The sequence below is a fragment of the Propionispora vibrioides genome (assembly GCF_900110485.1).
In the GTDB taxonomy this organism is placed as follows: Bacteria; Bacillota; Negativicutes; order Propionisporales; family Propionisporaceae; genus Propionispora; species Propionispora vibrioides.
Window position 1 is genome coordinate 1 of the sequence record NZ_FODY01000022.1, and the last position, 57,671, is coordinate 57,671.

Annotated in this window: 49 protein-coding genes (1 of these 49 running past the window's edge); 37 read left to right on the forward strand and 12 right to left on the reverse strand. The window is 50.6% G+C overall.

The window, feature by feature from the left end:
- Nucleotides 1-257: 257 nt before the first annotated feature.
- The 11 genes from BMW43_RS15405 to mutY all read left to right on the forward strand — a co-directional run bounded on the left by BMW43_RS15405 (nucleotide 258) and on the right by mutY (nucleotide 12,516).
- On the forward strand, nucleotides 258-1,769 hold the full coding sequence (locus BMW43_RS15405; protein ID WP_091749556.1) for a sensor histidine kinase: 1,512 nt from the start codon (nucleotides 258-260) through the stop codon (nucleotides 1,767-1,769).
- Nucleotides 1,741-2,433 carry a response regulator transcription factor gene (locus BMW43_RS15410; protein ID WP_091749559.1) on the forward strand — a complete coding sequence of 231 codons (693 nt, stop codon included), beginning with the start codon at nucleotides 1,741-1,743 and terminating at the stop codon, nucleotides 2,431-2,433. The genes BMW43_RS15405 and BMW43_RS15410 overlap by 29 nt, the downstream gene beginning before the upstream one ends.
- A 193-nt stretch (nucleotides 2,434-2,626) precedes the next feature.
- On the forward strand, nucleotides 2,627-3,229 hold the full coding sequence (locus BMW43_RS15415; RefSeq protein ID WP_091749562.1) for a phosphatase PAP2 family protein: 603 nt from the start codon (nucleotides 2,627-2,629) through the stop codon (nucleotides 3,227-3,229).
- A gap of 18 nt (nucleotides 3,230-3,247) precedes the next feature.
- Nucleotides 3,248-3,850, forward strand: coding sequence for a DedA family protein (locus BMW43_RS15420; RefSeq protein WP_091749565.1), 603 nt, complete (start codon nucleotides 3,248-3,250; stop codon nucleotides 3,848-3,850).
- A gap of 38 nt (nucleotides 3,851-3,888) precedes the next feature.
- Nucleotides 3,889-5,343 carry an ArnT family glycosyltransferase gene (locus BMW43_RS15425; protein ID WP_091749568.1) on the forward strand — a complete coding sequence of 485 codons (1,455 nt, stop codon included), beginning with the start codon at nucleotides 3,889-3,891 and terminating at the stop codon, nucleotides 5,341-5,343.
- Between the two features lie 87 nt (nucleotides 5,344-5,430).
- A complete protein-coding gene (locus BMW43_RS15430) occupies nucleotides 5,431-5,616 on the forward strand; it encodes a hypothetical protein (protein WP_091749571.1) in 186 nt (61 codons plus the stop codon).
- Between the two features lie 410 nt (nucleotides 5,617-6,026).
- Complete coding sequence (locus BMW43_RS15435) at nucleotides 6,027-7,583, forward strand: ArnT family glycosyltransferase (RefSeq protein ID WP_245732520.1); 1,557 nt, start codon at nucleotides 6,027-6,029, stop codon at nucleotides 7,581-7,583.
- 17 nt (nucleotides 7,584-7,600) lie between these two features.
- Nucleotides 7,601-9,193, forward strand: coding sequence for an ArnT family glycosyltransferase (locus BMW43_RS15440; RefSeq protein WP_177173624.1), 1,593 nt, complete (start codon nucleotides 7,601-7,603; stop codon nucleotides 9,191-9,193).
- A 41-nt stretch (nucleotides 9,194-9,234) separates the two neighbouring features.
- Nucleotides 9,235-9,912: a response regulator transcription factor gene (locus tag BMW43_RS15445; RefSeq protein WP_091749577.1), complete on the forward strand. Its 678-nt coding sequence runs from the start codon at nucleotides 9,235-9,237 to the stop codon at nucleotides 9,910-9,912.
- The gene (locus BMW43_RS15450; protein ID WP_091749579.1) at nucleotides 9,913-11,211 is read left to right on the forward strand and encodes a sensor histidine kinase; all 1,299 of its coding nucleotides are present in this window, start codon (nucleotides 9,913-9,915) and stop codon (nucleotides 11,209-11,211) included. It abuts the gene before it with no gap.
- A 249-nt stretch (nucleotides 11,212-11,460) separates the two neighbouring features.
- On the forward strand, nucleotides 11,461-12,516 hold the full coding sequence (mutY, locus tag BMW43_RS15455; RefSeq protein ID WP_143050638.1) for an A/G-specific adenine glycosylase: 1,056 nt from the start codon (nucleotides 11,461-11,463) through the stop codon (nucleotides 12,514-12,516).
- Between the two features lie 228 nt (nucleotides 12,517-12,744).
- On the opposite strand, the gene BMW43_RS15460 is transcribed toward mutY, so the two are convergent.
- The gene (locus BMW43_RS15460) at nucleotides 12,745-13,173 is read right to left on the reverse strand and encodes a hypothetical protein (RefSeq protein ID WP_091749582.1); all 429 of its coding nucleotides are present in this window, start codon (nucleotides 13,171-13,173) and stop codon (nucleotides 12,745-12,747) included.
- A 205-nt stretch (nucleotides 13,174-13,378) separates the two neighbouring features.
- Here BMW43_RS15460 and BMW43_RS21230 point away from each other — a divergent pair, with 205 nt between their 5' ends.
- The 5 genes from BMW43_RS21230 (at nucleotide 13,379) to polX (ending at nucleotide 21,029) form a co-directional block, all read left to right on the forward strand.
- Nucleotides 13,379-13,543 (forward strand): hypothetical protein, encoded by a 165-nt coding sequence (locus BMW43_RS21230; protein WP_177173625.1) that lies wholly within the window; start codon nucleotides 13,379-13,381, stop codon nucleotides 13,541-13,543.
- 344 nt (nucleotides 13,544-13,887) lie between these two features.
- Complete coding sequence (locus tag BMW43_RS15465) at nucleotides 13,888-15,354, forward strand: two-component system sensor histidine kinase NtrB (RefSeq protein ID WP_091749585.1); 1,467 nt, start codon at nucleotides 13,888-13,890, stop codon at nucleotides 15,352-15,354.
- A 205-nt stretch (nucleotides 15,355-15,559) separates the two neighbouring features.
- Nucleotides 15,560-17,155: a putative polysaccharide biosynthesis protein gene (locus BMW43_RS15470; RefSeq protein ID WP_091749588.1), complete on the forward strand. Its 1,596-nt coding sequence runs from the start codon at nucleotides 15,560-15,562 to the stop codon at nucleotides 17,153-17,155.
- 158 nt (nucleotides 17,156-17,313) lie between these two features.
- Nucleotides 17,314-19,299, forward strand: a complete 1,986-nt coding sequence (locus tag BMW43_RS15475) for a PASTA domain-containing penicillin-binding protein (protein ID WP_091749591.1) — start codon at nucleotides 17,314-17,316, stop codon at nucleotides 19,297-19,299.
- A gap of 5 nt (nucleotides 19,300-19,304) precedes the next feature.
- A complete protein-coding gene (polX, locus tag BMW43_RS15480; protein ID WP_177173626.1) occupies nucleotides 19,305-21,029 on the forward strand; it encodes a DNA polymerase/3'-5' exonuclease PolX in 1,725 nt (574 codons plus the stop codon).
- Between the two features lie 119 nt (nucleotides 21,030-21,148).
- Here the strand turns inward: polX and BMW43_RS15485 are convergent, their stop codons facing one another.
- Nucleotides 21,149-21,412, reverse strand: coding sequence for an alpha/beta-type small acid-soluble spore protein (locus BMW43_RS15485; RefSeq protein WP_091749597.1), 264 nt, complete (start codon nucleotides 21,410-21,412; stop codon nucleotides 21,149-21,151).
- A 433-nt stretch (nucleotides 21,413-21,845) separates the two neighbouring features.
- Between BMW43_RS15485 and BMW43_RS15495 the strand changes: the two genes are divergently transcribed.
- From BMW43_RS15495 to BMW43_RS15520, 6 genes are all read left to right on the forward strand, one after another.
- Complete coding sequence (locus BMW43_RS15495; RefSeq protein ID WP_091749603.1) at nucleotides 21,846-22,037, forward strand: aspartyl-phosphate phosphatase Spo0E family protein; 192 nt, start codon at nucleotides 21,846-21,848, stop codon at nucleotides 22,035-22,037.
- Nucleotides 22,038-22,069: 32 nt separating this feature from the next.
- The gene (alr, locus tag BMW43_RS15500) at nucleotides 22,070-23,182 is read left to right on the forward strand and encodes an alanine racemase (RefSeq protein WP_091749605.1); all 1,113 of its coding nucleotides are present in this window, start codon (nucleotides 22,070-22,072) and stop codon (nucleotides 23,180-23,182) included.
- 400 nt (nucleotides 23,183-23,582) lie between these two features.
- Nucleotides 23,583-24,701 carry an alanine dehydrogenase gene (ald, locus tag BMW43_RS15505; RefSeq protein WP_091749608.1) on the forward strand — a complete coding sequence of 373 codons (1,119 nt, stop codon included), beginning with the start codon at nucleotides 23,583-23,585 and terminating at the stop codon, nucleotides 24,699-24,701.
- 303 nt (nucleotides 24,702-25,004) lie between these two features.
- Nucleotides 25,005-26,060 carry an HD-GYP domain-containing protein gene (locus tag BMW43_RS15510; protein WP_091749611.1) on the forward strand — a complete coding sequence of 352 codons (1,056 nt, stop codon included), beginning with the start codon at nucleotides 25,005-25,007 and terminating at the stop codon, nucleotides 26,058-26,060.
- A 188-nt stretch (nucleotides 26,061-26,248) separates the two neighbouring features.
- A complete protein-coding gene (locus BMW43_RS15515) occupies nucleotides 26,249-28,282 on the forward strand; it encodes a methyl-accepting chemotaxis protein (RefSeq protein WP_091749614.1) in 2,034 nt (677 codons plus the stop codon).
- Nucleotides 28,283-28,668: 386 nt separating this feature from the next.
- Entirely contained in the window at nucleotides 28,669-29,448 is a 780-nt protein-coding gene (locus BMW43_RS15520; protein ID WP_091749617.1) for a CheR family methyltransferase, read from the forward strand.
- 130 nt (nucleotides 29,449-29,578) lie between these two features.
- Here BMW43_RS15520 and BMW43_RS15525 read toward each other — a convergent pair whose 3' ends face one another.
- Nucleotides 29,579-30,742 carry a D-alanyl-D-alanine carboxypeptidase family protein gene (locus tag BMW43_RS15525; RefSeq protein WP_091749620.1) on the reverse strand — a complete coding sequence of 388 codons (1,164 nt, stop codon included), beginning with the start codon at nucleotides 30,740-30,742 and terminating at the stop codon, nucleotides 29,579-29,581.
- Between the two features lie 264 nt (nucleotides 30,743-31,006).
- A complete protein-coding gene (locus BMW43_RS15530) occupies nucleotides 31,007-31,399 on the reverse strand; it encodes a hypothetical protein (RefSeq protein WP_091749623.1) in 393 nt (130 codons plus the stop codon).
- A 209-nt stretch (nucleotides 31,400-31,608) separates the two neighbouring features.
- Between BMW43_RS15530 and BMW43_RS15535 the strand changes: the two genes are divergently transcribed.
- Complete coding sequence (locus BMW43_RS15535) at nucleotides 31,609-32,283, forward strand: Crp/Fnr family transcriptional regulator (protein ID WP_091749626.1); 675 nt, start codon at nucleotides 31,609-31,611, stop codon at nucleotides 32,281-32,283.
- 51 nt (nucleotides 32,284-32,334) lie between these two features.
- Here the strand turns inward: BMW43_RS15535 and BMW43_RS15540 are convergent, their stop codons facing one another.
- Nucleotides 32,335-34,473: a cell division FtsA domain-containing protein gene (locus BMW43_RS15540; RefSeq protein ID WP_091749630.1), complete on the reverse strand. Its 2,139-nt coding sequence runs from the start codon at nucleotides 34,471-34,473 to the stop codon at nucleotides 32,335-32,337.
- A gap of 325 nt (nucleotides 34,474-34,798) precedes the next feature.
- Here BMW43_RS15540 and BMW43_RS15545 point away from each other — a divergent pair, with 325 nt between their 5' ends.
- The 3 genes from BMW43_RS15545 to BMW43_RS15555 are packed head-to-tail and all read left to right on the forward strand — an operon-like array spanning nucleotide 34,799 to nucleotide 37,925.
- Nucleotides 34,799-35,638: a DegV family protein gene (locus tag BMW43_RS15545; protein ID WP_091749634.1), complete on the forward strand. Its 840-nt coding sequence runs from the start codon at nucleotides 34,799-34,801 to the stop codon at nucleotides 35,636-35,638.
- A gap of 38 nt (nucleotides 35,639-35,676) precedes the next feature.
- Nucleotides 35,677-37,281, forward strand: a complete 1,605-nt coding sequence (locus BMW43_RS15550; RefSeq protein ID WP_091749637.1) for a DAK2 domain-containing protein — start codon at nucleotides 35,677-35,679, stop codon at nucleotides 37,279-37,281.
- Nucleotides 37,282-37,310: 29 nt separating this feature from the next.
- Nucleotides 37,311-37,925, forward strand: a complete 615-nt coding sequence (locus BMW43_RS15555; RefSeq protein WP_091749640.1) for a cyclodeaminase/cyclohydrolase family protein — start codon at nucleotides 37,311-37,313, stop codon at nucleotides 37,923-37,925.
- Between the two features lie 249 nt (nucleotides 37,926-38,174).
- Here the strand turns inward: BMW43_RS15555 and BMW43_RS15560 are convergent, their stop codons facing one another.
- Both BMW43_RS15560 and BMW43_RS15565 read right to left on the reverse strand, forming a co-directional pair.
- Nucleotides 38,175-40,352 carry a Tex family protein gene (locus BMW43_RS15560; RefSeq protein ID WP_091749643.1) on the reverse strand — a complete coding sequence of 726 codons (2,178 nt, stop codon included), beginning with the start codon at nucleotides 40,350-40,352 and terminating at the stop codon, nucleotides 38,175-38,177.
- 319 nt (nucleotides 40,353-40,671) lie between these two features.
- Nucleotides 40,672-41,700, reverse strand: coding sequence for an HD-GYP domain-containing protein (locus BMW43_RS15565; RefSeq protein ID WP_091749646.1), 1,029 nt, complete (start codon nucleotides 41,698-41,700; stop codon nucleotides 40,672-40,674).
- Nucleotides 41,701-41,905: 205 nt separating this feature from the next.
- Here BMW43_RS15565 and BMW43_RS15570 point away from each other — a divergent pair, with 205 nt between their 5' ends.
- From BMW43_RS15570 to BMW43_RS15580, 3 genes are all read left to right on the forward strand, one after another.
- On the forward strand, nucleotides 41,906-44,272 hold the full coding sequence (locus BMW43_RS15570) for a diguanylate cyclase (RefSeq protein ID WP_091749649.1): 2,367 nt from the start codon (nucleotides 41,906-41,908) through the stop codon (nucleotides 44,270-44,272).
- 272 nt (nucleotides 44,273-44,544) lie between these two features.
- Complete coding sequence (locus tag BMW43_RS15575; RefSeq protein WP_091749652.1) at nucleotides 44,545-44,742, forward strand: ferritin family protein; 198 nt, start codon at nucleotides 44,545-44,547, stop codon at nucleotides 44,740-44,742.
- A gap of 21 nt (nucleotides 44,743-44,763) precedes the next feature.
- Nucleotides 44,764-45,084, forward strand: a complete 321-nt coding sequence (locus tag BMW43_RS15580; RefSeq protein WP_245732522.1) for a spore coat protein — start codon at nucleotides 44,764-44,766, stop codon at nucleotides 45,082-45,084.
- A gap of 75 nt (nucleotides 45,085-45,159) precedes the next feature.
- Here the strand turns inward: BMW43_RS15580 and BMW43_RS15585 are convergent, their stop codons facing one another.
- Nucleotides 45,160-46,044 (reverse strand): diacylglycerol/lipid kinase family protein, encoded by an 885-nt coding sequence (locus tag BMW43_RS15585; RefSeq protein WP_091749656.1) that lies wholly within the window; start codon nucleotides 46,042-46,044, stop codon nucleotides 45,160-45,162.
- A gap of 252 nt (nucleotides 46,045-46,296) precedes the next feature.
- On the opposite strand from BMW43_RS15585, the gene perR reads away from it, so the two are divergent.
- Together perR and BMW43_RS15595 are read left to right on the forward strand one after the other, a co-directional pair.
- The gene (perR, locus tag BMW43_RS15590; protein WP_091749659.1) at nucleotides 46,297-46,725 is read left to right on the forward strand and encodes a transcriptional regulator PerR; all 429 of its coding nucleotides are present in this window, start codon (nucleotides 46,297-46,299) and stop codon (nucleotides 46,723-46,725) included.
- A gap of 163 nt (nucleotides 46,726-46,888) precedes the next feature.
- The gene (locus BMW43_RS15595) at nucleotides 46,889-47,776 is read left to right on the forward strand and encodes a peptidase MA family metallohydrolase (RefSeq protein ID WP_091749661.1); all 888 of its coding nucleotides are present in this window, start codon (nucleotides 46,889-46,891) and stop codon (nucleotides 47,774-47,776) included.
- Between the two features lie 23 nt (nucleotides 47,777-47,799).
- Here the strand turns inward: BMW43_RS15595 and BMW43_RS15600 are convergent, their stop codons facing one another.
- Nucleotides 47,800-48,018, reverse strand: a complete 219-nt coding sequence (locus BMW43_RS15600; RefSeq protein ID WP_091749664.1) for a hypothetical protein — start codon at nucleotides 48,016-48,018, stop codon at nucleotides 47,800-47,802.
- A 490-nt stretch (nucleotides 48,019-48,508) separates the two neighbouring features.
- On the opposite strand from BMW43_RS15600, the gene BMW43_RS15605 reads away from it, so the two are divergent.
- The 5 genes from BMW43_RS15605 (at nucleotide 48,509) to BMW43_RS15625 (ending at nucleotide 52,973) form a co-directional block, all read left to right on the forward strand.
- Entirely contained in the window at nucleotides 48,509-49,861 is a 1,353-nt protein-coding gene (locus BMW43_RS15605) for a phosphomannomutase/phosphoglucomutase (RefSeq protein WP_091749667.1), read from the forward strand.
- A 35-nt stretch (nucleotides 49,862-49,896) separates the two neighbouring features.
- Complete coding sequence (locus BMW43_RS15610) at nucleotides 49,897-50,673, forward strand: MBL fold metallo-hydrolase (protein ID WP_091749669.1); 777 nt, start codon at nucleotides 49,897-49,899, stop codon at nucleotides 50,671-50,673.
- A 16-nt stretch (nucleotides 50,674-50,689) separates the two neighbouring features.
- Nucleotides 50,690-51,808 carry a S1C family serine protease gene (locus tag BMW43_RS15615; protein WP_091749671.1) on the forward strand — a complete coding sequence of 373 codons (1,119 nt, stop codon included), beginning with the start codon at nucleotides 50,690-50,692 and terminating at the stop codon, nucleotides 51,806-51,808.
- A gap of 1 nt (nucleotide 51,809) precedes the next feature.
- Nucleotides 51,810-52,289: a 23S rRNA (pseudouridine(1915)-N(3))-methyltransferase RlmH gene (rlmH, locus tag BMW43_RS15620; protein WP_091749674.1), complete on the forward strand. Its 480-nt coding sequence runs from the start codon at nucleotides 51,810-51,812 to the stop codon at nucleotides 52,287-52,289.
- Nucleotides 52,290-52,496: 207 nt separating this feature from the next.
- Nucleotides 52,497-52,973 carry a TrmO family methyltransferase domain-containing protein gene (locus BMW43_RS15625; RefSeq protein ID WP_091749677.1) on the forward strand — a complete coding sequence of 159 codons (477 nt, stop codon included), beginning with the start codon at nucleotides 52,497-52,499 and terminating at the stop codon, nucleotides 52,971-52,973.
- Between the two features lie 243 nt (nucleotides 52,974-53,216).
- Here BMW43_RS15625 and istB read toward each other — a convergent pair whose 3' ends face one another.
- The 3 genes from istB to BMW43_RS15640 form a co-directional block, all read right to left on the reverse strand.
- The gene (gene istB / locus BMW43_RS15630; protein WP_091749680.1) at nucleotides 53,217-53,993 is read right to left on the reverse strand and encodes an IS21-like element helper ATPase IstB; all 777 of its coding nucleotides are present in this window, start codon (nucleotides 53,991-53,993) and stop codon (nucleotides 53,217-53,219) included.
- Nucleotides 53,990-55,285: an IS21 family transposase gene (istA, locus tag BMW43_RS15635; RefSeq protein ID WP_281246131.1), complete on the reverse strand. Its 1,296-nt coding sequence runs from the start codon at nucleotides 55,283-55,285 to the stop codon at nucleotides 53,990-53,992. The genes istB and istA overlap by 4 nt, the downstream gene beginning before the upstream one ends.
- Nucleotides 55,286-55,516: 231 nt before the next feature.
- Nucleotides 55,517-56,398: a LysR family transcriptional regulator gene (locus BMW43_RS15640; RefSeq protein WP_091749683.1), complete on the reverse strand. Its 882-nt coding sequence runs from the start codon at nucleotides 56,396-56,398 to the stop codon at nucleotides 55,517-55,519.
- Nucleotides 56,399-56,527: 129 nt separating this feature from the next.
- Between BMW43_RS15640 and BMW43_RS15645 the strand changes: the two genes are divergently transcribed.
- Nucleotides 56,528-57,671, forward strand: the 5' portion of a protein-coding gene (locus tag BMW43_RS15645; RefSeq protein ID WP_218140701.1) for an MFS transporter. It continues 59 nt past the right edge of the window; the window shows 1,144 of its 1,203 coding nt (coding positions 1-1,144); its start codon is at nucleotides 56,528-56,530; the stop codon falls past the right edge of the window.

The following is a 57,671-nucleotide window of genomic DNA, read 5'->3' on the forward strand; positions in this document are numbered from 1 at the left end:
ATTCACACTGCACATCCTGGCGGATCTTTTTCCGTCTGGCTGCGTCAGCAAAACCTTGAAATAGGGACCGCTATTCCTGCGGTTTTACTTCCTTGCCAGCCGAAAAAATCTCTCGCCAGGCCGGCAGACTCATTAAATCAGCGGTTCCCCAGGGAAATCCCCTTATATAAAATATACCGTGCTTAATTTGGCTTTTGTTGTTTTGTTTTTAGTGTTGGTTTATATTAGTACTGAATTGACAAAAAGGCGGTATAGCTATGGGAATTCGGGATGTATCGGTTAGAAAGAAATTGATGTTTTCCAACTTTATGATGATTTTTATTCCTGTGTTGTTGATATTGCTAATTGGTATGAGCGTAATCGTAGGGCTGCGGCTGACTGGAAATGCGCGGCAAAGCGAAATTTCGCTGTTATGGCCGGAAAGAGGACCGGCTTTGTCCGTTCAATTGGCGGTCAGCTCTTTGCGTGTGCAGGTTGACCGGGCGAAGGGGCTTGATATGCACGAAGTCCTGGAAGCCTGTCAGGCTTTGGAGGCACACGGCATTCAGGTGGCCATCGTGCGTGGCGGCAAGGTTCTTTATATTACGCAAGGCAGTGATGCATCGACAGTCATGGATAAGCTGAGTAATCGTTATACCGGAAGCGGATCGGTTTTTCTTTGGGATGAAGATGGTTTTGCTTTTCGTTATGGATCTTCGAGAAATGATGTTACCGCTGCGGCCGTGGGAAATGTACCATTCCTTGCCCAGGGGGAAAGGGTAGAGTCGACGATTAAAAATATTCTGGAAATCATAGCTCTTGCGGTAATTGGCTTTACCATATTCATCATCGTGGGTACGGGGGTGTTTCTTTCACGCCAATTGTCTAAACAGCTTATAATACCTTTGGAAGAGCTGCGTCGTGCCGCCGGTGAAATAGGACGGGGCAATTTGGATTATGCGCTATCTACGGAGACAAAAGACGAGCTGGGGATTGCTTGCCGCGAGTTTGACCAGATGAGGGTGCAGCTTAAAGCTGCCAGAGAAACACAGGAAAAATATGAGGAAAACCGTAAAGAGCTTATAGTCGGCATATCCCATGATCTTTCTACACCGTTGACTTCTGTCAAGGGGTACGCAAGCGGTCTTATGGATGGGATTGCTAAAACTACCGAGAAGAAAAGGCATTATCTCAATATGATTTATCAGACAGCTTGCAATATGGAGAAGCTGGTAGAAAGCCTGTTTCTATTTTCCAAGCTTGATTTGGGGCGGGTGGAATTTTGTCTGGAGACAGTGCCACTGCATGACTATATAACAGACTATGTAGCTGAAAATGCTGACCGGTTTTTGGCAAGGGGACTGCGGCTGATCGTTCAATCTCATAGCCTGCATTCTCAGGTGCTTATTGATCGCATGCAATTCCAGAGAGTGGTGGAAAATATACTGGAGAACAGCCTGAAATATAAACGAGGTGAAATCGGCAATTTGACGGTTTCTCTTGAGAATGAGGGCGAGCAGCAATTGCGCCTGGAATTTGCTGATGATGGTCCGGGAGTTACGACGCCGGAGTTAGCCAAGCTATTTGACAGTTTTTACCGTACCGATCCGGCACGGACCAATGTCAGCAAGGGAAGCGGTCTGGGGCTGGCAATCGTAAAGCAGATCATTACCACGATGCACGGAAACATTTGGGCGAAAAATGGGAAAAGCGGCGGCCTGACCATATGCATTTTGCTGCCCATTGCCAGGGAGGAACGACATGAAGAAGATTTTGATCATGGAAGATGATATCGGCATCGCCGAATTAGAGCGGGATTATCTGGAGGCAAACGGTTTTGCCGTGGAAATTGCTGCCGACGGAAACCAGGGATTACAAAAGGCGCTGGCTGAAGAGTATGCGCTTATACTGTTGGATATTATGCTGCCTGGACAAGATGGCTTTCAGGTGTGCCGCCGGGTGCGCGAACGCAAGAACACGCCAATTCTTCTGGTATCAGCCCGGCGGGAGGATATTGATAAAATTCGCGGCTTTGGCCTTGGCGCCGATGATTATATTGTGAAGCCGTTCAGCCCGAATGAGTTGGTGGCGCGGGTGAAGGGACATATTGCCCGTTATGAGCGGTTGACTTGCGGAGAAAACTCCGGCGATAAGATACTGCGCTATGCCGGCCTGGAAATCCAATTGGATGCACGCCGTGTTTTTGTTGAGGGAGAAGAAATGACGTTGAAAAACCGGGAGTTTGAGTTGCTGGCATTTTTGGCGGAGAATCCGGGGATTGTCTTTAGCCGGGAAAAGATTTTTGACCGTGTTTGGGGGATGGAGGCCATTGGCGACAATGCCACGGTCATGGTTCATATTAACCGTATTCGTGAAAAAATTGAGCCTGATCCGGCTCATCCGGTCTACATTGAGACGGTTTGGGGGACCGGTTACCGGTTTAATAAATTTTAGATTTTGCATCGATGGTAATGAGAAACGAGCTATTTTGCCAAAGCTTTTAGTTGGCAGATAGCTCGTTTTTTTTGCTTTCGGCAGAGTTTAGTTTCTGGCGAAAATAGTTTTAGGAAATGTTTTTATTCTGTTTAGGAACTGTTTAGCTTTAGTACCTATACTAAAGCTATTCTAGAAAAGAGGTAGAGCTACTATGGAATGGATAGTGACTTTAGATCAAACCATATTGTTTTGGATACAAAATCACTTGGTTAGCAGTGTGCTCAATCCGTATATGATATTTCTTTCGGCGATAGGAAATTCAGGAATTATCTGGATTGTACTGGGTATCGCATTACTGGCGGTAAAAAAATATCGCTGGCTGGGTGTGACCGTTTTGCTGGCACTGGTGATGAGTCTGGTTTTGGGTAACGGCATCTTGAAGCCGCTGGCAGCGCGCTTGCGGCCGTGTACGGTTTTTCCGTGGATGCCTTTGCTGATATCGTTACCGACGGATTATTCTTTTCCCTCAGGACATACTTTCGCCTCCTTTGCAGCAGCGGCAGCAATTTTCTGCCGAAGCAGGAAACTGGGGGCTACAGCTTTTTTACTGGCAACCGGAATCGGGTTTTCCCGGTTGTATTTGTTTGTGCACTATCCCAGTGATGTTCTGGCGGGAGTGCTGCTGGGTACCCTATCAGGTGTGGCTGCTCACAGGCTGAGCAGTCATTTATCGACAGTCCGCTCCTGGCACTGGCAACAGGTATTGCCGAAATCTGTGATTGTTGTGCGTAAAGATGAATTTAATAAGCAATAGATTGGAAAGGAGCGGGGTATGGAACAAGTTACCATGATATTTCTTAATTTTATTGATACGTGGGGCTATCTGGCAGTTGCTGTACTTATGGGATTTGAAAATGCCTGCATTCCCATTCCCAGCGAGCTTATCTTAGGTTTTGCCGGCAAAATGCATTTTACCGGAGCTTTGGTTGCCGGTATGGCCGGTGGTATGGCCGGCTCGGTTTTTGCCTATGCAGTTGGTCACTGTGGCGGACGTTCTTTTGTTCAACATTACGGTAAGTATTTTTTGGTGAAGGAATCCCATGTGGCATTTGCCCAGCGCTGGTTTGATCAATATGGAGTAAAGGCGGTCTTTCTCAGCCGTATGCTGCCGGTTGTGCGTACGTTTATTTCTCTCCCGGCGGGTTTTGCCCATGTGAATGTAAAAAAATTTCTCTTTTATACTTTTATGGGTTCACTGCCCTGGACGGTATTAATGCTTTGGGCGGGTATGATGCTGGGGGAAGGCTGGCGGCTTTTAACTGACATTGGTCATGAAGCAAGTATTGCCTTTATTGGCTTGTCTGTAGTGGTTCTGTCCGTATTATATGTGCGGTATAAACGCTACAGAAATGTCCGGGACGATGGCAGCAGGTAAGGGAATAGACATGATAGGGACAGCTAGAGAGGGGAAGTATGACAACTACAAAAAAACATATATTGATTCTTTTGGCTATAGGTGCGGTTTTGTTTTTCCTTGGCAATTCTTTCATTGCGATCACAGATCCGGTTGAGTCAAATTATACGCTAACCGCGGCGGAAATGTTCGCGTCAGGTGATTATATATCACCACGCATTTACGGTAATTATTGGTATGATAAGCCGGTTTTCTTTTATTGGGAACTCATTGCTGCGTTTAAGGTCTTTGGCGTCAATGAATTTGCTGCCCGCTTTTTTCCGGCTCTTGCCGGAGTTGCCGGCTTGTTTATGGTTTATGGTTTTGCCCGCAGAGTTTACGATGCCAAGACAGGTCTTTTCTCAGCATTGATCCTGGGCACTTCCTTTGAGTATTGGCTTATTTCAAAGACGGTCATTACCGACCTCAGCTTATTTCTCTTTTTCAATGCCGTGCTTGTCTTTTTTTATCTTGCCTATACGAGCCAGCATAAAAATTATTACTATCTTTGTTATTTGTTTGCGGGGTTGGCGGTGCTTACCAAGGGGCCGGTCGGAATTTTACTGCCTGGCTTTATTATAACGGTATTTATTCTCTGGTGTCGTGATTTTGCTGAGATCAAGCATATGAGATGGTTGGGCGGTATGGCAATTTTTCTGCTTGTGGGAGGCGGTTGGTACTATATCATGTATCAACTGCATGGGCAGATTTTTCTCGACACCTTCCTTGGTATTCACAATGTGCTGCGGGCCACAGTGTCGGAGCATCCGAAGTTTAATGTGTGGTATTACTATACGGTTATTTTCTTTCTGGGCTTCTTTCCCTGGTGCTTTAGTCTGCCTATGGTTATTCGGAAATACTGGAAAAAGCGTCAGTGGCCGGTCCTTGATCAGACAACGGTCTTTCTGTTGCTTTGGGCGTTTTTGGTCAACGGATTCTATCAGTGTATGGCAACAAAGTATACGACATACACTCTGCCGGCCTTGATGCCGACTGCTATTTTAGCTGCACGCCTGCTTTACGCACAGGAAAGACTGGTTAAGCGTCTTGTGGCATTCAGTATTTGCTTTTATCTGGCTTTGACATTTTTGGTGGCTGTTCCACTTTGTAATAGCTCTTATTCGGGACGGAATATTGCCGTTGCTTTGCAAGGTCATGTGCAAACCGGGGATATGGTTATCAATTACGGTGATTATAAGGCATCGGTTGTCTTCTACGGGCATAAAACGGTTTATAATCTGGTGCATGCTAATGAGTTGGAAAAGGTTAGACCTAAGGCGATGAGCTGGAGCAGTAAGAATGTGATGCCGTTTATTTCCTTTGAAGAACTTCCTGACAACAAGAATTTGTATATCATCGTGGATAAAAACAAACGCAGTGATTTTGATAAATCATTCAAAACAGACGAGTGGAAAGTGGTTAAAATGTTGCCCGAGGCAACGATATATTACCGACCGGCTCAAGGGTCCGACTAGCTTGAAGACACGCCTTAGCAAAAAAAAATTCCAACATAGGCGGTAGCTGGTTAGACAGATAGTTGCGAATGAAAGGAGGTGAGTGGTATGAACATTAATGCCGTTTCTTCAGCAAATCGCTATTTAACTCTTCAGCGAGCCGCAGCTACGGCTAGAAGCAAAGACAATAACGGCGACTATGATAATGGCACAGGCGGGGATGTTGCTGCAACAGCAAAGGCTCTGCAAGCTGGGCAGCCATCATTGACGGCAAAAAAGCCAGAATCTATATAGTCCTCAATGGTGTTGCCGGAGCGCTGTCGTGGTTATTTAATAGTTCTTATGCTGTGAAGGCCAGTAGGCGGTTTCGGGAGGAAGGTGATGACGAGGCTTATCCCGTTGTTGGTATCCAGGAGCGGTTTATTTTTGACAGGGCCGGCGGAAACGAAGGTGAATGATGCGATAGTCCTGCTATAACAATGATCTGGCGGCGAAGCAAGAATAGAATGGTTTGGCAAAAACCGGAAGAGCGGATTGGACCGTTCTGCCGGCTTTTTTTATGACTGAGAGGTTTTCAGTCTTTTTTCAGAATCTGCTTTTATACTTGGGCTAACCAGAGGAACCGGCAAGCTTTTTATGACGGGCAGCAAGATTTTGCCTGATAACAGCGGTTTCTTAAGCAAGACTGGAAGGGTAGGACAAATATGATGAAATGGGATAGAAAAGCAGAATTGACTATTGTTGTGCTGGTGGCAGCGTTTATTATGTTTTTTCAATTGGGACATTTGCCGCTTTTGGATCCGGATGAACCGGTTTATGCCCAGACGGCAAGGGAGATGCTGCAAACGGGGGACTTCATATCACCCCGGATCTACGGTGATTTTTGGTATGATAAGCCGCCCATGTATTATTGGCTGGTAGCCGGTTCGTTTAAGCTGTTCGGGCAGAGCGAGTTTGCCGCCCGATTTCCCTCGGCCTTGCTGGCCGTTTGTGGCGTACTCCTGGTTTATCGTTTCGGCAAATCAATCTTTGGCCGGCGGGCCGGGCTTATTGCTGCCTTGGTGCTGGCGACCAGTGTGGAATATTTTTACTTGGGCAAGGCGGCTGTAACCGATATTACGTTGACTTTTTTTATGACGGCTTCCTTGTTGCTGTACCTAAAAGGAAGGTACTATCCGGCTTATGCGGCTGCCGGACTGGCGGTTTTAACCAAGGGTCCTGTAGCTATTGTTTTACCGGCAGCCATTGTTCTAGCCCATCTTGTTTGGACAAGGGGCTTTGGGGAGATAAAACGGATCAAACTAGTTAGCGGAACACTATTGATGTTGTTGGTTGCCTCTCCCTGGTATTTGGCCATGTACCATTTTCATGGCATGGACTTTGTAGATACCTTTCTCGGCTTTCATAATGTAACCCGGTTTCTTAAACCGGAACATCCGTCCGGGACGCTTTGGTATTACTATATTCCTGTGCTTTTACTTGGTTTTTTTCCCTGGACAGTGTTTCTTGGCCAAACCGGTAAACGCATCTGGCAGGAACGGAAAGGACTGGTTGGCCGGGAGTTGAGTTGTCTGGCTATCTGGGCGGGAGCGGTGTTTGTTTTTTTCAGCCTGTCGCAGACTAAGTTGATTTCGTATATTTTACCGATGTATCCCCCCTTAGCCCTGCTAACCGGCTGGTATATCGATCATTGCATCTCCCGGGAGGCGGTACAAGGCGTGTTTGGCAAACCGGTTATTTTACTGCTGTTATTCTTTGGTTTGCTGGAAGGTGGGCTTGTTTGGGGAGCCTTGGAGTATCTGCCGGCTCTTGTCCCGGGTGTCGTTCTGACCGGCTTGGTTTTTGGTCTGACTGCTGCCGGCGCCTGGCTGGCGGTGAAACAGGGGCAGGCGATACGGCTTGTTGGAGTGCTTACCGGCGGCATGCTGTTATTTGTTGTTGTTTTGATGACCTGTCTGTTTCCGGCGGCAGCGCCGGCCTTGTCGGTTAAGGATGTGGCCGCTGATTTTAAGGCCCAGTATGACGGGCAGGCGCCGGTCTATGTGGAGAAGTTTCTCCGGCCGGGTTTTGCTTATTATATGGAGCAGCCTGGTGAGGAGCTTACCTCGATCAACCAGGTGCTGGCCGAAATGAAAAATGCGTCAAGGCCAATCTATTTTGTTGTTAAGGAGAAAAATTACCGGAGCTTGCCGCCAGCAGAGCAGCAACAATTGCAGCTTGTTGCGGTAGCGGACAATGTGGTAGTGCTCAGGAAAGAATGAGCGAAGTTGGTGAAACTATGAAAAATATATACCGAGTGCTTCTCTTTATTGCTGTATTTGTGCTATTTGCCAGTTTTGGGCAGCAACTTCCCATTACTGATCCGGTGGAATCCAACTATGTTTTGACGGCCAAGGAAATGCTGACAGCCAATGACTGGCTGTCACCGCGGATTTACGACCATGTATGGTTTGATAAGCCGGCCATGGTTTACTGGCTGCTGAACCTTTCTTTTACGCTCTTTGGTGTGAGCGAATGGGCGGCCCGGCTGGTACCAGCCTTGTTTGGGGCCGGCGGGGTAGTGCTCATGGAATGGTTTGTTTCTCAGGTGGCTTCGCCGCGCCAGGGACTGCTGGCTGCCGGGCTGTTGGCAACTTCTTTCCAATATTTCTTATTGTCGAAGCTGCTGATTACCGATATGATTCTCTTCGTGTTTGCCAATGCGGCAGTGGTGTTTTTTTATTTAAGTTATACGCGACGGGATAAGGCGAGATACCGCTACCTGGGAATGTACCTTTGCATGGCGCTGGCGGTACTAACTAAGGGGCCGGTTGGCCTGGTGCTGCCGGCATTGATTATTGTGCTGTTCCTTGTTTGGGAGCGAAATTGGCCGGAACTGAGAAATCTGCGCCCTTTCTCCGGGGGATTGCTATTTTTGGTGGTAGTACTGCCCTGGTATGGGTATATGTTTTTTGCCTATGGCGATACTTTTTGGAATTCCTTCTTTGGTGTTCATAATTATCTGCGGGCTACAGTGTCGGAACATCCTAAAGATGATGTGTTTTACTATTATATTGTAATATTTTTTGTCAGCACACTGCCGTGGAACGGATTGGCCCTGGGTGGACTGTACGCCGGGGTGAAAAAACTGGGCAAAGACTCTCTGCATACTCTGCTGGCCTTATGGATCTTGCTGTATTTGGTCGTTTATTCCTGCATGGCCACTAAATATCCGACCTATACCTTCCCGCTATTGTTTCCGGTGATTATTCTGGCGGTGCTGTTTGTAACGGAACGGAGAATAAGAAACAGCGTCGCCTGGATACTGGCGCCGTTTGCCCTGGCTTTTGCTGTCTTTCTCGGCGCCAGCTACCCTTTTATCTCTTTTGAGGTTTTTAGCGGACTGGCGGCAGTTAGTCTGGCACTTATTGGTTATACCTGGTGGCGCGGTTGTAAGCGCGGTGCCGAGGCCATGGTTTGGGTCGGTTGTGCCGGAATGCTCTGCTTTTATTTTCTCGTTTCGGTTTTAGTATTACCTGGTGCAGCCCGGGAGCGGTCGGGAAAGGAGCTCGCCGAATTGCTCCGCCCCTATGCCGGCTATACGATCGGCACTTATCAGTTTTATAGTACATCGGCCGTTTTTTATAGTGGCAGCCTTTTGGTAAAAATGCAGTCCCCCGAACAGGATAAGCCTTCGCAAGCGGGACTGAACTGGTCTTTGAAATATACTATGCCGGAAAGTACCTTGCCGGAGTTATACAAGCAAGCTGGACCGGTCCTGGTAGTTGTAACCGCTGATAAGACGAATGATTTTGAACAAGAGGCGAAAGGCTATGCCTATGCTAAAGTGGGTGTTTCCGAAGAGTATTGTTTGTATAAACTGGAAAAGTAATTGAAACAATGGTAGTATGAAAATAAAAACGGAGAATGGCTATGCACATTTTGTTGGCGGAAGATGACCGGCGGCTGGGAAATTTGATCCAGCATATGCTGCAAAAAGAGGGAATGACGGTAGACTGGGTGGTAAGGGGTGATACGGCACTTGAGTATGCAGCCTATTCGCCTTATGATGTCATTATTTTGGACTGGATGATGCCAGGGCAGACGGGATTGGCAGTTTGCGAGCAACTGCGGGAGCAGGGTTATCATCAGGCTATTTTGCTGCTGACCGCCAAGGATGCGGTGGAAGACCGGGTGCTTGGCCTGGATACCGGCGCCGATGATTATCTGGTGAAACCCTTCGAGTTTTCCGAACTGTTGGCGCGTCTGCGGGCGCTTTGCCGGCGAAGTTCTCATCAGCTGAAAGAGGATGTCATCGAGTTTGGCGGACTGGCTCTGGAACGAACCAGCCGGGTGCTGCGCCAGCCTGACGGGAATAAGATTCAGCTTTCCGGCCGGGAATTTCAGATTCTGGACATGCTGCTGCAAAATAAGGGACAGGTTGTGCCCAGGGAGCTGATTCTGGACCGGGTATGGGGCCTGGAGGCGGAGGTCACGTCCAATAATTTGGATGCCTATGTTCGCCTGTTGCGCAAAAAAATCGACCCCAGCGGCGGCAACGGCTTGCTCCAAACGGTACGGGGTATCGGCTATAAACTGGAGGAAGCGTAGATGTTCACCAAGATCAGATGGCGGCTCACTTTTTTGTATTCCGGTTTTATGGGTTTTTTCTTACTGGCCTTTGTGGTGAGCACTTATTTTGGTTTGTCGTGGGTGGTGTATTCAAACGAGAAGGATGAAGTACTGCTGTTTGCCGAGGAGGAAGCCCGTGAGCACGCTGCCGTGATGATGCATGGTGAGCTGCTGCAACAGGCCTTCCAGGATCAGGAGAACCGGGACATGGGTAGAATGTTTGCCTATGCGTTTGATAATACCGGTAAGATGATTACGGCGGAAAAGCCTAATTCTGTCGTTGAAGATGCTGTACTCGACGAAATTGCTCACTGGAATGCGCCGATGGGCGAAGTGGTGCGGTTGCCGGTGGATTTGCCAAATACCGATAAGGATCTACTGATGATGCTGGTAGCCCTGCCGGTCATGCATGGGGAGGAGCAGCTGGGGACGGTGTATGTCGGTCGTGACAGCAGTCAGTACTATCAGCTTTTACAGACGCTGCTGTATATTCTGGTGCTGGTTTCACTGGTGTTTTTGCTGGTTGCCTCGGCCGGCGGCTATATTATGGCTGGCCGGGCGATGATTCCTATAAAAAAATCCTATGAGCGGCAGCGGGATTTTGTGGCTGATGCCTCGCACGAACTAAGGACGCCACTCAGCGTACTGATGGCTTCAGTGGAAGCGGTTCAGGCTGAGCAGCAGAATGAGGAACAGGGTTTTGTACGGCAGGTGCTGGCCGATATGAAGGACGAAATCAGGCGAATGACCAGGCTGATCAGCGATTTGCTGACCCTGGCCCGGGCAGATGCCGCCGTAATCAACCTTTTTAAGGAAAATTTTGACTTAGTGCCACTGGTGGAGCAGGCCGTTCGGGCCATGCAGCACCTGGCGGTGGAGAAGACTATAAAAATTGATTTTAGTGCCGCCGAAACTTCACTGCTTATTTTTGCTGATAAGGAGCGAATTAATCAATTATTGCTGATCCTGCTGGATAACGGAATAAAATATGTGCCAGCCGGCGGCCGGGTAGTGGTCAATTTGGAACGGGCTGCCAAGGCGGAAGAGGTAGTGTTGGGAGTGACCGATAATGGTCCCGGTATTCCCGAGAGTGAGCAGGCGATGATCTTTGAACGGTTTTACCGGATGGATAAGGAACGGTCCCGTGAAATGGGCGGCAGCGGTCTGGGGCTGTCGATCGCCAAATGGATTACCGAGGCTCATGGCGGAACAATTACGGTAAAAAGCCGGCCAGGCCAGGGGGCTTCCTTTATTGTCACACTGCCCCGGGCTTTCTAGGGAATGAACTATCATGGATATATGCCCAAACACAAAAAAAGCAAGCCGATCGAAGTGACCGGCTTGTAAAGTGGGAGAGGAGAAAGTTTAGAAAATCTTCATGCACTACTATTATTGCGCTATTTTGGATGAATTATACATTGTACGAAAAAAATAATAAAAATTTTTCTAGTACCTTGGCCGGAGATCTGGTCAAGGTACTATGGTATAATACGTAACATAAGATGTACGGCGTAAAGGAGAACAGGTATGAAGATTGCGGCCCTGCTGCTTGACTGGTACGATAAAAATGCCCGTGATTTGCCATGGCGGCGGGACAAGGACCCCTATAAAATATGGGTATCGGAAATCATGTTGCAGCAAACCCGGGTGGAAGCGGTCAAAGACTATTACGAGCGCTGGATTGCCCGCTTTCCCACCCCCGGCGAGCTGGCACGGGCCTCGGAGCAGGAGGTGCTGACCTATTGGCAGGGGTTGGGCTATTACAGCCGGGCCAGAAATCTGTTGGCCGGTGTCCGGGAAGTTTGCGCGGATTATGGCGGCAGCATGCCGGAGGAGAAGGAACAGGTTCGGGCGTTACCGGGTGTTGGTGATTATACGGCCGGCGCGATTTTAAGCATTGCCTATAATCGCCGTGTTCCGGCGGTGGATGGCAATGTCCTGCGGATTTTCAGCCGGTTGTTTTGTTTGGAAGAGGATATTTTAAAGGCGCCGGCCAAGCGGGCCGTTTACCGCCTGGTGCAGGAGCAAATAGACCGGGACCGGCCGGGGGATTTTAATCAGGCGTTGATGGATTTGGGAGCCATGATCTGCGTGCCGCAGCGGCCCCGCTGCCCGGAATGTCCGGTCCGGGAGCTGTGTCTGGCTTATGAACGGGGCGTACAGGAGGTACTGCCCGTGCGGTCTCCTAAGAAAGCGCCGGCTAAGGTCAGGCTGGCCGCCGCGCTGCTGGAACAGGACGGCCGCTATCTGATCTGTCAGCGTCCGGCCGCCGGCTTGCTGGCCGGCATGTGGGAGTTCCCCTCGGTAGAGCTTAAGGATGCGTTACCGGAGGCGGACCAACTGCGGAACTGGCTGCAGTCGGTATTTCTTTTGGAGGTCCGGGTAATGGAGGCAGAAAAACAACTGATTCATACCTTTAGCCACCGCCAGTGGCATATGACTTTTTATCGTTGTCGCCTGCTGTCCGCTGCGCCGGAACTGCCGGATAAAGCCCGCTGGTTCAGCTTGAACGACGGGGACCGTCTTCCCTGGGCCGGTCCGCATCACAATGTAGCGGTGGCCTTACGGGGCAATAAAGAATAAAAAAGGAGTTTTCTTTGCAAGATAGCAAAGAAAACTCCTTTTTTAGCCTTAGGGAACCACTGATTTATTCACACTGCACAGCCTGGCGAATCTTCTTCCGTCTGGCTGCGTCAGCTAAACCTTGAAATAGGGACCGCTATTCCTGCGGTTTTACTTCCCTGCCAGCCGAAAAAATCTCTCGCCAGCCTGGCAGGCTTATTAAACCAGCAGTTCCCCTGGGACAGACCACTATAACCAGGAACGGGCGGCTCCGTAAAAAAAACTCCCCAGCATATCGAGACAATAAGCAAGATAGAGCAAGGCAAAATAGACTTGCAAAAAGAACATGCCGGCGGCGATAAAATCACCGGACTGTTCTAGCATTTGATCGGAAGCTTTGATAAGCAGGAACATTTCCGCGATGAAAAAAAGCGGCGCTATCGAATATAAGATGCCGGATAGTGGTGTATGTACCGTGTAGTAGACATAGCCCATCCAGCCGAGATTCATCACGGCCGACAGCAGAAGGGACATGAGCTCGCTTTCCCTGGTAACGAATTCGGCATCCTCCTCCTCGGCGAATGCTTCGCCGGCGGAAGCCGGTGAAAATATGTCAATTACGGTGTTCCAAAGAATAAAGAAAGAGAAAGCAAAAGAAAAAATACTTAACAAACCCATAAATCAGGATGGTCCTTTCTTAGCAGCAAGATGTCGAAGCAAGTATCTTGTTAATGGTATCATAAATTCGAAAATACATAAATAGCTTTCCTGATAAAACGCTGACATGATTTTTTGGTAATAAATCCGTATTATCTTAATATCCGGGCGATTTATCACGATATATATAGTAGAAGGTATTATATGAGCCAAGGAGGGCGAAAATATGATTACCAGAGTTATGGCGATACAACCTGTTCAAAGGATTGACCTGCAATATCGTGATAATGACCGCCGGCAAAATGGCATGGCGGGGAAAAGAAAATCGTCGGGCAGTTTTAAGGACGTGCTGTCCAAATCTGCGGCGCAAAAACCGTCTGCCACAAACTAAGCTCTGTATAAGTGCTTGTCTGGGCTATCTATATTTGCATACAGGTCACCTAACAAAAGCTTTGCCTTAAGGCAAAGCTTTTGTTAGGTATTTGTCATTCATAATAGTAAAGTGGTGTGGTGATGAATTTTTAACAAACTCATGGAAGTTACGAGGAAAATATCAATATGGGGCAGGACTGTGGGTTTGCTTGGCGAATGAAAATTTTAATTTGTATTCTCAGATCACGGAGTCGGCGATGGCGTGAAAAATAAATCAGCATGTGGAGATCATTGGAGCGCACATGCCGCTTTATTATTTATAGGGTTGTGTTTTTCTAGCGGAAAAAGGGGGAAATCCTATTGATGCCGATAGCTGTTCATAAGCGTGCCTATCTGGTAATCACAGTGGTACTGACTGTTGGTTTTCTTTGCTTTGCTTTAGTTCATCTGAACGATCAGCGACAGCTTGATCTAGCGAAGAAAGAGCGGGAATTATTAAAAATTGCCGCCATACTGGAAGGAAGGCTTTTGCCGGTGCTGGAAAGGCTGGACAGCCAGGGAAAATTGCCGGCCGGCTTTTCGGAGCGGGAGAAACGGGCCCGGATCAATGCGGCTTTGCAGCCGGTGCTGGATGAATTTGCCGAAGGATATCCGCTTTATTCCCTGGGACTTTATCTGGAGGACCTGCAGGTTGTGGCTGTGACGCCTTTTAACGGCAGCCTGCTGGGGAGAACGTTGTTGTTTGACCCGCTGCGGGATTTTGAACTGCAGCGCGTTAGCATGCCTTATGTAGAAAACGATTTCACCTGGGACGGGAAGGAGCAACTGCTGTTAACCTATCCGGTGACGCTAGGCCATGTACGGGGCCATGTGTGGATCAATTGCAAGGCGCGGCCTTGGGATGCCGCGGTGATGTGGCCGGCGGCCGAGCGGCTGGCGGTATTTTTTATTTGCTGGTTTTTAGCGATGATTTTGTTATGGCATTTATTTAGAAGGATGGAAACCGGTCTGCGTCAACTGGTGGAGGAGTGGCGGCAGTCCGATACATTACCGGTGCGGCTGCGGGAGTACCCTGTGCTGGTGCCGCTGTTTGAACGGCTGGTTCAATTGCAGACAGCAGTACAAGCCGAAGTGGCAACGAAAGAAAAACTGGGCCGGGAAATCAGCCGCCTGGACCGGCTGCAACTGGTATCGCAAATGGCGGCTGGCGTAGCGCATGAAATTCGCAATCCCATGACGGTAGTGATGGGGTTTGTTCAGATGATGGCGCAAAAGGCGGAGGAAAGGTCGAAGAGTAAGTTTGCCCTGATTATGGACGAACTGAAACGGGTTAACGACATTATTTCCGATTTCCTGTCGCTGGCGCGGGACAAAGAACTCGAAAAGGGGCGGTACAGCCTCAATGATATTATCCAGGGGCTGTATCCGCTTATTTATGCCGACACCATCAAGCAGGGCATTGACCTGCAGGTGGAATTGGCCGATCAGTTGCCGGCGGCCTATTTGGACAGCAAGGAAACCAAACAATTGATTTTAAACCTGACGCGCAACGCCATTGAAGCTATGGTTGGTCGGGGAAACCTGCTGATCCGGACCGACCGGGAAGGCGACAGAGTCCGGTTGTGCATTGCCGATACGGGCTGTGGAATTCCCCAGGATATTCTCGACAAGGTGTTTGATCCGTTTTTTACGACCAAAGCGGAGGGGACCGGTCTGGGTCTGGCTGTTTGCAAAAGCATCGTAGAGCGTCACGAGGGAACGATTGAGGTAGAATCCTCACCGGGCAAGGGGACGGTTTTTACAATTTATTTTCAGGTTGCTGGTAGCTAGTGCAAGATAATGGTTTAAAAAATGAGTGGAACAAGGTAAAATGTAAGTATTGGCGCACGGTTAGTGCGGTTTGATTATATCCTGACAAAAGTTTAGTGCTGACGGGTGATTTTTCCGCAGATTGAGGATACTATGGCTATGCCGCAGATGTAATCATGATTATTTGAAGAAATGTCAGAAAAAGTGGAACGGAGACATAGGATAGATGAGCAATGCGTTTTTAAAGGGGACACTGGTATTGACCATTGGCGGCGCCATTGTCAAGGTGACCGGTGCGCTAAACTGGATGATTTTGTCACGGGTGCTAAGCGCGGAAGGGATTGGAATTTATCAACTGGCGTTTCCTATTTATGTACTGGCCTTTACCGTATCGTCGGCCGGCTTCCCGGTAGCCATCTCCATCGTTACGGCGGAAAAGCTGGCTAACAATGATTTTAAAGGGGCCAAACGGGTATTTACCGTTTCGCTGTCCGTTATGGCCATTACCGGCCTGATTATGAGCCTGCTGATGTACTTTGGCGCCGGCTGGCTGATCGATACACATTTTGTACGGGACGCCCGGGCCTATCATTCGTTGATCGCCTTGGCGCCGGCCGTGTTTTTTGTGACCCTGCTTTCCAGCTTCCGGGGATATTTCCAGGGCTGGCAGTTTATGACTCCTACAGCTGTGTCGCAGATCGTGGAACAACTGGTTCGGGTGGTGACGATGATTGCCTTTGCCAGCATGCTGTTGCCGCAGGGCCTGGAATATGCGGCGGCCGGTGCCACCTTTGGTGCCGCACCTGGCGCCGTGTTCGCCCTGGGAGTGCTGCTGGCCTATTACTGGCAGCTCAAGAAAAGATACCGGGAAAAGCTGAAGGATCAGGTGGCTTATGCTGTCCAGGAGACTAAACGCAGCATTATCCGGCGGATTGTCAAGCTATCCATTCCGGTGTCACTGGCCCAGATGCTGCTGCCGGTGGTGGCTATTTTAGATTTGCTTATTGTGCCGCTGCGCCTGGAGGCGGCCGGATTTTCCGTCGAACGGGCGACCGAGTTATACGGCTATCTGACCGGCATGGCGCTGCCGTTGGTCAATATGGCCACTATTCTGACGGCATCCCTTGCGCTAAGCCTGGTGCCGGCCATTTCGGAAGCCGCCGCCCTGGGTGACCGGCAGATGTCCTATCAGAGAGTGGCAACAGCTATGCGTATTTCCAATTTAATTACCATTCCTGCCTGTATTGGGCTTAGTATTCTGGCGACGCCGGTGTCGCAGATTTTTTATGGGGCACCGGAGGCGGGGACTACCGTCGCCGTCATGGTTATCGGCATATTTTTTCTGGGTATGCAGCAGGTTTCCACCGGTATTTTGCAGGGCTTAAGCCATACCAGTATCCCGTTGGTTAATATGGTGATTTCCCTTCTGGTAAAAGTGCTGATTAACTGGATTCTGGTGGCACTTCCCTGGTGGGGGATTGTCGGTGCCGCCTGGGGAACGGTGGCCGATTATGCGGTGGCTGCCATACTGAATATTTATTTTGTGAAGCGCTATACCGGCTTTAGCATTGATCTTGTGGAAACAGGTAAAATGCTGGTTGCCGGTGTCGCCATGGGCGGCGTGATTTACACTGCTTTTGGCCTGCTGTCAGCCGGTGGCGTATTTATCGCTACCGCCGTCGCTATTGTGGCTGGCAGTCTGGTATACGGGGTTGTCTTAATCCTGACCGGCGGTCTGGTGGAACAGGATATTCGTATTTTGCCCTATATCGGTCAATGGCTGGCCGAGTTTTTGCAAAGACGGAAGTGGCTGAAAAAATAAGGCCTTGGAAGAAGGTGAAGAGGACGCGCCGCTGCGTCCTCTTCGTTTTTCCCCTTTGCTTTCGCTGCTGTTTGACGGCACCCGGCAGGTAAAGACAGCCTTCATATAGTATATATAATCATAGTTTGCGAATACTTCCAAGAAAGGCTTGAAAATACATGAGCATACGTCAACCGATACAAACCTCGGCGCCGCGGGTGCAGCGCCGAATGGCGATATTGTTTACTCTGCTGCTGCTGGCAGTTACCGGTCTGATTGGTCGAATTGCCTGGATTCAGTTTGTCGACGGTAAAAACCTGGCTTTGAAGGTGCAGCACCAACTGGTCGACAATAAGGTGCTGCAATCGCCGCGCGGTACGATTTACGACCGCAACGGACGGGAACTGGCACTGAGCTGTCTGACGAAGTCTCTTTACGCCGATCCGGGCATGCTGAAACCGGATAAGGAGTCGGTTGCTGCTGTTCTGGCGCCGGTATTAGGCATGAATGTGGGTGCCTTGCAGGAAGCGCTGGGGCGGGAGGGCCATTTCGTCTGGTTAAAGCGCATGCTGGATGCCGATGTTTCTCAGAAAGTGGCCGAACTGATTGAAAAGAATAATATTAAAGGCTTAGGCTTCATTGAGGAAAGTAAACGCTATTATCCTAACGATATGCTGGCAGCCCATGTACTCGGCTTTGTCGGAACCGACGATGTTGGGCTGGAAGGCATGGAACTGGCGCTGGACAATGTCATCAAAGGCAAGCTGTCGGAAGCGACTATTGAGACGGACAGTCATGGTACTCCCATTTTTAAGTCCATCTTTAATTTTCTGCCCCGCAAGGAAGGCAAAAGTGTTAGGCTGACCTTGGACAGCACCATTCAATTTATCGTGGAGCAAAGCCTGGATAAGGTAATGAGCGCCACCAAAGCCAACGCGGCTACGGCAATTGTCATGAACCCCCGCACCGGGGAAGTGCTGGCCATGGCCAGCCGTCCGGGGTATAACCCTAATTACTTTGGCCAGTACAGCGAAAAGGAATGGAAAAACCGGGCCATTTCAATTATTTATGAGCCAGGTTCCACTTTTAAAAGCATTGTTGCCGCCGCGGCCTTGCAGGAAGGGCTCGTAACACCGGAGGAACGGTTTGTCGATACGGGCGTTGTTGAGGTGTCCGGCCGGCGTATTCGCAACTGGAGTGGTGAAGGCTACGGCAATATTTCGTTTACCGATATAATAAAGCAATCAATCAACACCGGCTTTGTTCAGGTCGGAATGCGGGTTGGCGCCGTTAAGCTCAATGATTATGTACGGAATTTCGGGTTTGGCAAAACAACCGGCATTGAGCTGGAAGGGGAGGAAAGCGGTATTTTGTTTGATCCTCATGAGATGAGGGATTCCGATCTGGCGACTATGTCAATCGGGCAGAGTATTGCCGTAACGCCGCTGCAACTTATTACCGCCGTATCGGCCATTGCCAATGACGGTGTATTGCTAAAGCCGCATATTGTAAAAGAAATGCTGAATGCTGACGGCAGTGTATTCAGCGCAACCCCGACCGATGTCGTCCGGCAGGTAATTCGATCCGATACAGCTCATACGCTGGCGGGCCTGATGGAAAAGGTCGTGTCTGAAGGCGGCGGGAAAAATGCGTTCGTTCCCGGCTATCGCTTTGCCGGCAAAACGGGTACGGCGGAAAAATTGAATGAAAAGAGCGGCGGCTATGAAGACGGCCATTACATTGCCTCTTTCATAGGCTTTGGTCCGGTGGACGATCCGCAAATCAGCGTCCTGATTGTCATTGACGATCCTGACGGCATGTATTATGGCGGCGAAATTGCAGCTCCGGTGTTTAGCGAGATCGCTTCCCAGATTATGCGGTATTTGAATATTCCTCCTTCGACCAATGCACTGCCGACGACCGGTACTGCCGCACCGGCCCAAACACCGCCGCCGGCAGCGCCGGCTGTGGCGGCGTCAGCGTCAGGGACGGTGACGATGCCTAACTTGTCCGGCAAAACGGTGCGGGAAGCGGCGGAAATCCTGGACAGGCTTGGGTTGGCCATGCTGCCGGTGGGAAGCGGGGTGGCGGTAAGCCAAAGCATTGCGCCGCAGACGTCGGTCAACGCCGGTAGTGAAATAACCGTAACATTTGGGGCAAGGTGATGGCGATGGACAGACAGGAACTGGCGGAACTGCTGGCAAGTATGGCGCTGCTGCTCGAACTTGCCGGAGAAAATACTTTTAAAATACGGGCCTATCAGGGTGCCTCCCGGACAATTGGCAAGTTAACGGAGGATTTGGATGAATTGTACCGGAGCGGCAAGCTGGAAACAATCAAAGGGATTGGCCGGGCTATTGCCCGGCATATTGCGGAATATGCCGAAACCGGCACGATTGAAGAATATCGGCAGCTTAAATCGACAGTGGCGCCGTCCTTGCTGGAATTGGTCAAAATTCCGGGACTGGGACCGAAAAAGGCAATGGCCGTTCACGCGGCTCTCGGCGTCAACTCCATCGGCGAGCTGGAATATGCCTGCCGGGAAAACCGGCTGATCGCCCTGAACGGATTTGGCGAGAAAACACAGCAGGCCGTACTGCGGGGGATTGAATATATGAAAAAATTCCAGGGAAGTTTATTGCTGGCTGAGGCGTGGCCTTTGGCAGAACGCGTAGCCGCTTATTTGCTGGAGCAGGACGGCCTGACGGCCGCTCAGGTAGCCGGGGAGGTCCGGCGGCGTTGCCCAACCGTACGGGAAATCGTCGTTGTAGTACAGGCCGATGCGGCCGGATTAGCCGCGCTGGAGGGAATTTTGACCGCCATGCCCGGTGTAGAACAGGTAACAAGCCCGGAAACAGGCTGTTTTGCAGCTACTTTATCGGTTGGAATTTCACTGCTTATCCGGGTAGCGGCGGTGGCGGAGTTTCCGACGGCTTTATGCCTTTTTACCGGCAATGAGCGGCATGTGGCGGAACTTATCCGCCTGGCTGGTGAACAGGGGTGGACCTTGGCCGGTGGCCGGCTGGTGACTGCTGACGGGAAGGCGGTGCCGGTGGCGGCTGAGGCGGATGTATACCGAAAGCTGGGGCTGGATTATCCGGAGCCGGAGCTGAGAGAAGGCCAGGATGAAATTGCGCTGGCTGCGCGGCAGCGCTTGCCGGTGTTAGTACAGCCTGGCGATCTGCGTGGCGCCTTTCATATGCATACCACCTATTCGGACGGTACGGCCAGCTTGGCCGCTATGGGCGAGGCTGCGGCGACACGCGGCTGGTCTTATATAGGAATAACCGACCATAGCCGGACGGCCGTGTATGCCGGTGGCCTTTCGCTGGGGCAGATACAGGCACAGCGGCAGGAAATCGAGCGGCTTAATGCCAACCGGCCGGACTGCCTGATTCTGGCGGGAATTGAAAGCGATATTTTGCCGGACGGTTCGCTGGATTATCCGGACGATATACTGGCTCAGTTTGATTTTGTTATTGCTTCGGTGCATTCGGCGTTTCGTCAAAGCGCGGCGGAGAAAACCAAGCGGTTGAAAAAGGCTATGCAAAATCGCTATGTCACCATGCTGGGGCATCCTACCGGACGCATCCTGCTGGCCCGCGAGGAGTATCCCTTGGATATGCCGGAGATCATTCAGACAGCGGCGGATACAGGGACTATCATTGAAATTAATGCCAGCCCCTACCGGTTGGATTTAGACTGGACCTGGTGCCGGGTGGCCAGGGAAAAAGGAGTTCTTTTGTCGGTAAATCCCGATGCCCATGGTGTGGCCGAGCTGGATTCTGTTGTTTACGGTGTGGCGGTTGCCCGTAAGGGAGGGCTAACGGCGGCCAATCTCTTAAATACCAGAGAACGGCCGGAAATGCTTACGCTGCTAAAGCGCAAAAGATAAGGGCCCGGCTTACCGGTGACCTTGTTTTTTTGATCATATAAATAGCCGGCAAAATAGTAAGCCGGCCGGAAAATCATAACAAGGCGGTTATTAGCCGCCTTGTTTGTATGGGGAGAGGATTAAGACTTGTTGTTCGCGTCGTACTGAGCAGTCAGCGTACCGCTGGTGCTGCCAGTGCTGCCACCGCCCATGCCGGATTCATATTGTTCGATCATCTTGCGGACCATATGTCCGCCTACACGACCGCAGTCGGCAGAGGTCATGGTCGACCAGCCCTGCGAGCGGACGCGGTCGGCGATGCCCAGTTCAGAAGCTATTTCCAGCTTCATGCGATCTAAAGCGTTTTCCGCAGCGGCGTTTACAGGTTTGTTGCTTCTTGACATTGATAATCACCTCCTTGATTTCGTAGTAAGGTTATTATCAACCAAAATGAGCAGCCTTATGCCGCAAGTCGGGCGTTAAATAGTGCCAGTACTGGTAATAACTCCGGCTGTTTTTGTTATATTACCGGGCCGGATTAAGTCTGATTCGTGGTACTTGCCGAACTTTTTCGCCCTTTTGGCCGTCGAAAAACAAAGGGGTATTGGACAAAATTTGCTATTGAACAGTGCCAAGGCACAAGTTATAATGAGGTATATTATGGAAGTAAAGGCAGCAGATTCTATATTAGAGAAAAAAATCAATTGCTGTCTGCCATTCCCGGCAGGGGAATTGGAGAAAAAGCGTACTCGGAGAAGCGCGGGTGACGTCAAACTGTCTTAGGGGGAGATACCGGAGGGTAGGACAGAAGCAAAGCAGGGGGAAAGGAAGAAATGAATGTTTGACCTGACAAAACAGCAGCAATTAATCGAGAAGGAGCGTTCCAGGCTGCATGAGCTGGTAATTGCCAAGCGGGGCAATTTGGCAGACCCGGAAGTAAATGAATTAAGCGCCCATTTGGATAGGTTGATTGTAGCGTACGAACGGAGTAAAATGGAAAAGAACAAAAGGCGGCAGTTTCAGCTATGACGAACTGAGGTTGCGCCGGAGGAGGGATTCGTATGCTGACTCGGCCGGTATGGGCTGAAATCAATATGGCGGCTATTGAGCACAATATCAGAAATATAAAGGCATTATTACAGCCTAAGACTAAATTTTGTGCCGTGGTAAAAGCCGATGGCTATGGCCACGGCGCGGTGGAAGTGGCCAGGCTGGCCCTGAAGGAAGGGGCCGATTATCTAGCGGTAGCACTTTTGAGTGAGGCTATTGAATTGCGTCAGGCCGGCGTGACGGCGCCGCTCTTAATTTTGGGTTATACGCCGCCGGAGCAGGCGCAGTTGCTCGTCGCTTATCAGATTACCCAGACAGTCTATAGTGAGGATATGGTCAGGGCTTTGTCGCGGGCAGCCACACACAGCGGCAAGCTGGCCAAGGTCCATATAAAAATAGATACAGGTATGGGGCGCATCGGCATCCGGCCGGAGGAAGCGGTGGTTTTTGCCCGGTTTGTCAGGGACTGTCCGGGACTCGAGCTGGAAGGGGTATTTTCACATTTAGCGGCAGCCGACAGCCAGGATAAGAGCTATGCTTACCGCCAGTATGCACTGTTTACGGCGGCGCTCCGGATGATTGAGGAGGCCGGCATTGCGGTGCCGCTCCGGCATATAGCCAATAGTGCCGCTATTTTAGACCTGCCGGACATGCAACTGGATATGGTCCGGCCCGGCATTATTTTGTACGGCCTGTTGCCTTCGGCGGAAGTACAGCCTTCTTTTTTGCTTGAACCGGCGATGAAGCTGAAGGCGCGAATCAGTCATATCAAGGAAGTACCGGCCGGTACGGCTATCAGCTATGGCTGTACCTTTGTGACGGACAAGCCCAGTGTGATTGCCACTTTGCCTGTAGGCTATGCCGACGGTTGGAGCCGTCTGATGGCCGGTAAGGCCAGCTTGTTGGTAAGGGGCCGGCGGGCCCCATTGGTCGGCCGTGTATGTATGGACCAGTGCATGATTGATGTTACCCATATTCCGGAAGCCGGCGGCGGCGATGAGGTGCTGCTGTTTGGCGGGGCGGAACTGCCGGCCGACGAAGTGGCCCGCCATATGGGGACGATTAATTATGAAGTGGTTTGTATGGTCAGCAAACGAGTCCCTAGAATCTACATTCGGGCCTAGTGTCTCATCCGGCAGAAATCTGCAGCAGGCCACCGGCCTTTTTGCCGTCAGTCTTCGTTGTCGTCGACTTGCATATAACCGATATGCGCGTCTCCTCCGTCTTGCCTGACGGCAAAAATTCTCGGTGCCATCTACATCTTTCCGCCGGATGAGACACTAAATGGAAACATAAGTTTCCAAAGGAAACGAATCATACCTGATATGGAATTAAAAGTAACCAAAATAGTGAAACTCATCAAGCTTTTGGCTGGTGAGTTTCTTTTTTGTCCATGAAATAGATGCTATTAGTAAGGGTGATAAAAAATATTTTATTTTTTTATTGTTTTTATAAAGTTGGCATGGATCATGCATAATATAAGAACGTTCCATTACTTTGTACATTCAGTTGGGGGAGATAGCAATGATTATTGGTGTGGTAAAAGAAATCAAAAATAATGAAAATCGAGTCGGTCTGACGCCGGCGGGAACTGAGGCGCTCTGTAAGGCGGGGCATGTTGTACTTGTGGAAAAATCGGCCGGTGTAGGCAGTGGTTTTTCCGACGAAAGTTACCAAAAAGCCGGTGGCACCATTCTGGCCGACAAAAAGGAACTGTTTGATAAAGCGGAAATGATCATTAAAGTAAAAGAGCCGCAACCGTCGGAATACGACTTGTTCCATGCGGGCCAAATTCTCTTTACCTACCTGCATTTGGCGCCAGAACCGGAATTGACCAAAGCGTTGCTGGATAAAAAGGTAGTGGGGATCGCTTATGAAACGATTGTAGGCCACAATAATTCCTTACCCCTCTTGTCTCCCATGAGTGAGATTGCCGGCCGTATGGCCGTGCAAATCGGCGCTCAGTTTCTCGAAAAGCCGAACTCCGGCAAGGGTGTCCTGCTAGGCGGTGTTCCCGGTGTAGAATCAGCTCAAGTGGTCATTATCGGCGGTGGTATCGTCGGCACTAATGCCGCTAAGATTGCGGCAGGTATGGGAGCCCGCGTAACCGTAATAGACCGTTCGGTGGAGCGGCTGGGTTATTTGGACGACATTTTTGGCGGACGGATTGTTACGGTCATGTCCAACAGTTATAATATCGCCCACTGGGTGCAAAAAGCCGATCTCTTGATCGGTGCCGTATTGCTGCCTGGGGCGAAGACACCGAAACTGGTGACGGAGGCCATGGTAAAATCGATGGAACCGGGTTCGGTTATTGTCGATGTGGCTATTGACCAAGGTGGCTCGGTGGAAACGATTGACCGCGTTACGACGCATAGTGAACCGACCTATACAAAATATGGCGTAGTCCATTATTCGGTGGCCAACATGCCGGGAGCGGTTGCCCGTACCTCGACGCTGGCATTGACCAATTCCACCTTGAATTACGCTTTGCAGATCGCCAACAAAGGCTATGTTCAGGCTGTCAAGGATGATGCCGGGCTGGCTAAGGGCGTTAACGTGATTGACGGCAAGTTGACCTATCAGGCTGTGGCTGAGGCACTGCAACTGCCTTACACACCGCTAAATGACGTATTGAAATAATTGTAAATACCGGAAGAACTCTCCCCATTGCCAGTGGGGCAGACCGCTTGTAGCGCGGGCTGCCTGCCGGTGGTGGGGAGTTTTTTTTCATTGTTCGACAGAAAATTTATTTTTTTTCATTGTGTCGAATATTTTGTAGTCATTGCGAGGATTTTATAATATACCGGAGAAATACGTAGTACATAACTTTGCCGTGCCATATATTTTGGAGTAGCATAGATGACGAATTAGCGAGGCATACCGGCGGCTCGCCTTTTCAGCCTGCAGGCATCTGACCGGAGTAGGTCTTGTGTGGAGGGTGTCGTGTTTTCTAATCAATACAGGGTAAAAACGGAAGAATTGAAACCGGGGATGATTGTGGCGCAGACAGTTGTCTCCGAGACCGGGCAGGTTTTACTGGAACAGGGCACATTACTGACGGAGGGCTTTATCCAAAACCTCATTAAATGGCAGGTGCCTTATGCGGTAGTGGTCATGCCCTATAAAATCCGTTCTGTTCAGCGTCGCTTTTTTTCTTTTTACGAAGATACACTAAGCATGATTACACAGACCTTTGAACGGGTGCGGACCTTTAATGAGGTGCCTGTTGCCGAGTGCCGGGAACTGGTGGACAGCTATATTGAATTGCTTGTCAATGTGGTTGGTGTGGTTGACCGGCTGTATCGGGTAAAAGCCCATAACGAGTATACCTTTCAGCATTCACTGAATGTGGCCATCTTGTCGGGCGTCTTGGGAAAGTGGCTGGGATTTAAGGGACAGGAGCTGAAAGATATCATTCTGGCCGGACTACTCCATGATGTGGGTAAATTGCTGATTTCCCAGGATATACTGGATAAGCCGGGCCGACTTACTGATGAGGAGATGCGGATTATCAAAACCCATCCGGCCCATGGCTATGATCTTTTGTCCAGATGTCCGGAGCTTCGCGAGGAGGTGCGGCTGGCCGCTCTGCAGCACCATGAACGGGAGGATGGCAGCGGCTATCCGGTGGCTTTGGCGGGTAAGGAAATTCACATATATGCTAAGATTGTGGCTCTGGCCGATATTTATGATGCCATGAGCTCGCAGCGGGTATACCGGCAAAGATTGCGTCCGTTTACAGTAGTGGACAATATCCTGCAGGATATGCAGGGCAAGCTGGACCCCCGCATCTGTATTACCTTCCTGTCCAACTTGCGCCGGTTTCTCTTGGGCAGTTCGGTGTTGCTGAGTGATGGAAACAGGGCTAAAATTGTCTGGCTTAATGATCTGCTGCGCATCAGGCCGGTAGTAAGGCTGGACTGCGGCAGTGTGGTGGATTTGGCAGAAGAGAAACAACTGGAGGTTGTGGCGCTGTTGGATGACAGTCCGGAAGTGTAGCGGAAATACTGTCGATTGATGACAACATATTTGGCAGAAGCATTGAAAAGTAAGGACATAATGCGTAGGTTAGGTCAAGACTGTTTGCTGCTATAACTGCCAGGTTGCTGTTGAGGTCGTTGGATGGATAGCAGACCAGCTGTCCATTTTTATTTGAATAGATGAGGAACAGGGGAGATTTGAGAGCTATGAAAGTAAAAAATATGCAAAACCGATTATTGATCATGCTATTGCCATTGGTATTGGTGGGACTGAGCATCCTGGCCGGGGTCAGTTATTATCTGTCCGCCGGCGCCTTGCGCGACAGTGTCGATCAAACCGCCAAGGCGGTGGGCACCGATTACGCCAATCAGATTCAGGGTGATGTCCGGCTGATGATGGCGCAATTGGCCGATCTGGCCAGTGTGCAGCGTATCCGGTCAGGAACTGACAAGGGGCAGATCGTGGCGGCCATGGCTGAGGCTAAAGACCGGCTGGGAGCTTTTGATGCCGTGGTATTCATTTTTCCGGACGGCACGGGGCTTAACAGCGAAGGCAATACGGCCAATTATGGCGAGCGGGATTATTTCAAAAAGGTAAAAGCCAGCAGGGACGCGGCGGTATCGGACCCGCTGGTCTCCAAGACGACCGGCAAGCTGTCGGTGGTACTGGCCGTACCGGTGATCTATAATAATCAGCTTACCGGTGTGCTGGTGGGGACGGTTTCGGTGGAAAGGCTGACTGCCAAGATTAAGGACCTGACTTTTCTGGACTCGGGCTACGGTCAGATTAGTGACGATTCAGGGCTTATCATTGCCCATCCGAAACGGCCCGATCTGGCGGGTAAGCTTAGCCTCCGGGATAAAAAGATTAATTCCGAGTTAAAGCTGCAGCAGGATGAGCTGGACGACCGGCTGATTCAACTGTTTAAAGCAGCCGCCGACGAAGGAAAACAGGCTCGCGGGGTATATTCCTTTGTGGATGGCGTGACCAGGATAGCGGTGACCACACCGGTTGATTTGCCGGGCGAGCAGCGCTGGGTGGTAACGGTAGCAGCGCCGGAGGTGGAAGCTACCCGGCAATCGTCAGCGCTGGCGAAAGCCATGCTGATCATCTCGATTATCTCGCTGCTGGTGGTTGGCTCTTTCATTGTGCTCATCGCCAGACAGTTGGCCGGACCGATTGCGATTATCCGTGATGAATGTCTCTTGCTGGCGCAGGGTGATTTGCGTGACCGGAAGGCTAGGGTTAGAACCGAGGATGAAATCGGCCAGTTGGCGCAAGGGTTCCGGCAGATGCGGGACAATCTACGGGCGCTGGTGATGAAAATTCACTCCCAGTCGGATCAACTGGCCGCTTCCAGCGAGCAACTGACGGCCGGTGCCGGACAGTCGGCACTGGCGGTTAACCAGGTGGCCGATTCGATTACCACGGTGGCGGCCGGTTCGAGCGAACAAATGACAGCGGTCAGAGAAACCGTCCAGGTGGTCGAGCAGATGTCAGACCATATTCAAAGGCTGGCGGAAGATACCGTTACCGTTGCCGCCCAGTCGGCCCAGGCTGCCAGCCAGGCCAATGACGGCGACGCGGCGGTCAGCCGGGCTATTGAACAGATGAATCAAATTGAAGAGACTGTTACCGGTTCGGCCCGGCTGGTAACCGAACTGGGTGAACGGTCAAAGGAAATCGGGCAAATTGTGGCCACCATTTCCGGTATTGCCGGCCAGACTAATTTGCTGGCGCTCAATGCCGCTATTGAGGCGGCACGGGCTGGTGAGCAGGGCCGGGGCTTTGCCGTCGTGGCGGAAGAGGTGCGCAAACTGGCCGAGCAGTCGCAACTGGCGACCGAACAGATTGCCGCTTTGATCAATAGCATTCAGACGGAAACGGATGAGGCTGTAACGGCGATGAATAACGGCACGAAAGAGGTCAAGCTGGGAGCAGAGGTTGTCGATGCCGCCGGCCAGGCTTTCCGGGAGATTGTTACGCTGATCAATCAGGTTTCCGGTCAGGTGGAGGGGTTCTCGGTAGCTATTGGGCAGTTGACTCAGGGCAGCCAGCAAATCGTGGAGTCGGTCAATCAGATCGAGAATCTGAGCCGGAAGACGGCCGGCGAGGCCCAGACTGTATCGGCTGCCAGCGAGGAGCAGTCGGCTTCAATGGAGGAAATCGCTTCCTCCAGTCAGAGCCTGGCTAATCTGGCCACGGAGCTTAGAGATTCGGTCAGCAAGTTCCAGGTATAGAGCCGGGGGCGCCGCTACAGTCTTAAAACAGTAGATACTGGCGAGGTTAGTTTACAGCCCAGAGCGGCGGGAGGCATACCAGGAATGCTGACTGACGGCATTGAAGGAGTGGGGAAGATAGACCGCCAGCATTCACTGGTTTAAGGGCTGATAGGGTAACTAAGATTGGACAATAGGAAAAATACCGGTACTGTAGTGTGCCGGTATTTTTTTAGTAGGATTATTGAGGATTATGTCGAATAGATAAAAAGATTATACAGCCTAATACTTTATCAGTCTTAAAACGGTGGATTAAGACTGATAAAGTACTAGTGCGGGGCGGTCTTCGCTACAGGACGGATAACCGGATACGAAGCAGACTATAAGAAAATTTGGGGGTCGTGTACATGGACGAGAAAGACTGGGAGAGCTTTAAGCAAAAGCTGAACAACAAGTCGGGTATTAACCTGAACGATTATAAACCGGCTCAAATGCAGCGGCGGATTAGCAATTTAATGACCCGCCACGGCGTACATACCTATATGGACTTTTTTGCTCTCATTGAGCGTAATCCAGTGCTATATAAGGATTTTATCGACTACCTGACCATCAACGTTACCGAGTTTTTCCGGACGCCGGAAAAGTTCAGCGAGCTGGAGAGTAAGGTTCTGCCCGAGCTATTGGCGAAAAGTCCGAAGCTGAATATCTGGAGTGCCGGCTGCTCTATTGGGGCTGAGCCTTATTCGCTGGCGATGATTCTGGCCGACATGACGCCCAATACCAGACACCGGATTCTGGCAAGCGATCTGGATGTGGAAATTCTGGCCAAAGCACAGAAAGGCATCTATACCAGCAATGAATTTAAGAATATTTCCCAAAGCCGGGCCAGCAAGCATTTCAAGCAGGAAAATGGTCAGTATGTGATCAGCAATGACATCAAATCCCGTGTGGAATTTAAGCGGCATAACCTGCTCTTGGATAAGTTCGATTCCGGTTTTGATCTGATACTCTGCCGCAATGTGGTTATTTATTTCACGGAAGAGGCCAAGGATGCCCTGTACCGGCGGTTTTTGGCAGCCCTTAAACCGGGCGGCGTGCTGTTCGTCGGCGGTACCGAGGCTATTTTGAATTTCCGGGAGATTGGCTTCCAGCAATACCTGCCGTTCTTCTATCGTAAGCCTTTTTAGACACCTTGATAAGCTTGTAGGGATTATTTCGTCCCCAAGGCGGCGGAAAGGCCGCACATATCGGACCTATGCGATGAGCGGAAAAAGGCTGTAAGCTTATCTATGTAGTTAGATGACGCAAGATGCCGGTCTAGAGGGCACCCCAGTCGGATAGCAGGCGGAACATAGCCGTCAACTGGTTGAGCAGCACTCGCGGCAGCGTGCGTTCCTCAATCGCCTGAGCGGCGACGATATCCACCGTTTTTACCGGCTGATCGTTGACGTAAAAAATAATTTCCCCGATTTTTTGCCCCTGGTATACAGGGGCTTTTAGTTTATCCGGCAGGTCGGTTTTCACAGTTACGTGAGGCAAATCCTCGGTCGCCACGGTTAGAGCGGCATAAGTTGTCGCTAAGGCATCCACCTCACCGGCAAAGCCGTCCTCAACGGGAAGTACGGCGACGATTTCATTCTCCTGGGCAAATTCATAGAGATCAAAGGCGTTGAAGCCGTATTTGAGCAACTGCATGGAATCGTACCAGCGGTTATGATCATGGAGCACTACGGCGATAAGCTTCTGATTGCCCCTGGTGGCACTGGATACCAGGCAGGGGCCGGCTTCACCGGTCGTGCCGGTCTTGACTCCGTCGGCATCGTCCAGCATCCATAGCAGTTTGTTGGTGTTGCGTAAGTTTACGTCATGGCCCTGGCCCCGTTTGTCCAGCCATTCGATGGTAGTTTCTTTCGTATTGACAATGTCAGCAAAGATAGGATTATTTAGAGCATAGCGGGACATCCAGGCCAGATCGAAGGCCGTGGAATAGTGACCGGCGGCGCTTAGACCGTTGGGGTTGCAGAAATGACTGTGCAGCGCGCCTAAGGCCGCCGCCTTTTGATTCATCAAATCGACAAAAGCCTCGCTGGAACCGGCCAGATATTCGGCAATGGCGACAGCAGCGTCGTTGCCGGAACGGAGCAATAGGCCTGTCACCAGTTCACGAAGGGAGATGAGCTGACCGGGATACAGGTGCATGGAGGAGCCTGGCGTGGACGAGGCTTTGACGCTGACTTTGGTCATTTCATCCAGCCGGCCGCTTTCGATGGCCAGGATCGCGGTCAGAATTTTGGTGGTGCTGGCCGGGGCGCCCCGTTTGTTCATATTTTTGTTATAGAGAACCTGCCCTGTTTTGGCATCCATTAAGATAGCGGCGTTGGCCTTGATGTCCGGCACCGCCGCTGCTGCTGCCCCGGCTGCTGGATAGAGGAGCAGGACCAAGGCGAGCAGGCAGGAGCAAAGACAGTTTGTAACAGCCATGATAACCCTCCCGGCAATAGTAGTCACTAGTACTTTGGCAGCTCCAAGCCGGTGAATACTGACGGTCTATTTGCCGCAACCCTTCGTTGTAGTCAGTCTGCATACTTCCGGTATGCTTTTACGTCTGGTGTTGTGAAAAATAGCCTCGCCATGATCCTGCCGTTTGAGGACCGACAAGGTACTCGCCTCTTTCTTTATCCATATATATTTAGCAGGTGGCAGGTTCATGCCGGATGTTGTAGAGAAAGAAGGCATTTGGCCGGATTATTCGTAAGGGTACGGTTTTAGCTGTTGCCAGTGGTTTTGGATCAATTGTTCATAGCGCATCATAGCTGCTGTCCGTTCGTTGCGCAGAGCCTGAATGGAGCTTAAGAGCTGCTGATTAAAGTGGTATATCTTGTGCTTGGGAATTACGACCGGTTTGGCGTATTCCTGCAGCTTGGTGGCTACCTTGGCATTGCTTCGCCCGCATTTTAGGAAAACAGCCGGCTCCAGCAAGTCCGAGCCATCATAGCGGTTAATCAGGCAATTGGGCTCCAGGCGGTCAAGGATATTTTTGGTTTCTCCCTCATAGATCAGAGCCTGTTGACAACCAGGGCAGGTATTGGTCGCAGGGGAAAGCCAGGTATTACAATTAAGACAGATAAAGCCGGTCATGACGGCACCTCCGTAGCTTTTCGCGGCGACCGGCCAGACGCCTGGCCGCCGTAGATATTGTCAGTAGTAAACTGCCCGGAAAGGAAGAAAAATATTTACTCCCCACGGCGCTGGGAATAAAACCTAGGTGATGCTTGCAGGATTTAGGCTACCGCTTCACTAATTATTATGTAGTAGTAGGCCATTTCTGTCATATTGAGGTGTAGTGTGTGAAACAGTTGAATGAAATACCGATATTTTCCGATTTGGCGGAAGAACAATTGAGGCAGATTGAGACTTGTACCACCGATCGGCTGTATCGTAAAGGCATGATTATTTTTATGGAAGGCCAGCCTGGCGAAGGGTTCCATTATATACAGCAGGGAAGAGTTAAAATCGTTAAAATATCCGATGACGGGCGGGAACACATTATTCATCTGCTAGATGAAGGCGATATTTTTGCCGGTGTGGTCCTGTTTAACACCGCGCCTTATCCGGCGACTGCCGTGGCGTTGGAGGATTGCCGGATCGGCGTGATAAAAAACAGCGATTTGGAACAGCTGGCACTGCATAACAACGCGCTGGCCATGCATCTGATCAAGGCGATCAATCAGCGGCTGCTTTATGCCCAGCAGAAAATCGCCAATCTGGCGCTGCATGATGTTACAGCCCGGACGGCGGAAGTGCTGCTGCGGCTGGGTAAAGAAAAAGGGCGGCGCAATGCCAACGGCCAGATTATCATTGAAATGACGCTGTCGCGGCAGGATTTGGCCAGTTTGGTGGGGACGACGCGAGAGACAGTCACCCGTACGCTAAGTTCGCTGAAAAAGAGTAAGGTCATTGATTTTGACAGCGGCAGCATGGTCATTCTGGACGAAGCGGCCCTGACGGAATATTTGCCTTAGAATGAAAAAGGCTGACGTTTTTGCCTGGTGAAAGCATAACGTCAGCCTTTTTTATTCGATAATAGTTTTTAAACTGTCGCCCTGTTTTATGGGAGAGGTATACTCGGTGGGCTGGTCATTTAGGAGCAGGGTGACTTTGGCTGTTGGCGGCAGGGAACGGGGATTGAATCGGGCCGCCAGCAGCGCGTCGCTGATGATCGGGGCGGGCCTTTCCAATGAGGTCAGTTCCAGCACGCTGCCCGAGGGGACCGGGGTGTTCGGCGTGCAGGGCTTACCGTTTAAGGTGATGGTGTGCTGCACAGTGGGGATGGAGCAGGGTTTGCCGTTAAAGTTGATAACAATCTGCCGTTCCGTTGCCGGGGCGATGCCGAGAATGTCGCTGGCTGTTGGCGCAGCAGGCGGCGTGAGGGTAATGGCATCGCCAGGCTTGACTTTAGTCGACAGGCGGGCGGCTAATTCCTGGCCGCTACGGTGAATAACCGGCTGGGGGCGGACCTGGTAGCGCCGTTCTGTACCGTTGATTTGATAAATATACTCTATAGAGGAACCGGTGTGGCCGGTTGCTGCCAATACTTCGGCCAATGTGACCGGCAGTTGACAAATAACGGAGGCACGGTCGGTCAACTGGGTGTCGGCGGCGGCCGGTTGTCCGTTGACGGTAATGACCGGTTCAATGAGGCATTGGCTGTCGTTAAGGGTAATGGTATAAGGGGCGGGGATATCCATCACCTCGCTAAGGGCCGGCGACGGTGTGGTTCCGTCGATGCCGGGCGTGACGCGGAGAATATCGTTTTCGGCGACAGCATCGTCGTAGGAGGCCGGCTGGCCGTTGAGCAGAATAGAGCCTGGTGTACAGCGGGTGCCTGGTATAAATTTGGTCTGTCCGTTCACGCTAATGGTGATACCGAGGCCTGGCCGACCATGGAGACTGCGGATGTCAATGCCTGCTGCCAGCAGAGCGTCGGCGACTGTTAAATTGCCGAGGTTGAATAAATGGAGCGGAGTATCGTTTAAGGTAACGTTGACAAAGTTGAGTGTCCGGCTGCCTGACAGCTTTAAAATGCCCAGGGGAGTGACGGCGTCCGGTGTTTGGAGCGGCGCCGGAATGTTGACCAGGCCGTCGATGGTTTCCGGACGGCGGATGGCTACGCGCCCTGCTGGTACGTCCAAGGCCTGAGCCAGCGCTTCGGGCAGCATGGGTGTCAGTGAACCGCCGCCGACGAGCAATACTGCCTGTGGTGCCGTTGTATTGAGTTCGAGAATTTGTGTGGCAATCGCCTGGGCCAATTGGCCTACGGTGGGAGCGATGGCGTCGAGGATCTCCTGTACGCTTACTTTGTGTGTACAGCCGAGCACATCGACAAAAGACACTTTTTTTGTTTTACCGCTTAACTGGCGCTTTAATTTTTCCGCCACGTTGAAATCCAGCAAGTAGGATTGGGAAATGGCCTCGGTAATTTCATCGCCGGCACAGGGAACCATGCCGAAGCCGATGACCGAACCTTCCCGGGTAATGGCAACGTCGGAGGTGCCTGCCCCGACATCGACCAGCGTCAGGTTCAGGTGGCGCATGGTGGGCGGGATCAACACGCTGATGGCGGCAATCGGTTCGAGTGTAAGAGTTGCCATTTCCAGACCGACCGTCTGAATAGCCGATTGCAGGGAGTCAATAACCTGGCGCGGCAGGAAGGTTGCGATAATTTCAATGGTGGCGATTTTCCCGCGCTGCCCGATCAGACTTTTCAGCACCGATTGATCCAGTGAAAAAGTTACGACACTGTAGCCTACACAATAATACAGGGTAGGATCGGCTACGGCATTGGAGGTGGCCAGTTGGTGCTGGGCCGCCTGAATGGCGGCAAGCTCCAGGGCGTGTTCGTCCTCGGCGGTCAGAAGCCGGCCATGGGTTTCCAACTGGGCTGTCGAACGGATGGTGCATAAAGCCCGGCCGGCGGCGGCCACCGATACTTTTTTCAGCGGGCCGCAGTTTTGCTCCAACCGTTTTTTAACGCTGTCCAGGATGCTGGCGACTTCCATGACGTCGTGAATTTGTCCGTCCAGCATGGCCCGTGTGTGATGCTCCTGGCGGTCGGAGGCCAGCAGCCGGATGGCTGTACCGGTTTGCTCGCCGACCAGGCCGATAACGCTGCGCGTGCCGATATCCAGAGCGAAAAACATTTGTTTTTGCATCAGTACACCTCGAATGGAGAGTATCTTAAAATATTTACTATTTCGAGTTTAATAGACAATTTCCTCTTTGTTGTATGGGAAATTAAGCAGCCGTTGATTTATTTCCGGACATGTTTCTTATTGTCAGACTTCGTTTGGGACGGTATGGAAAAAGCAAGTGAAATATCCCGGGGAACCGTAAAAACAGTTGGGCTAGTTTCGGGGTTTTGCTGACGTAGCCAGGCAGAAGGGATTCGTCTGGATGCACAGTGCGAATAAATCAGTGGTTCTCAGCTAAATATGGTAAAATAAGAAAAACAGGAGGAGCGTTGGGGAGGTTAGTGTCATGGCAGGTATTCATTTTGTGGTGGACAGTACGAGCCGGGTACCGGCAGCTATGCTGGCGGCTCATGACAATATTCATGTGGTATCTTTAAAAATTATTTATGGCCGGGAAGAGTATCCGGAAACGGCGCTGGACGCCGCTGCCGTATTCCGTCTGTCCGGGGAGCATCATCAACATCCCCGGACATCCCAGCCGTCACCCGGCGATTTTATGGCCGTCCTTGAACCGTTGGCGGCGGCCGGTCAGTCGGTCATTGTTCTGACGCTGGCCGGTGGCTTGAGCGGTACCTTCCAGGGAGCGCAGGCGGTGACGCGGCAGTTGGCGGGAGCCAATATCTATGTGGTGGATTCCCAGTCGGTGGCCGGCGGTATGGTTAGCCTGCTCCAGGCCGGTCTGACGTTGGCTGAAAATAATTTGGAGGCCGGGGCGATTGCCGTCCGGCTGCGGCAAATGGCGGAAAAGAGCCAGGCCATTTTCATGGCCGGAACGCTGCAATATTTGCACAAGGGTGGCCGGATCGGCGGTGCCGCGGCGTTGGTGGGCAGCATCCTGCAGATCAAGCCGCTGCTGTATTTGGGTCGGGACGGCCGGGTCGGCGTGCTGGATAAGGTGCGGACCCAGGGGCGGGCGTTGGCCCGTCTGGCCGATGAGTTAAACCGCTACAGCGGTCTGGAGTTCATTTCGGTGGCCCACATCGGCATGGAAGAGGAGGCGCAAGCCATGAAAGCGTTGCTGGGTGAACGCTTTCCCGGCGCAGCCGTGACTTTGGAGGAGTTGGGGCCGGTGCTGGCGACCCATCTGGGACCCAAGGTATTGGGGATTATCTATCGGGAACAATAAGGGCTGCAATGATTTATTGCAGTCAGGGAGGGATTTGCATGCCGCAGGCGGTAGAACTTATTTCCGGCAGTGATTTCCGGCGCATGATTGCCGGAGCGTACCGGACCTTTATGCGGGAGCATGAATATATCAATAATCTGAATGTATTTCCGGTGCCGGATGGCGACACCGGCACCAATATGCTGCTGACTCTGGGGGCGGTGGCCAAGGCGTTGGGTGATATAACCGAAGGCGATATCGGTGCGGCCAGCAAGCGGGCTGCCGACAGTGCCATTATGGGGGCCCGGGGAAATTCCGGGGTCATTCTTTCCCAACTGTTCCGGGGTATTGCCCGTGGTCTGGCCGGCAAGGAGCAGGCCACTTCGTCCGGACTGGGCAAGGCTTTTCAGTACGGTGTGCTGTATGCCTACCGGGCAGTGACCAAACCGGTGGAAGGGACTATTCTTACAGTGGCTAAGGGCATTGCCAAGGGAGCCCATCAGGCTGTACGGGACGGGCGGCCTTTTGCCGACATCCTGATCGCCGCCATTGCCGCCGGGGAAAGTGAACTGCAAAGAACGCCTGAACTGCTGCCGACCTTAAAAGCGGCCGGTGTGGTGGATGCCGGCGGTTATGGCCTACTGGTCTTCTTACGAGGTTGCCTGGACGGGCTCAATGGAGAATATGCCGGACCGGAGAGCGAAATGGCGAGGGAGCTGATCCTGGCTGATGGCGTGTCGGCCGAGGTGGTTCACCCATACTGCACCGAGTTTATTGTCAAACCCTGCAGCATCACGGTAAAAGAGGCTCGCCGCGTGTTGTCGCCGCTAGGCGATTCGCTGATCGTGGCCGAAGGGACCGAGCTGTTGAAGGTTCATATTCATACCGCTCAACCCGGCCGGGTGCTGGAGTCGGCCATTACCTGGGGCACTCTGCATGATATAAAAATCGACAATATGGCCGATCAAAAGGAACACCATGCCGGAGCAACTGGTAAGGTACCAGCCGGTGCCAAGCCGGCAGCCCTGATTTGTGTGGCGGCCGGTGAAGGGTTGACCGCCATGCTGCGGGAACTGGGGGCCGATTTTATTATCACCGGCGGCCAGACGATGAACCCTTCGGTGGAAGACATGGTAGACGTCATTCATACCGGTAAGGCCGAGCGTTATATCCTGCTGCCGAACAATAAGAATATTGTGCTGGCTGCCACGCAGGTGCAAAAACTGCTGCCTGACCGGGTGTCTATTGTGCCGACTGTTAACATTCCACAGGGGATGGCGGCGCTGCTGGCCTTTGATCCGCAACAGGACGTGGCTGCCAATGTGCGGCGGATGACCGAAGCGGCGGCCCAGGTGCGGGCAGCGGCCGTAACGGTGGCGGTACGGGACAGCCACCTGGGAGAAGAGCTGGTGTCGGCAGGTTCCTATATCGGTGTCATTGAGCATCAGGTTCTGGTGCAGGCTCCGTCGCTGCAACAAGCGGTGACCAGCCTGCTGCAGGCCATTGTCCAGCCGGAAGATGAGCTGGTTAGTCTATATTACGGTGAAGGGGTAACCGCCGATGAGGCGCAGCAGATTGTGGAACAAATTGGTTTGCCGCAGGCGGAAATTCAGCTCTACTATGGCGGGCAGCCCCATTATCTCTTTTTGGTCAGTGTGGAATAGGCGGCAGCAGCTTAAAAGGAGAGTGCCTGATGATTACAACACTTAGTATCCGGGATTATGCCCAAAATATGGCATTGCGGCAGCCGCCGCCCGGCGGCGGCAGTACGGCGGCACTCAGTGGTCTTTTGGGCGTCAGTCTGTTGGCGATGCTGATCAATTTGGTGCTGCCTGGCGCCGCAGCGGCGCTTGACGAACCGCAACAGCAATTGGCGGCGCTTCGTGAACGGCTGCTGTCGCTGGCAGAAGAGGACGCGGCTGTTCTGGCTGACGTGCTGGCTGTATTTCAATCAGGTGCGTCAGCCGTTCATGCTGATGACCGGGCGCAGGCGGTGCTGCTGCAGGCCGCTTGCGTTCCGCTGTCCATTGCCGAGAACTGCCTGCAGGCGCTGCAGGTGGGGGAGCGGGTATTGGCGGCGCTGCCACCTCACGCGCAAGGAGATTTGCTGACGGCTGCCCTGGCTTGCCAGACCGGCATTAAGGGGGCGCTGCTAAGTGTTGCCGCCAATCTTCCCTGGCTGGCCGATGCCGGTCAGGTGGAGGAGCTAAAAGCGCGGCTGCAGGCGGTCAACGAAAACCAAGGCCGGCTTGTGGCCGGTTTGACAGACAGTATATATGCGGTGCAGCCTTATCAAATATTGCGTTAGGGAACCGCTGATTTAATGAACCTGCCGGCCTGGTGAGAGATTTTTTCGGCTGGCAAGGAAGTAAAACCACAGGAATAGCGGTCTCTATTTCAAGGTTTTGCTGACGCAGCCAGACGGAAAATGATCCGCCAGGCTGTGCGGTGTGATAAATCAGTGGTTCCCTAGACAGCCACAAATAAAGCCAGCCGATGCTGCTTATAGCAGTGCCGGCTGGCTTTGTGTTTGCGTTGAATGATAAATCCACCTATTTTATTGTTCTGTTTTGGCTTGTCTGAGGCTTAAACCGATCCGCTTGCGTTCTTCCTCCACGCTGATGACCACTACTTCCAGAATATCACCGACGGAAACGATGTCCAGCGGGTGACGGAAGGCCTTATGGCTCAGCTCGGAACGGTGAATAAGGCCGTTTACTTTAATGCCGATATCGACAAAGGCCCCAAAGTCGGTCACATTCTGGACTGTTCCCTTAAGCCTGGTGCCGGGAGTGATATCGGACAGTTTCATGATATTCTTACGGGTCAGCGGCAGCGGTGTATCTTCCCGCGGGTCCCGGCCGGGTTTGGCCAGAGCGGCCAAAATGTCACGGACAGTCGGTTCGCCGGCCGCCAGTTCCCGGGCCAAAGCAGCGGCATCAGCAGACTGCAGCTTAGCCTGCAGGGCCGGCAGGCGGTCCCTGTCCTTCAGGTCGCCCGTGGTAAAGCCCAGACGGGACAGGATGTTTTCGGCTAATTCGTACGATTCTGGATGCACCGGGGTGTTGTCCAGTGGGTTGTCGGCATTGCGGAGCCGCAAAAAGCCGGCGCACTGGGTGAAGGCGGCCGCACCTAAGCGGGGGACTTTCAGGAGTTGCCGGCGCGATAGGAACGAACCGGACTGGTCACGGTAGGCCACGACATTTTTAGCAACGCTGGCGTTGATGCCGGCCACATGCTTCAACAGTTCAATCGAGGCAGTGTTCAGCTCGACGCCGACGTGGTTGACGCTGGATTCGATCACCTGGTCAAGCGTGTCACCCAGCTGTTTTTGATTTACGTCATGCTGGTACTGGCCGACACCGATGGATTTTGGGTCGATTTTAACCAGCTCGGCCAGCGGGTCCTGAACCCGGCGGGCAATGGAGACGGCACCACGGATGGACACATCCAGTTCGGGCAGTTCCTCTTTGGCCAGCTTGGAGGCCGAATAGACCGAAGCGCCGGCCTCATTGGTGATGATATAACGGACAGGCAGGTTGTGTGTATTGATCAGGCGGGACACACATTCCTCGGTTTCATAGGAAGCCGTACCGTTGCCAATCGATATCAGGCTGACGCCATGGGTTGTAATGGCGTCATGCAGCGTTACCAGGGCCCTTTCCTGCTGGGCGGCGCCCAGTGTGAGATAGAGAGTGTCTGTAGCCAGTACCGTACCGGTGGGACTGACAATCGCCATTTTGCAGCCTGTCCGGTAGCCGGGATCGAGTCCCATGATGGTATGACCGGCTAGCGGCGCCTGCAGTAAAAGCTGACGGAGGTTGAGGCCGAACACCCGGATGGCCTGCTCTTCGGCATTTTCCGTCAACTGGGAGCGGATCTCCCGTTCCATGGCAGGGAACAGGAGACGTTTATAACCGTCAGCGATGGCCACTTGCAGGGTCTCGCTAAAAATTGAGCTGCCTGTAACGGTTTTCCGGACGATAAAGGAAATCAACTGTTCATGGGGAGCGGTCAATGTGACTTTTAACATTTCTTTCTTCTCGCCGCGATTGACTGCCAGTACGCGGTGGGAGGGAATGCGCTTGACCGGTTCATGGTATTCCCTGTAGGTTAAGAAATCAGCGCCCTGTTCCTCCGGTACGGCCAGCTCGGTGGCCAGTTCAGCGTTCTGCCAGAGCTGCTTGCGAATGGCACTCCGGATATCGGGCTGTTCGCAGACTGTTTCGGCGATAATATCCATGGCTCCCGTCAAGGCGGCTTCGGCAGTGGGAATATCCTTGTCCGGGTTTATAAAGGCGGCTGCCTCCTCCAGCGGTGTACCGCTTTGCAACTGTTGAGCCAAAACAAGCATTGCCAGTGGCTCCAGACCCCGTTCCCGGGCTGTCTGGGCTCGGGTGCGCTTTTTGGGACGGAACGGCAGGTAGAGGTCTTCCAGGTCCTGCAGCTTACTACAGGACTGAATGGCTGTGGTAAGCTCAGGGGTTAGTTTTCCCTGTTCCTCAATGTTGCGCAGAATTTCTTCCTGCCGTTTAACCAGGTTGCGTAAATATTGCAGCCGTTCTTCGGTTGTGCGGATTTGTTCCTCATCCAGCTCACCGGTGGCTTCTTTCCGGTAGCGGGCGATAAAGGGGACGGTGTTGCCGTCGTCCAGCAATTTAATGACAGCCTCGATTTGGTAGGGTTTTACCTGTATTTCCCGGGCAATGAGCAAGGGAAGATCTTGTAACAGCAAAAAAATCACCTATTTTCTAAGGAACCGCTGTTGTAAGGTGCCTGTCGTCCCGATGAAAAAAGAACAGCCAGGACGCGCAGGGTGAATAAATCAATGGTTCCTAAAATTCTTCCATTATTATACCATATTCTTTATGGAATATAGCCGGTCTGGTGCCTTATGCCACTTAAAACATAGGAAAAGCTTTGTAAGACTTTTTCGTTCCCTCGGATGGAGGAACCGGGCATATCTAAGCAATGGCAGCAAAGAGGGACCGGAAAAAGGTGAAAAAACAGGCTCCTTTAGTCTGGCGACGGGATCGCCGGCTGGCAGGAGCCTGTTAGGCTTCAATTAACTCGGTAATGGTCAGCGTGGGCCGATAGACCAGGTTGATGTCCATTGCGGTCTGTCCCTGATTGTTAACAAGGCGGATGGTGGGCCGTAAAGGAAAATGCATCCGGTTGTTGATCACATAGCCGGTTTGTCCGGTATTGAGACGGACCAGAGAGCCAACCGGATAAACCACTACGGTATGGAAAAAAGCCTTCAGCAAGTTCAAATCATATAAGGTATTGCCGGCGGACATCATCCGCTCCGATATTTCATGCAGCGGGGTTCCGTCCAGCATAGCCTGGGCAACATCCCGGTCATAGCGATTGGCAATCGCCACCAGACGGGCCAATGGATGAATGGCCTGTCCGGACAAACCATTCGGTACGCCGGTGCCGTCATAATGCTCATGATGTTGGGCCGCGATGCCGGCAACGGTCTTACCGACACCTGCCTTCAGCAAAAACTGATAGCCCAGTGAGGTATGGAGATCCCCGGCCGGCAAGTTGTCGTCAGAGGCCAGGGGTATGACGTTCTTACCGGTGTCGTGCAGAAGCGCCCCCAGTGCCAGGTCCCGCAAGATCGGGCGCGGCATCTTGAGATACAGCCCGGTAATAACGGACAGCAGGCAAACATTAATGGCATGGTTGCTGTCATCCGGTGAAGGCTGGCGGACTTGGCAATTCATGATTTGCGGCATTTGCTGTTCCAAATGGGTAATGGTGCTATCGGTTGCTGTTGTCAGCCGGCGAAGTAAGACGCTGCGCTGCTCTGACTGCAGAAATTCCTCGGTAGTGGCTTTGAAAATATATGTAAAGCAATGGAGTAGTTCGGTTCGCAGGGAGGCCGTGATGACATCGGGCGGCCGCAGGGAATCGGCATAGGGATCGGTAACATACACATGTGGAATTCCAAGCTGTTTTAGACGATGAATATATGCCTCGGTTAAGGTAATTCCTTTTTCCAGTAATAGTTTGCCGGCTGTATCAGTGAGATCCTTGGCAAGCACCATACCGGTTTTCGCGTTTTCCACACGCATTTTGATCACCTCTAAAAAGGTATTATCCGTGTAAACCTATTATACAATAATATTTGTCAAAGAGAATGCCCCTAGGTCCCGGAGTGCTAGGACTTAAGTCTTATCTTATGTCACTTTTTGCAACTTGTAAGATTTATTCTGACGAACCATCGCAGGTTTACTTTCATATTATGTAAAAAAAGGGAGTTGCAGGGGAGGGAATGGAATGTCCCCATTGCTAGACAAAGCAAAAATCAAGTTAAGTTTGCTGGCAGTCGGGCTTGTCCTGTTCGGAATTCTGGGATTAATATCCTGGCGGCCGGAGCTATTTTATTTTGTTTTTCCGGTAGAGACATACTTGTTTATGCATACTATATTCGAGTTTTCCAGTATCATTATTGGCATTTCCGTTTTCTTGATTGTTTGGTATAGCTGGCCGCAAACCCATAATGGACGGGATTTGGTAATTGGGATATCCTTTCTTGCCGTTGGCTTGTTTGAATGGGCCCATATTCTGGCCTGTAATGGAATTGCTGACAGTTTTCTCATTAACCGTGAAAACCAGACTGCGGCTTTTGCCCTGGCAAGCAGGTTTTTTGCGGCAGCCGGGCTTTTTTTTGCCGCCTTCACTCCCCGGCGCGGCCGTTATAGACCGTCTGACCGCCTGCATTTTACCTGCTCGGGAATCGGTGTTGCGGCCGGGGTGATGCTGGTTATTCTCGGATTTTCTAACTACCTGCCAACCATGTATCGCCATGGCCAGCCTGATGGTGCTTTTCTTGTAGGAGTAGAGAGTGTGATCGTTGGCTTGCATATTGCCGCCTTATACCGGTTTGCCCGGCGAAGTCCCGGTGAACAGCATGTCTGCCAGTTGCGCACCGCTCTCGTCTGCAGCCTGGCCGGCGAGATCGCTGTCATGGGCTTTGGCACAGGCGGTCATGACAGCTATGAACTTTTGGGCAGTCTGTACCGGCTGGGCGCCTACTGTTTTGTCCTGAAAGCGCTGTTCGGAACTTCGGTGCTTCATCCCTATATCCGGATTTCCCGGCTGGCCAGATCGCTGCGCAACTTGTCGGTGCGCAATGCCAAGCTGTACAAAGAGGCGCAGAACAACCATCAATTGCTTAAAGAAACGTTGGTTCAGCTCGGTGCTATGGTGGCTTCCAAGAACAATCTGGAGGAGATGCTGGAACAGGTTATCCGTTCGGCGGCTGCTGTATTTAAATGTGATCATGCTTATCTGGCATTGGCCGAGGGTGAACCGGCCAGACTGAAGCTGGTTGCCTATATCAGCAGCTTTAAACCGCCGGCCGAGTTATTGCCGGATCAAAGCCTGCTGGGGGAGGTATTTGCCAGTAGGCAGGCCATCGTCATCGACAGCTTTGCCCAAGCGCCCAAGAAAGTCGCCCATGCGCTGGATGCGGCCGGACTTCACTCCATGGTGGGGGCGCCTATCCGGCATAATGGAGATATCATCGGTGCGATCGGACTTTTCTCCCGGCGGTTCGGCAATTTTACCGACAGCGATGCCGCTCTTTTGACAGTGTTTTCCCATCAGGCCGGCGAGGCGATCAAGAACGCCCGGTTTTTTGCCCACACCGTGCAAAGCCTGAATGATCTTAGGGTACTCTACGACATTGTCAAAGAGATTGCCGTGCAGTTGTCGCCAAGCGACCTATTGTGTCAGGTGACGATGAAGCTGCAAAGTCTGTTTCAGGCTGACGGGGCGGTTGCCTTTATCATGCATCACCGGGATGACGGTTTGCATACGGAAAAAGTATTTAGTGAGAATTTCACCGACGGGGAGATCAAAAACCTGGGCAAGGTGTTTTCGGATAATAAAACCAGCTGGCCCTGGGGCGATCTGGAGGAAAGCCTTGTTACCATGTCTATTCTCAATCAGCGGCGGTTGCATATTATGCCATTAATATCGGGGGGCATTCTGCAGGGCCTGCTGGTATTTAGCTGGAAAGACCCGAAAATCGAGATTCCCTCCGGCCTGGAGATTATTTTAAGTACCATTGCCCGCCAATCGGCAGTGGGGCTGGAGCGGGCCTATCTATATGACAGCATCCGGGAAATGGCTCTGACTGATGCCCTGACCAGGCTGCCCAACCGGCGGCAGTTTGACAGTTGTCTGACGAAAGAGTTTAACCGGGCTGTAGTATACCGCCGACCGATTACCCTGGTCATGCTGGATATCGACTTTTTTAAAAAAGTCAACGATACCTGGGGGCATTTGGCGGGAGACGCTATTTTACAACAACTGGGCACAAAAATAAAATCCCTGTTCCGTAATACCGACTTTCCGGCCCGTTACGGTGGCGAGGAGTTTGCCGTCATCCTGCCGGAGACAGCCGAGGCGCAGGCCTGGGAACTGGCGGAACATTTCCGTCTGCAGATCGCGGCAGAATCTTTTCAGGTGGAGGATAACTGCATCAAGATTACCGTAAGCCTGGGACTGGCGACAGTGTCCGATGATATGCTGGGCAAGATGACGGCTACCCGCTTGCTGGAGGCGGCTGATCAGGCATTGTATGAAGCAAAGCAAAGTGGCCGTAACCGGGTGGTTGCCTGGCAAAAGAACGCGTAAAATCCTTTCCTGACCGACCCGTATATTCTGACTGTGCCGGGTAATGCTATGGATGAGCGCAGGCGCTCTAAAATAGCGGCCCGCTAGTGCCTCGGCGGGCGGAATAATGGAGTATAGCACCCGGGAATTTTTGCCGATAGGCAAGGCGGAGCGGTGCGCATATCGGATATATGTAAACCGGCGACAACAAAGCCTGATGGTAAAAAGGCCGGCGATATACTCCGGGTTTTCGCTCGACGAATCACTAGGGCTACCGGAAGGGAGGGATCAGGGTGTTATCACAAAAGGAGCTAATGCAGGTTGAGGATTTTCTGGGCATGGAGCAAACTAGTGTGAAAATGTTGAATTACTTCGCCACCAACGTACAGGATAATCAGGTGAAGCAGTTATTCCAGCAGATGGCCCAAAAAAATCAGCAGCATTTTCAAACCATCAGCAAGCATCTGAACGCAGGACAAACGCTGCAATAAATTGTGAAGAGGTGAAGACACGTGGCACAAGGTCAGCAAAAAGGCGGAAATCAGTCCAACCAAATGGTCATCAACGGCCAGGGGATGCAGTATACCGATCGCGATATTCTGCAGGTATGCCTGAATGAAACAAAACACACGGCCGAATCCCTGAACACTTATATCCTGGAGGCCTGCAGCGATCAACTGCGCCGGGACTATATGACTGTTTTGGGTGATTTATATAGCCAGCAAAAACAACTGTTTGATGTGATGCAGCAAAAAGGCTATTACGACGTGAAAAACGCCAATGCCCAGGATATTTCCCAGGCGGCCAGCAAGTTTAGCAGCCAAAACGGCTAACACTTCCTATAAAAAGGAATCCCGTGAAATTTTCACGGGATTCCTTTTTATTTTAGGAAACAGAGGCAAAATGAGCTATAGCGGCATAAATACTTTCACCCGGTTGGGAATGACCGAAAGCGTCAGCGGCAGATAGGGGCCCCGCTCGCCGTCCAGATCGCTTTCCAGCATTTCGTCGCAGGTGATGGTGATATTCCGGGCCTGCAGATAGGTGATGTTTTTGTGATTGGTATGGTTGCCGGTGGCCAGGTTGATCAACAGGCGCATAAACTCGGTGACATTACAGCGGGTTACAATCAACAGGTCCAGTTTGCCGTCATCCAGTCTGGCTTTCGGAGCCAGATTGGGAAAGCCGCCGGCGGCGCCACTGTTCATAACCAGAAAAAGCAGAATGTCATCTTTGATCACCATGCCGTCAGCATTGATTTCAATCGGCAGGGAGCGGAAATAAGGGATGGTTTCCAGGGTTTTCAGGTAGTAGGCTACTTTGCCCAAGGTGTTTTTTAAGGCCGTATCGGTGTTGTGGACTACGGAAGCCAGCAGTCCGGCACAGGCCACGTTGATAAAGTATTTATTATTGATCAGGCCGACATCAATGGTTTGCCAATGGCCCTGACAGATAATCTGAACGCATTGCTCAATGTCGCGGGATATTTTTAAAAAGGTGGCAAAGTCGTTGCTGGTACCACAGGGAATAATCCCGAGTGGCAGAGCTGTTTCGGCCTCCAGCATGGCATTGATAACCTCATGCAGGGTGCCGTCGCCCCCGGCGGCGATAATCCCGTCGGCTTTTAGCTCTTCGGCAAGCTGGACAAAGCGCGGCGTGTCCTCCTTGCTTTCGGTGCGTGCCGGGATTAGCAGGCACTGTTGGCGTTGAAACAGACGTATGGCGGCGTCCAGCTCGTTTTTAAAATAAGCATTGCCGGAAAGTGGATTGTAAATTAGTAAGAAACGCTTCACAGTAACCTCCTGATAGAATCGGAAAATTTGCGTATCCTTAATCTTACCATTTACAGGAAGAAAAAGATAGCGTTTTGTTCGAATGAACGGCTACGTATTGATTGTACCTGTCTGGCTGCCCGGTTGCAAGGGCTTGTCAAGAGTTTGTAAAGTTTTTGTAAATGTTTTTCTTGACAAGAAAAATCAAGCTAATGTAAAATAAATATAACTAAACAATAATTATTATCTATAAAAAATTAAGTTGGTGAATGTATGGATTCAATTACAACGTTACTCAGGAACAGAGGGTTTAAAGTTACTCCCCAGCGACTGGCCATTTACAAAGTGCTGGTCAATACCAGGTCCCACCCTAGTGCCGAGATGATTTTCAATGATTTGCAGCCCGTATATCCTACGATGAGTCTGGCAACCGTGTATAAGACAATTGAGATTTTGCAGGAGCTTGGTTTGGTGCAGCGCCTGAATGTCGGCGAGGACAGTTTCCGCTACGATGCCATCGTGGATAGTCATCCGCATATCCGATGTCTGGGCTGCGGCCGGGTGGATGATTTGGAGGAGGTCGATTCCCAGGAGTTCGTGAAATCCATTGACGAGGCAACTTCCTATAAAATAACCGGGCAGCAATTTTATTTCTTTGGCTATTGCCCGGTTTGTCAGAAACAAAAGAAGCACCAAAATTAGTTTTATAAACCCGGAACTTCCGGGTTTATTTTTTTTGCCTATGGAGCGGTAGCGCGGAACGCAATCTGCTTGTTTACATAATTTACTGGTAGTAAATTTCCTGGCGAGTAGTTATAATGGATATTTGCTAGTTGTTATGTAAATTAAAAAAGGAGGTGCCGTTATGCGCATGGCAGGAAACCAGCAGGAAGTGACCTTGCTGGCTGGTGTTATCGGTTTGGCTTTACTGTTTTTACTGCTACTCCATGGGCCGGTAAGGCTGCAAGCCTGGCTGTATCCGCTGGCAAGACAGGCGGCACAAGCCAAAATACAGTTTGAGACCCGTCACATGGAGCGGTTTGAAACCGAACATTTTGTGATTAAATATACTCCGGCCGATCAGGCTTCGCTGGCTTTGGTGGGCGAAGCCGCCGAAGCGGCCTACCAGCCGGTCACCCAAATGATGGGTTATCAGCCGGCCGGTAAGACGCTGATCGTTATCTATCCGGACAAAACAGAGCTGCGCAAAGCCTTTGGCTGGTCCGGCGACCAAAGTGCTATGGGCGTGTACTGGGGCGGTGCTATTCAGCTTTTGTCACCTCAGGCCTGGCTGCAGCAGGATGGCGATCAGAAGGAGCAGTTTGTCCGGACCGGCCCGATGGTCCATGAATATACCCATCTGGTCTTTGACTACATGACCAACGGTAATTATCCACGCTGGTTTACTGAAGGCCTGGCCCAGTATGTGGAATACCGGGTCAACCGGTATGAGTGGGTAACGCCACAAAACAAACTGACCGGCAATCTGTACTCGATGGCGGAACTGGAAGGCGGCTTTGACGATTTGCCTAATCAGGCGCTGGCCTATCGTGAATCACTGGCGGCAATTCGCTATATTGCCGAAGTGCATGGCCAGGATAAGCTCAACGGCATTATTAGCCGTCTGCAGCAGGGTGTTCCCGTCAAAACGGCGATCGAAACGGTACTGAGTATGGACTATGAACAGTTTAACCGGGAATGGCCGGCCTGGGGCAAAGACCATATGCAGCAGGATACTTGGGACGTGAAATAACCCAGAGAAGTATAAACTCCGGGTTATGGCTCGTCTGCGGTGTCTTCCGGCAAAGCGGAGTCCGGTTCGTCCGTGTCGTCGTTGCGGTTATCCAGCTTACACAAGATTTGGGAAAGCAAGTCGATAATCTGCTTGTTTTGGGCGACAACCACATTTTGGTCCTGGGCGATGTTCTTTAGCAGAACCAGATTTTGGTTCAACTCGCCCAGTACATATTTTATAATTTTTTCCGGAGAAGCCATAGCGTACCTCCTTGGGTATGATTTAGGGCTTTCTTTTTTTGAGGAATCACTGATGTAATGAGTCTGCCGGACTGGTGAGAGATTTTCTGTTGGGAAGAAGGTAAAACCGAAAGAATAGTTAGGCTATTTCAAGGTTTTACTGACGCAGCCCAACAGGAAAAATCCACCAAGACGTGCAGGGCGAATAAATCAATGGTTCCTTCGTACTATATATGATATGCACGATCGGACCAAATAGTTCCGGAAAATGGGGTGAGGGAGGTTGCTTGTATTTAGCCGGGGGCTCGTGCTACAATAATCTCGGAGAGGGCTCTAGTGCAGTAACCAGCTCATATGCCGCCAAATGACTTGTCTGAATTTCCGTCTGCTGCCTTGTCGTCAATCGGCATAGGACCCCGCTATGCCTCATTCCTCCGCCTTGCAGGCTGAAAATTCATCCTGCGTCCTTTAGCGGCATATGAACTTGTCACTACACTTGAAAGGAGATTGTATGAGCATATTTCACGCATGCGATATTCGCGGTATTGCGGATACCGAGCTTACGGAAGCTGTGGCGCGCAAGATTGCCAGGGCTGTGGGGGTTAAATTGACCGGGCGAAGAGTTGTGGTAGGCGGCGATGTGCGGCTGTCTACGCCACGGCTGCAGACGATCATGGTAGAAGAACTGGCTGTTGCGGGTTGCGAAGTCATGGATATAGGCACGGTAGCCACGCCTGTTTTCTATTTTGCGTTAAAAAATATGGACGCCTTTGGCGGTGTTATGGTCACGGCGTCGCACAATCCGGCTCCCTATAACGGCTTTAAGCTGGTGCTCGGGCCTCAGCCGGTTACGGAAGCGGATATCCGGGAAATTGAGCGTCTGGTCAATGATGGCGCGGGCGTCCGGGGCAAAGGCTCTGTGACGAAGGTGAACATTATTGATCGGTACATAGAATATACGGCCGGCAGAGCCCGGCAAAACGGAATGAAGGTTGTGCTGGATGCCGGCAATGGCGCTACGGCTGCTATTGTTCCCCGGCTGTTTCGCACACTAGGTTATCAAGTGGAGGAGCTTTTTTGCCAGCCCGACGGGAGCTTCCCCAACCGGTCGCCCAATCCGGCGCTGGCGGAAAACCTGGCAGCTCTCGGTGCTAAGGTCTGCGAGGTCGGCGCTCAAATCGGCGTGGCTTTTGACGGCGATGGTGACCGGGTGGCGTTTGTTGATGAAAATGGACGGGCTGTGGATAATGACGATATCATGGTGTTGATTGCCCGCTACTATCTGGAGCAGCAGCCGGGGACGATCATTTACGACGCCAAATGCTCGATGGTCGTACCGGAGGAGGTGGCCAAAGCCGGTGGCAAAGCCGTTATGGCCCGCGCCGGCCACACGTTCAGCAAAGCGGCGTTCCTCCGGGAAAAGGCGTTGTTTGCCGGCGAGATCAGCGGCCATTTCTTCTTTTCCGAAATGGGCTATGACGACGGCATGTTTGCCGGGTTGAAGGTTTGTGAATTTGTGGCTGAACATGGCTCGCTGGCGGCATTGATTGACGCTATTCCCAACTACAGCCTGACGCCGGACATCCGGGTTCGCTACACCGGGACGGACAAGGCGGAGATTCTGGCCGGTGTGGCCGAACGGCTGGCAGCATACCTGCCTAACCTGATTGACGGTGTGCGGGTGGAATTCGCCGATGGCTGGGGCATGATCCGGGCCTCGGTTACCGAACCTTTATTTACCCTGCGCTTTGAGGCTAAGACGCCGGCGCGGCTGCGGGAGATTATGGACCTGGTGGTTACCGCGTTGCCGGCAAACTTACAGACGCCGGTCAGTGAAGCGATAAACCGGCTGCAAGGCGAGTAATTAATGATTTTTTAGGAAGCAAGAGGAGCTTTTTTATGCAAGTGCATGTATTGGCAAGTGGGAGTAAGGGCAATGCAACCCTGCTGCAAGGCAAAGATGCAAATATTTTAATTGACGCCGGCATCAGCACCCGGCGGATTAAACAGGAACTGGCCAAGCTAGGCACCGGACTGGAAGCACTTGACGGCATTTTGCTTACCCATGAGCACCGGGATCATATTGCCGGCTTGACGACGCTGACAAAACGGTACCGTTTGCCCGTGTATACCCGTCCGGACACCTGGCTGTCCATGACCCTAAAAGACACCATACCACCGGAATGCTGCCGGGATTTAAACAACAGCCTGGACCTTGGCAGCCTGAAAATCGAGCCCTTTGCCATTTCCCACGATGCGGCTGATCCGGTAGGCTTTAATTTCTTTGAAGACGCCTGCAAATGCAGTGTGGTGACCGACCTGGGTTTCGTTACCGATTCGGTGAAAAGGGCGTTGTCGTTGTCCGACATTATGGTATTGGAAGCCAACCATGACCTTGACATGTTGAAAAACGGTTCTTATCCGTGGTCGTTAAAGCAGCGCATCATGAGTAACCGGGGCCATTTGTCCAATATGGATGCAGGCTGGACTTTAGCCCGTTTGGATAGAAAAAACCGGACCGATGTCTTTCTGGCCCATTTGAGTCAGGAGAATAACCGGCCCGACATTGCGAAAAATACAGTCAGCAGTATACTGGCAGAGCAGGGTTGTGAGGTTGGCGAAGATGTCCGTCTCTATCTTACCTATCCGGATCGCTGCGCCAGTATGGATGAATGATAAGGGGGCTTTTGCTATGGCACAGTATAAAAGGATTACTTCTTATATTATTGTTGCTGTCATTGCCGCGTTGCTGGGCGGCGGCTTTGTCTGGGGTTACAGCAATAAGCTGGCTAAAAATACGCCGCAGGGCTCTGGCGGCAGTTCCGCCAATCTGGCTCAACTGCCATCCAACGGAGCTTCGATATCTGATGCCCGTAACACAGCGGTGGTTCGGGCCGCCCAGCAGGTAGGCCCGGCTGTGGTAGGGATCACCAATAAGGCTTATGCTAATGATTCTCGGGAAGGGAAAGTGCTGGTGGAACAGGGAACCGGTTCGGGTGTGATTTTTGATGCCCAAGGGCATATTGCCACCAATTATCATGTAGTGCAGGAGGCCCAGGAAATCTCGGTATCGCTTTCTGACGGGCGGGTGGTAGACGGCAAAGTGCTGGGAACCGATCCGGCCACCGACCTGGCGGTTGTCAAAATTGACGCTGATAATCTGCCTGCTGCCACACTAGGTGATTCGGACAGCCTCTTGGTCGGCGAGCCGGCCATTGCTATTGGCAACCCACTGGGACTGGAGTTTAAAGGCAGCGTGACGGCCGGGGTAATCAGTGCGCTTAATCGTTCCATTGAAATCGGTGATCGGAAATTTAAGCTGATTCAGACCGATGCCGCCATTAACCCGGGCAATTCCGGCGGAGCCTTGGTCAATGCCGACGGGTTGGTCGTGGGGATTAACAGTGCCAAAATCGCCGTAGCCGGTGTCGAAGGCATCGGATTCTCCATCCCGATTAATACCGCCCGCCCCATTTTGCAGTCGTTGATTGAGAAAGGGAAGGTAATCCGGCCCTATCTGGGCATTGGTGTATGGGATAAAAATTCGGCGGCTCAATACGGCTATAGCTTAAATATTGACAAAGGCGTCTACGTTGCCAAGCTCTACAAGAACGGAGCGGCCGCCAAGGCAGGCATCAAACAGGGCGATGTCATTTTGAAGGTGGCCGGCACCGACACCAATACCGTGGCCGATCTGCGTTCGGTTACTGATGCCCAGGCCGTAGGCAGCAGTGTGGAGGTGGTCATTCAGCGAAACGATAAAACGATGACCGTAACCGTAACTTTAGAAGAGATGCCGGAACAGCAATAAAATGAAAATCACTGTAGTTGCTGTAGGAAAAATAAAAGAAAAATATCTTACTGCCGGCATTGCCGAATTTGCTAAACGTTTGACTCCCTATTGCAAATTTAGTATTGTCGAAGTAGACGAAGAAAAAATGCCGGATAACCCCTCGGCGGCTGAAAAGGTCAAAGCCCTGGCCCGCGAAGGGGAACGGATGCTTAAATACATTAAGGCTGACAGCTACCTCATCGTACTGGATGTGGCCGGCAAACTGGCTTCATCGGAGGAACTGTCCGCTAAACTGGACCACCTGGCGCTCACTGGCAAGAGTGATATCACCTTCGCCATCGGCGGCGCCTTCGGCTTGGCTGATAACATAAGGACAGCCGCTAACGAGCGACTGTCCTTTTCCAAGATGACCTTTACCCACCAAATGATCCGCCTGCTGCTGACCGAACAAATCTACCGGGCGTTTAAGATCAGCCGGGGGGAACCGTATCACTGGTAACGGTGCTGGTTTTTGACCTCAAGTCCTGTTTTTGCAGGACTTGAGGTTTTTTTTATGCCTGGCTTTTAACCATAGGGAGGGTAACCGCCCTCATTGCCCTGCAACTAAGAATGAGAAAAGTCGAAAAAAAAAGCTTGAAGTGTTAATTAAGACTAGTATACTGATAGTAACGGCGCCGTAAATAAATAGAAACGGAGAGATTTATTTATGGAACAATTTAAATTAAGCTCAATAGGGACGATCCAAATCGATGATGATGGCATGAAGGTGGTATTGGATAGAGAATATATTCCGGCCATTACGAATCTAGCGGATTTTAAGTATATCAATGTACTATGGTGGTTTGATAAATATGATAGTGCCGCATCAAGGACAAAACTTATTGAAAAGAAGCCTTACAAAAATGCCCCGGAGGTATTAGGAACTTTTGCAACACGTTCTCCGGAACGGCCAAACCCTATAGGGGTTACCTGCAGCTATGTCACGTATGTTGATTATCAAAATGGTATTATTGGCTTGGCCTATATGGATGCCGATCATGGTACGCCTGTTCTTGATATTAAGCCCTACATGCCCAGCCTTGACAGGGTAGAAGCGCCCTTAATGCCGGAATGGTGCTCAAATTGGCCTAAAAATGTGGAAGATTCGGGAGAGTTTGATTGGAGTTCAGTCTTTAACTTTTAGCTTATAATGGTAAAGAAAGTCCTCAAGTCTTGAAAACTTTAAGGCTTGAGGACTTTCTGTTGCAAGTGGGAAAAAAGAGATTGTTTTCGTGGTCGAGAAGCAAGGGGAAACATCTATGTTCAGGCCGTCTATCTACTCGTCGATAAAAAGACAGGGACGGGAGTTTTGAATATTCTTGTTGAACGGTACCGGTCGTCCGGTGAGGTGGATACCGCCTGTCCGGACGCACGATACCGCTAAAAATTATTCGCTTAGCCTTTTATCCAAACCATAAACCTCTCTCATTGATAAATCTTTCGTTGGATCGACGCTTTCGATGTTAATCTTGTAGGCATCATGGACAATACGATCAAGAATGGCATCATCCAGTGGCGAATCATCACCGCCAAGCTGCTCATACCAACCTTCATGGCGGTATTGGGAGCAAAAAATCGTAGATGAGCGTTTCCTGCGTCGATGAAGGAGTTCAAAGATATCCTTTGCCTCATTCGGTGTTGGTTTTAAGAGTAACCATTCATCGATAATCAGAAGTACGGGATTGGAATATTTCTGCATGACCTTCTTGTAAGTGCCTTCATTTCTTGCATGCTCCAAGTCCAACAGGAGATCAGGAAGCCGAACGTACTGCGTTTTGTAATAGTGCTTGCAAGCTTCCATTCCGAAGGCATTGGCCAGATACGTCTTGCCGCAGCCGGTTGCGCCGGTAATGAAAACATTTCGGAATTCTGCGATGTACTCACAAGTTGCCAAGCGTTTAACCAGGTCTTTATTGATTTTTCGTCCAGATGAATAGTTGATTCCGATGATACTTGCATCAGGTTGCTCAAACTCAGCACTTTTAATGAGTCTATGCAAGCGATTGTTTTTTCTTCTGGTGTATTCGATATCGACCATCATGCCTATGCGGTCTTCAAAGTCGATCTCCTTCATGTTAGGCTCAGATAGTTGCTGAAGGTAGGCTTCAGCCATTGCAGTCAAACGCATGCCTATCAGTTTATCAATGGTTGGATTATTGATCATTGCCCTTTACCTCCATAGTAGTTTGCGCCCCGTGTCACGCCATAATGGTTCTTTGTGGGTTTTGCTGCGTCTGGCTTTGATGGCTCTTTTGTCCCGGTGGAAAGAATGTTTTTGATACTCTTATAACTTGGACTTGCCGTATAACTCAAAGCTTTTTCACAAGCTGCTTCTAGGCGCGATTCTGAGTGCCTAGAAGCTAATTTAAGTAAACCCATGCAACTCTTATAGGTTTGTTGTTCCACGGAACTGGAGGATAAGATGGCAATAATGGATTTGTGGGTGCCAGGCCCAATTTTCTGTGCCCAATGCTTGAAACGATCGCCGTTCCACTCCAAATACTTCTGGTGGTCGGGTGGCATGTGTTCCAAGAGGGTGCTGTATTGCCCCTTTCGACCATAAAGTCGCTTATGGGATGCAACACGATTATGATTATAAAAGATTTCTAAAACCCTATCAGTAATCCTCACATCGACCTTGCGTTTGATATATTCATATGGTACGGAATATAGCATTCCCTCAAGTGATATGTGATAATTGAACTGAACGGTGGCTTGTTTCCAATCCGCCAGTTCATAAGAGGTAACTGGTAGTGGGCTTAGGAACGGCAACTCTTCGTGGTGGAAGAGACTCCACCGGCTACCTTCTTTCTTTTGAAACTCCTTTGAATTAAACACTTTAAGTTTTTCTCGGATTGCAGTATTAAGTTCTACCAACGAGAAGAATTGCTCATTTCTGAGTGCAGCAGTAATCCAAGTAGAAATGTTGCCAACGGTACCCTCGACACTTGCTTTATCTTTAGGTTTCCGAACCCTGGCTGGGATTATTGCTGTATTATAGTGCTCCGCCATTTCGTGATAAGTGACATTGAGCTTGGGTGTATACCAATCTTTCGTATGAACCACAGCAGTTTTACAGTTATCAGGAACAAGAATTTTAGCGGTACCGCCGAAAAGGTTGTACATATGGACGTGTGCTGTAATCCAAGCCCTCTGCTTTTCATTGATAAATGCTTCAACATAAGCGTACTGACTATAGGTCATAACACCAACAAAGAGAAATGCCTCAGTAATTTCTCCTGTATCAGGATCAATAATCTTGGCGGGATCTCCCGCCCAGTCCACTTCGATCTGTTCGCCAGGTTTGCGGCTAATGTGCATGGTTGCGCGACGCTTTTGTTCATCAAGCTGAATGTAATGACAAAACTGTGAATACATCAGAGATTCTTCATCGTTAAGTCGACATTCTTCCATATACTCAGTCCAGAGCAACTTTTTACTGACACCATTTTTCAATAGTTCGTTACGAACGTAGAATTATCGGGGACGGTCCATTCGATTCATAGAATGTAAGTATATAAATATAACTATATAACTATACAAATTTAACGAGAGATTATCTAAGCCAGATAATTAGACTCAATGGTACCGTCCCCTGTAGGGTGTAGAAGCGGCAAGGTTCAGGATACTGAACTTTGCCGCTTGGCGGTTTGTAGTATTTGTAGGCTATCTATATGCTGTGGCGGTTCATGGTGTAAGTATGGTATTTTCTACATAGGCCTTGAAATGTGTTGCAGCAGGCGACATATAGCTATTTGTTCGCCATACCATTTGAATTACTGTTAAACAATGAGGAATACGGACACGAATAATTGAGATTTTTTGCATATCGAGTCCTGGTATAAAGGGGATTAAAGCAACGCCGTACTTAGCTCCGACAAGTCCGGCAATGGTTCTTTCCTCAAATGCCTCGAAAGAGATCTTTGGATGAAAGCCAGCATCCCGGCAAAAATCCACAACTATATCATGGAGTGCTGTTTCAGGTTTATAAAGAACAAATGGATCATTGGCCACTTCGCACAAATCAACTTGCTCCTTAGTGGCAAGTCTATGATCTTTATGAACAATTAAAAATAGCTCTTGTTTCATGATGGGGATTGAACTCAAAGTCTCCATTGGCTCTTGCTGCGTACAAAAACCAATATCTATTGTTGTAGACTCTAATTGGCTTAGAATTCTCTTTGTGGTATCTTGGTTCAACTGAAATTTAATCCCGGGCGCCTGTTTCTGAAAAGCACTAATCAGATCTGGAACAAAACTTGAGCCAAGTGGCTGAATGAAGGCAATTAAGATCGTGCCATGAGAAGGATCGATCATATTGTGTATTTCTTTCTGAGCATCTAGCAGTTCTTTTAAAGCAATATCAACATGTCTGAGGAAAACTTCTCCGTAACGGTTTAAGACCACACCTCGACTTTTACGTTCAAATAATGGAATGCCTAGTTCTTCTTCCATTCGAGCTATTGACCTGCTCAGGGCAGATTGCGACAGAGCTAAGTCATCTGCGGCCTTTGTAAAATTGCGTTTGTTGGCAAGCGTCTGAAAGTATTTAAGTTGATGTAAGTCCATGGAAATGCACCTCTGATAAAATAGTGATATTACAATTATGCATTAAAGCCATGCAAAAGACAATTAGTTATGCATGGCTTTTTGATGTATAATGAACAAGCCGCATAAAACATGTATGGAGTGATTAACTTGAACAACGAGAATTTATGGACTAAGAATTTTATTAGCATAACTTTCCTCAGCTTTAGTATTTTTTTTGCCTTTTATATATTACTTGCAATCCTTCCCTTATATATGCTAGGCTCACTTAATGCTAGCACAGATAAAGTAGATCTAATGGTTACGTTATTTCTAGGGGCGGCTATACTCATTCGACCTTTTGCGGGGCAATGGGTGGGTAGGTGGTCTCAGAAAAAGATCTTAATGTATTCAACTATTGCATTTTTTGCATCTACGCTTCTATATCCCTTTGCAACGAATATTAAGGCATTGCTTATTCTGCGTGGTTTTCATGGTCTGGCATTTGGTGTTATTACGACTGTAAAAGGCACTATCTGTGCTGAAATCATTCCGCCTTCTAGACGTGGTGAAGGTTTAAGCTATTTCTCACTGGCTATGTGTCTGGCCATGGTATTAGGGCCATATATCGGGCTGACTCTTGCTAATAGTAATTCTTACAATATTGCTTTTGCGATTTGTATGGGTATTTCAGCTGCAAATATTGGCCTTGTTATTATCACGAGAATTCCACAAGAGGCTAAAGAACAGAAAGAGATGTTAAGGGAGAGTAAATTTTCCTGGAATGACCTCTTCGATAAAAATGCAGCGCCATTTGCTTGTGCAATATTTATTTTAGCATGTGCCTATTCAGGTATTTCAGCCTTTCTAGCGCTGTACGCGAAAGAAATAGGCCTGGTAAAAGTAGCCAGTTATTTCTTCCTTGTTTATGCAGCATTTATGATGGTTTCCCGTCCATTTACGGGACGATGGTGTGATAGATTGGGCAGTAAAGTTATCATTTATCCTTGTTTGGCCCTCTTTGCGGTAGGAATGCTTTTATTAAGCCTGGCTCATTCAAGTGTACTAATTTTATTGGCTGGGGCTATCATTGGTATTGGTTATGGTTCTGTAACACCAGTATTTCAAACGCAAATTATTAATTCAGTTGAACGTCATAGAGTTGGAATCGCAAATTCCTTATTCTTTAATTCGATGGACGCGGGTATGGCTATTGGTGCGTATGTATTGGGTATTATAGCGGGCTCTTTTGGCTATGGTGGTATTTATATGACGGGATTTATTTTGATTGTGGCCGCTACACTGCAGTACTTTG

What these genes read in the sequence shown, in the direction of transcription:
- BMW43_RS15405 (WP_091749556.1), top strand. Translation starts at nt 258, where the DNA reads ATGGGAATTCGGGATGTATCGGTTAGAAAGAAATTGATGTTTTCCAAC.
- BMW43_RS15410 (WP_091749559.1), top strand. Translation starts at nt 1,741, where the DNA reads ATGAAGAAGATTTTGATCATGGAAGATGATATCGGCATCGCCGAATTA.
- BMW43_RS15415 (WP_091749562.1), top strand. Translation starts at nt 2,627, where the DNA reads ATGGAATGGATAGTGACTTTAGATCAAACCATATTGTTTTGGATACAA.
- BMW43_RS15420 (WP_091749565.1), top strand. Translation starts at nt 3,248, where the DNA reads ATGGAACAAGTTACCATGATATTTCTTAATTTTATTGATACGTGGGGC.
- BMW43_RS15425 (WP_091749568.1), top strand. Translation starts at nt 3,889, where the DNA reads ATGACAACTACAAAAAAACATATATTGATTCTTTTGGCTATAGGTGCG.
- BMW43_RS15430 (WP_091749571.1), top strand. Translation starts at nt 5,431, where the DNA reads ATGAACATTAATGCCGTTTCTTCAGCAAATCGCTATTTAACTCTTCAG.
- BMW43_RS15435 (WP_245732520.1), top strand. Translation starts at nt 6,027, where the DNA reads ATGATGAAATGGGATAGAAAAGCAGAATTGACTATTGTTGTGCTGGTG.
- BMW43_RS15440 (WP_177173624.1), top strand. Translation starts at nt 7,601, where the DNA reads ATGAAAAATATATACCGAGTGCTTCTCTTTATTGCTGTATTTGTGCTA.
- BMW43_RS15445 (WP_091749577.1), top strand. Translation starts at nt 9,235, where the DNA reads ATGCACATTTTGTTGGCGGAAGATGACCGGCGGCTGGGAAATTTGATC.
- BMW43_RS15450 (WP_091749579.1), top strand. Translation starts at nt 9,913, where the DNA reads ATGTTCACCAAGATCAGATGGCGGCTCACTTTTTTGTATTCCGGTTTT.
- mutY (WP_143050638.1), top strand. Translation starts at nt 11,461, where the DNA reads ATGAAGATTGCGGCCCTGCTGCTTGACTGGTACGATAAAAATGCCCGT.
- BMW43_RS15460 (WP_091749582.1), bottom strand. Translation starts at nt 13,173, where the DNA reads ATGGGTTTGTTAAGTATTTTTTCTTTTGCTTTCTCTTTCTTTATTCTT.
- BMW43_RS21230 (WP_177173625.1), top strand. Translation starts at nt 13,379, where the DNA reads ATGATTACCAGAGTTATGGCGATACAACCTGTTCAAAGGATTGACCTG.
- BMW43_RS15465 (WP_091749585.1), top strand. Translation starts at nt 13,888, where the DNA reads ATGCCGATAGCTGTTCATAAGCGTGCCTATCTGGTAATCACAGTGGTA.
- BMW43_RS15470 (WP_091749588.1), top strand. Translation starts at nt 15,560, where the DNA reads ATGAGCAATGCGTTTTTAAAGGGGACACTGGTATTGACCATTGGCGGC.
- BMW43_RS15475 (WP_091749591.1), top strand. Translation starts at nt 17,314, where the DNA reads ATGAGCATACGTCAACCGATACAAACCTCGGCGCCGCGGGTGCAGCGC.
- polX (WP_177173626.1), top strand. Translation starts at nt 19,305, where the DNA reads ATGGACAGACAGGAACTGGCGGAACTGCTGGCAAGTATGGCGCTGCTG.
- BMW43_RS15485 (WP_091749597.1), bottom strand. Translation starts at nt 21,412, where the DNA reads ATGTCAAGAAGCAACAAACCTGTAAACGCCGCTGCGGAAAACGCTTTA.
- BMW43_RS15495 (WP_091749603.1), top strand. Translation starts at nt 21,846, where the DNA reads ATGTTTGACCTGACAAAACAGCAGCAATTAATCGAGAAGGAGCGTTCC.
- alr (WP_091749605.1), top strand. Translation starts at nt 22,070, where the DNA reads ATGCTGACTCGGCCGGTATGGGCTGAAATCAATATGGCGGCTATTGAG.
- ald (WP_091749608.1), top strand. Translation starts at nt 23,583, where the DNA reads ATGATTATTGGTGTGGTAAAAGAAATCAAAAATAATGAAAATCGAGTC.
- BMW43_RS15515 (WP_091749614.1), top strand. Translation starts at nt 26,249, where the DNA reads ATGAAAGTAAAAAATATGCAAAACCGATTATTGATCATGCTATTGCCA.
- BMW43_RS15520 (WP_091749617.1), top strand. Translation starts at nt 28,669, where the DNA reads ATGGACGAGAAAGACTGGGAGAGCTTTAAGCAAAAGCTGAACAACAAG.
- BMW43_RS15525 (WP_091749620.1), bottom strand. Translation starts at nt 30,742, where the DNA reads ATGGCTGTTACAAACTGTCTTTGCTCCTGCCTGCTCGCCTTGGTCCTG.
- BMW43_RS15530 (WP_091749623.1), bottom strand. Translation starts at nt 31,399, where the DNA reads ATGACCGGCTTTATCTGTCTTAATTGTAATACCTGGCTTTCCCCTGCG.
- BMW43_RS15540 (WP_091749630.1), bottom strand. Translation starts at nt 34,473, where the DNA reads ATGCAAAAACAAATGTTTTTCGCTCTGGATATCGGCACGCGCAGCGTT.
- BMW43_RS15545 (WP_091749634.1), top strand. Translation starts at nt 34,799, where the DNA reads ATGGCAGGTATTCATTTTGTGGTGGACAGTACGAGCCGGGTACCGGCA.
- BMW43_RS15550 (WP_091749637.1), top strand. Translation starts at nt 35,677, where the DNA reads ATGCCGCAGGCGGTAGAACTTATTTCCGGCAGTGATTTCCGGCGCATG.
- BMW43_RS15555 (WP_091749640.1), top strand. Translation starts at nt 37,311, where the DNA reads ATGATTACAACACTTAGTATCCGGGATTATGCCCAAAATATGGCATTG.
- BMW43_RS15565 (WP_091749646.1), bottom strand. Translation starts at nt 41,700, where the DNA reads ATGCGTGTGGAAAACGCGAAAACCGGTATGGTGCTTGCCAAGGATCTC.
- BMW43_RS15570 (WP_091749649.1), top strand. Translation starts at nt 41,906, where the DNA reads ATGTCCCCATTGCTAGACAAAGCAAAAATCAAGTTAAGTTTGCTGGCA.
- perR (WP_091749659.1), top strand. Translation starts at nt 46,297, where the DNA reads ATGGATTCAATTACAACGTTACTCAGGAACAGAGGGTTTAAAGTTACT.
- BMW43_RS15595 (WP_091749661.1), top strand. Translation starts at nt 46,889, where the DNA reads ATGCGCATGGCAGGAAACCAGCAGGAAGTGACCTTGCTGGCTGGTGTT.
- BMW43_RS15600 (WP_091749664.1), bottom strand. Translation starts at nt 48,018, where the DNA reads ATGGCTTCTCCGGAAAAAATTATAAAATATGTACTGGGCGAGTTGAAC.
- BMW43_RS15605 (WP_091749667.1), top strand. Translation starts at nt 48,509, where the DNA reads ATGAGCATATTTCACGCATGCGATATTCGCGGTATTGCGGATACCGAG.
- BMW43_RS15610 (WP_091749669.1), top strand. Translation starts at nt 49,897, where the DNA reads ATGCAAGTGCATGTATTGGCAAGTGGGAGTAAGGGCAATGCAACCCTG.
- BMW43_RS15615 (WP_091749671.1), top strand. Translation starts at nt 50,690, where the DNA reads ATGGCACAGTATAAAAGGATTACTTCTTATATTATTGTTGCTGTCATT.
- rlmH (WP_091749674.1), top strand. Translation starts at nt 51,810, where the DNA reads ATGAAAATCACTGTAGTTGCTGTAGGAAAAATAAAAGAAAAATATCTT.
- BMW43_RS15625 (WP_091749677.1), top strand. Translation starts at nt 52,497, where the DNA reads ATGGAACAATTTAAATTAAGCTCAATAGGGACGATCCAAATCGATGAT.
- istB (WP_091749680.1), bottom strand. Translation starts at nt 53,993, where the DNA reads ATGATCAATAATCCAACCATTGATAAACTGATAGGCATGCGTTTGACT.
- BMW43_RS15640 (WP_091749683.1), bottom strand. Translation starts at nt 56,398, where the DNA reads ATGGACTTACATCAACTTAAATACTTTCAGACGCTTGCCAACAAACGC.